We start from the raw sequence: 57,671 nt of genomic DNA on the forward strand, positions 1-57,671 counted from the left end.
GGAGAAGCACGCTGTCATCGGCGACGTGCGCGGGCTCGGCCTGTTCCAGGGCGCGGAGCTGGTGAAGGATCGCGCGACCAAGGAGCCGGTGGACGAGAAGAGCGTGGCGCGCGTCATCGCGGAAGCGGGCGCGCGAGGCGTGATGATCGGCGCGTCGAACCGCTCGATCCCGGGCCTCAACAACACGCTCTGCCTCGCCCCGGCGCTGGTGGTCAGCGCCGCCGAGATCGACGCCATCACCGCCGCCATCGACGGCGCGCTCACAGTCGTGTTCGGCTGACGCTTCGAAAGGGCCGGCGAGCGGGAGCCCTTCCCCTCGCCGGCTCTGTCATCGGGCCGTCAGGCGGCCGGGCTAAGTCAGGGGACTCTGTCCCGGATGTCTCGTGGCCTGCCGATGCTGTTTCCCGAACTGAGCTATGCCCGCCCGCATGACCGCCTCGCTCGGCGTCTGGTGATCCGCTCCATGGAACAGGCGGCCGGGCGGCGGAAGCTGGCGCGGCTCTACGCGCTCTGGCGCGAGAGCGCCCGGCGCGAACCAGCCTCGCGCTTTCAGGCCATGCTGGCCCTCATGCGCATCCGCCTCGACATATCCGGGACCTGGCCGCCGGCCATCGCGCCTGGCGAGCCGCTCGTGATCCTCGCCAACCATCCCTTCGGCATCGGGGACGGCGCGGCGCTTCTGGCGCTGGCCGAACGGCTCGGCCGCCCGTTCCGCATTCTCGTCAGCAACGATCTCATGCGCATCGAGGAACTGGCCGAGTTCGGCCTTCCCATCTCCTTCGAGGAGACGCGGGAGGCGCAGGCGCTGAACCTCCAGACCCGGCGCGAGGCCATGCGCCTGCTCGGGCAAGGCGTCACCATCATCATCTTCCCGGCCGGCGGCGTCGCCACCGCGCCCAAGACCTTCGGTCGCGCCGAAGATCTGCCGTGGAAACCCTTCGCCGCCCGGCTGGTGCGCATGGGCCGGGCCACCGTCCTGCCGGTTCATGTGGAAGGGCAGAACGGCCCTCTTTTCCACTTCGTCAGCCCGTTCTCGCAGACGCTGCGCTATGGCCTCCTGATCGGCGCGTTCCGCCGCCTTTATGGACGCGGCATCACCATGCGCGTCGGCGCGCCGATCCGCTTCGAGGCTGCGCCCGAGGGGCGCGAACTGACCGAGGCGCTGCGCCGCTCTGTCTTCCAGCTCCAGCCGGCCGAGCCGAGCCGCCCGGCGGGTTTTCGCCGGGCGCTCGCCCTCGCGCTCAAGCGGCGCGCGGCCAAACCTCAAGCCGCGCCGTAGCCGACCACGCCCTTGATCTCCAGAAACTCCTCCAGCCCGAAATCGGCATATTCGCGCCCGTTGCCGGACTGTTTGTAGCCGCCGAAGGGCGCGCCGGGATCCCAGGCGGGATAGTTCAGATAGACGCTGCCGGCCCGCATCCGCGAGGCGACGCGGCGCGCCCGCGCCGGATCGCCCGACTGGATATAGGCGGCGAGCCCATAGACCGTGTCGTTGGCGAGGCGGATCGCATCCTCCTCGCTCTCATAGGAGAGGATCGACAGGACCGGGCCGAAGATTTCCTCCCGCGCGATCGTCATGTCGGGCGTGACATGCGCAAAGACCGTGGGCTGGACGAAATAGCCCCGGTTCATGCCATCCGGCCGCCCGAGCCCGCCCGCGACGAGGCTGGCTCCCTCCGCGATACCGGTCTCGATCAGGCGCTGGATCTTGTCATATTGCATCTGGCTGACGACCGGACCGAGATGCACCCCGTCCGCATCCGCTTGGCCGGTCTTGAAGGCGGAGGCTGCGCGCGCGGCGATCTCGGCCGCTTCGTCATGCCGATCGGCGGGCACGAACATGCGCGTCGGCGCATTGCAGCTCTGGCCCGAGTTTCCGAAGCAACCCTGCACGCCCCTGGTCACCGCCGCTTCCAGGTCGACATCGGGCAGAAGGATATTGGCGGACTTGCCGCCGAGCTCCTGATGCACGCGCTTGATCGTGTCGGCCGCGCCTTTGGCAACGAGAATGCCGGCGCGGGTCGAGCCGGTGAAGGACACCATGTCGATGCCCGGATGGCGCGAGATCGCCTCGCCGACGCCAGGTCCGTCTCCATTGACGAGATTGAAGACGCCCGCCGGCACACCGGCCTCGTCCATCATCTCGGCGAAGAGAATGGCACTCAGCGGCGCGATCTCGGAGGGTTTCAGGACCATGGTGCAACCTGTGGCGAGCGCCGGGGCGACCTTGGCCATGATCTGGTTCATCGGCCAGTTCCAGGGCGTGATCATGCCGACCACGCCGATCGGCTCCTTGAACACCATGGTCGTGCCGCGCGGTTCCTCGAAGCGGAACGTCTCCAGCGTCTCGATCGCCTTTTTGAGATGGCGCAGGCCGATGCCGGCCTGCCATTCGCGCGCGAAGGGCAGTGGCGCGCCCATCTCGCGGCTGATCACCGCGCCGAGTTCGTCCAGCCGCCGCTCGTAGATCGTCTGAAGCCGGCGCAGGAGTGCCAGCCTCTCCTCCCGGCTGGTGAGCGAGAAGCTTTCGAAGGCGCGCCGCGCGGCTGCTACCGCCTTGTCCACGTCCTCGGCCGAGCCGATCGCGATCTCGCCGCAAGGCTCCTCCGTCGAGGGATCGATGACGGCGAGGCGCTTCAGCTCAGCCGGGTCCACCCAGGCGCCGTCGATATAGAATTGCAAGGCGTGACTCACGGGCATTCTCCTGCCGATGCGATAGGGTCTGAAACAGAGGTCAGGCGGATGGACGCTGGCGCAGGAAGGCCAGTATGGTGCCGGCGTCCGAGACCTTGACGCCGACGCCCTCGGGCTCGTCGCGCACCCCCGGCTCGAGGAACATCTTCACGATCGCACCATCTTCCACGAGCATGGAATAGCGCCAACTGCGAAGGCCCATGCCGGTCTGTGTGCGCTGAACGAGAAGGCCCATGCGGCGCGTGAAATCGCCATTGCCATCGGGCAGCATGAAGACCTTCTCCACGCCGCTGGCCTTGGCCCACTGAAAGAGCACGAAAGCGTCGTTCACCGACAGGCAGACGACCTGATCGACGCCGAGCGCGCGAAACTCGTCATAATGCGCTTCAAAGCCCGGCAGATGGGTCTCCGAGCAAGCGGGCGTGAAGGCGCCGGGCACGGCAAACAGCACGATGCGCTTGCCCGAAAAGACATCGGCGCTCGTCAGCGACTTCCACTCGAACGGGTTCGGTCCGCCCAGCGCGTCGTTGCGCACGCGCGTGCGGAAGGTCACATCGGGAACACGGTCGGGCTGCATCGCCTCTCCCCTCGACTCGGAAGCGGTCAGTGCCCCCGAAGCGGATTCTGGGCCGGCGGACCGGGCGAGGCAAGGCTTGGCCGTGTTTCCCATCCCACGAAAAAGGCCCGCCGCGCGGCGGCGGCGAGCCTCGTTCCGTCAGCGTGTCCGGCGCAAGGATCAGGCGCGAAGGCGCCGCTCCGTCGCCACGCCCTGCATCACACCGCGAATCTCCGCAAGACCGCGCAGACGGCCGATAAGGGAATAGCCGGGGTTGATGCGTTCCTTGTCGAGATCGTCGGCCATGAGATGACCATGGTCGGGTCGCAACGGAATCTGCCAGTCGGCCCGCCCCTCGGCCACGCGCCGCGCCTGCTCGTCCAGAAGCGCGATGATGACGGCCGGCATGTCGCTGGAGCCGCCGAGATGGTCGGCCTCATGGAAGGAGCCGTCCGGCTCGCGCGTGACATTGCGCAGATGCGCGAAATGGATGCGCGACCCGAACTCGCGCACCATGGCCGGCAGGTCGTTTTCCTCGCGCGTGCCATAGGAGCCGACGCAGAAGGTCAGCCCGTTCGCCTCATGGTCGGCGGCCGCGAGGATGCGGCGGGCATCGTTCGTGGTGGAGACGATGCGCGGCAGGCCGAAGAGCGAGAAGGCCGGGTCGTCCGGATGGATGCAGAGGCGCAGCCCGAATTCGGCCGCCACCGGCGTGATCTCGCGCAGGAAATGCGCAAGATGCTCGTGCAGATCGTCGGCCGTCAGGCCGTCATAGTCGGCCAGCGCCTTGAGGAGCAGCGCGCGGTCATACTGACGCTCGCTCGCGGGCAGGCCGGCGATCAGATTGCGCTCGATGCGCGCCGCGCGTTCCTCGGTCATGTCGGCCATGCGCGCCTCAGCCTCGCGCACGCGCTCGGGGGCGTAGTCGCCTTCCGCGCCCGGCCGCTTCAGGATGAAGACGTCATAGGCCGCGAAATCCACCGCGTCGAAGCGCAGCGCTAGCGCGCCGTTCGGCATGGGGTGTTTCAGCTCGGTGCGTGTCCAGTCGAGAACGGGCATGAAATTGTAGCAGACGGTAGAGACGCCGGCCCGCGCCACGGCCCGCAGCGAATCCTTGTACCAGCCGATATAGCGGTCGCGCTCGGGCGCGCCGATCTTGATCGAATTGTGGACGGGGATGCTTTCCACCACCGACCATTCCAGCCCGGCCGCCTCGATCGTCGCCTTATGCTTCAAGAGCGCGTCTTCGGGCCAGGGCGAGCCGTCATAGATGCCGTGCAGCGCCGAGACGATGCCCATCGCGCCGGCCTGCGCGATATGGGCGAGCGGCACGGGGTCCGACGGACCGTACCAGCGAAAACATTCCTTCATCATCGGCAACATGATCGAGCCCTCTCTTGACGCGCTATTTGTTGGACCAGATCATGCGCCCTGACAAGAGGTTGTCGTTTCGAAGCGAAGTGGACGTCCCTTTTTGCCATTGTGGACCAACAAGAGAACACCATGATCGATTCCAAATCCGAGACCAGCCCTTCGGAGGGTGAGCCGCGCCTCTCGGCGGTGGATCGGCTGGTGGAGGATTTGCGCGAGATGTTCGCGCGGCGCGGCCTGCGGGTCGGCGATGCGCTGCCGACCGAACGGGAACTCGGCGAGATGTTCGGGGCGTCGCGCAATACGGTGCGCGAAGCCCTGGTGGTGCTGCGCGCCTATGGTCTGGTGGAAACGCGGCCCAAGGTCGGCGCGGTTCTGGCCGGCGGCCATGGCGAGGCGCTGCGCCGGCTCTTCTCCTTCCATGACGGGATTTCGCCGGGCGAGTTCCGCGACGTGCAGGGCTTTCGCCGGCTGATCGAAATCGGGATCGGTGAGGAGATTCTGAAGCGCGCCGAGCCTGCGGATTTCGACGCGCTGGATCGCGTCAACGACCGGATTCTGAAGGCAGAGACCAGCACGGCGCGGGCGCAGGCGGACTATGCCTTTCACGAGGCGCTGATCGCGCTGGGGGCCAACCGTACGACGCTTGCCACCTTCCGCTTCCTGCGCCCTGTGATCGAAGACCTGATGCGGGTCGGCAAGGACGCGCGCCCGGTTCAGGCCAACACGCACGAGACCCATCGGGAGATCGTGGCGGCGCTGCGGGCCGGCGACCGCCTCGCCTATGCCTATCTCATGAGCCGCCATCTGGACTACGGGCTGCGCTTCGTGCCGGGGCCGCAAGAGACCGATTAGGCTCGGGCAGACCTCGCCTCGCGCGCGGGGCCGCCCGGCGCCAGAAGCCGTGCGACGCGCGAGCGGGCTGGCACTTCGATGAAGCGCCAGACCAGCGTTCCCAGAACGATGGACGTGAGGATCGAGGAGGCGAGAACGCCCCACTGGAACGGCGCGCTGGCGTGCGCGGCCGCCTCGCTCCAAAACAGGCGAGCCCCATACCAGACGAGCGGATAACCCAGCAGCATGACCAAGGCATGGGTCATATAAAGACTATAGGAAATCGAGCCGAGAAAGCGCGCCGGCGCGGAGCTGAGAGGGCCTTGCAGCACAGGGGCGTTGAGAACGGCGAGCGTCAGAAGCGGGATCAGGAAGACCACCACAGGCGCAAGATCAGGAACGTTCAGAAGGGCGAGAACGAGGCCAGCCAGCATCAAGGCCAACGCGGGATGGGCGAACCGTTCCCCAAAGGTTTGATGGAGGGGATAGAGCGCCATGCCCGCTAGAAACAGCGGCAGAACGCGCGCCAGGACCACCAGACCATTGGTCGGATAGCGATCCGGCGGCAGGTCGGCCCAATAGAGCGCGAACACGCCGCCGACGCAGAGCGCCACGAGGATCGTGAGCCACATCGCTTTCCTGCGCAGGACTGGCCCGACCAGAAACGGAAACAGCACATAGGCGTGCCATTCCGCCGAGATCGACCAGGAGGGGAAGTTCCAGCTTCGGTGATCGATCCAGGGCGAATGCAGCATCAGAAGCGAGGCGAGACCCGACTGCCAGGAAAACCGTCCCGCCTCGTCCATGACCTCGGGCGTGCCATAGAGCCGCGGGACGAAGACGATCGCCAGCACCAGCATGGCGGCGAGGTGGACGGGATAAAGCCGGGCGATGCGGGCGACGAAGAAGGCCCGGTACTCCGCCCACGTCACCTTCCGGGCGAAGGTAGAGCCATAGACATAGGCCATGACGAAGCCACTCATCACGAAGAACACGTCGACGGCGAACCAGCCCTCCCCCACGATCGGCAAGGCGCGGGTCAAAGGGCCGGATATGACCCCGAGCGGTTCCCGGAGATGATAGACGACGACGAACAGCGCCAGGATGCCTCGCAGACCATCCAGTTCCTCCAGCCGCCGGCGCGGCGGATGGGCAAGCACTGGAGGGCGGATGGGCAAGGCCGAACTCGTCTCTGCCATGGCTTTCCTTTTCGCGCGCGATGCAAGCGCTCAGACGTCGGGACGCAGCGCGCTAGCCCCCTCCGAGACTGGACGGGGCGTTGTTTCACCCACTCAACAGACAGAAGCGGGTGCAAGGGTCAAGCCGGGGGGCGACGTGCACGACCCCGCCGCCTCTGCGCCACAAACTTGCTTTGATGCCTAACGCTCCTATTAAACATGTCAGACGGTCGCGCCACACGGAAAGGCTCGACAGGACACTCGACAGGACAATGGCACGATGAGCGTCCTTGATGGCGACGCGCGCGACAGGCGCCGCCTCGACACCAATCCCGGCGAAACCGAAGATGCCGAGCGCGTTCAGCTCGCGCTCGCGGCGGGTGCCATCATCGGCACATGGTTCTGGGATCTGCCGAGCGATCGCTTCACGATCGACGAGCAGTTCGCACAGGCCTTCGGCATAGACCCTTCGCGCGGACGTCAGGGCCTCAGCCTCCAGCAGGTCATCGAGACCGTTCATCCCGAGGACAAGCCGGGCCTGATCGTCGCGATCGAGGATGTGATCGCGCGCGGTGGGGCCTTTGCGCATCAATATCGCGTGCGCCGCATGGACGGCCGCTACTACTGGATCGAGGCGAACGGCCGGGTGGACCGGGCGCCCGACGGAACGCCGCTGCGCTTTCCCGGCGTGCTCCTCGACATCGAAGGACGCCGCGCGCTGGAGGCCGAGCGCGATCGCGCCACCGCGCTGCTGCGCAGCTTCATCGAAGCGGTGCCCGGCGTCGTCTATGCCAAGGATCGGGACGGCCGCATCCTGATGGCCAATCGCGGCACGACCGAACTGATCGGCAAAGCGCCGGACGCCTATCTCGGCCGCAACGAGTTCGAATATTTCGACGATCAGGCGATGGCCGCGCGCCTGCGCGCCACCGACCAGGGCGTGATGGAGCGGGGCGAGCGCGAGGAAACCGAAGAAGAGATCCGCCGGCCGGACGGGACGCCCAGTGTCTGGCTCTCCACCAAGGCCCCCCTGCGCGACGAGATGGGCGCGGTTGTCGGCCTCGTCAGCACGGCCCTCGACATCACCGAGCGCAAGGCGGTGGAACGCCAGAACCAGGCGCTGAACGAGCTTCTCGAAACCCGCATGGCCGATGCCATCGCCGAGCGCGAACGGGCCGAGGATGCTTTGCGCCAGTCCCACAAGATGGAGGCAGTCGGTCAGCTCACAGGCGGGCTCGCCCACGATTTCAACAATCTCCTGGCCGGCATCACGGGCTCGCTGGAAATGCTTCAGACGCGTGTGGCGCAAGGGCGACTGAACGATCTGGAGCGCTACATCACGGGCGCGCAAGGGGCGGCCAAGCGCGCCGCCGCGTTGACGCATCGCCTGCTCGCCTTCTCCCGGCGCCAGACGCTCGACCCCAAGCCGACCGACGTTAACCGTCTGGTCAGCGACATGGAAGAGTTGATCCGCCGCACGGTAGGTCCCCATATCCGCGTGGCCACCGAGGCGCAGGCCGATCTTTGGCCGACCTTCGTGGATTCCAACCAGCTCGAAAACGCCCTCCTGAACCTGTGCATCAACGCGCGGGATGCCATGCCCGATGGCGGGCAGATCACGATCGAGACCGACAATTGCCATATGGACGAGCGGGCCGCGCGCGAGCGCGATCTGGAGCCCGGCGAATATGTCTCGCTCTGCGTGTCCGACACCGGCACGGGCATGACGGCCGACGTGATCGAGCGGGCCTTCGATCCGTTCTTCACCACCAAGCCGATCGGCGTCGGCACGGGGCTCGGCCTGTCGATGATCTACGGGTTCGCGCGTCAATCCGGCGGGCAGGTGCGGATCGATTCGGTGCCGGGCCAAGGGACGCGCGTCTGCATCCATCTGCCGCGTCACGATGCCGACACCGCGCAGCCTGAAGCCAATGTCCAACTCGAGGCCACCGGCCGGGCGGAAGCCGGCACGACGGTTCTCGTGATCGACGACGAGCCCATCGTGCGGATGCTGGTGGTCGATGTCCTGGAAGACCTCGGGTACACCACGATCGAAGCGGGCGACGGGCCGCAGGGCATGAAGGTGATCGCGTCCGACGCGCGCATCGACCTTCTGATCACCGATGTCGGCCTGCCCAACGGCATGAACGGTCGGCAGGTGGCGGACGCCGCCAGAGCGCTGCGCCCCCAGCTCAAGGTTCTCTTCGTCACCGGCTATGCCGAAAGCGCGGTTCTGAGCCACGGCCACCTCGAGCCGGGGATGCAGGTCGTCACCAAGCCCTTCGACATCGCCGTTCTGACGAACCGGATCGAACGCATGATCGCGGACAGCTGACGGAGCGGGTCTCCCCTCGCCCGCTCCGCAAACGCGATGCTTTGCGACAAGCCGGACGCGGGGAACTCTTTCCCCTCGTTCGGCGATTTACCGGCAGGATATCTGGACCAGCCGGATGAGGTCATGACGCTGCCTGCCACGCCCCCGCTTTCCGATCCCTCGCTTCCCGAAACGGAGCGTGCGGATCCCCGCTTTCACGATCTCGAAACGCGCCCGACATCGGCGCTCTTGGACGTCTTGCTGGGTGGCCACGCGAAAGCTCTCGCTTCGGTCGCGGACGCGCTACCCGACATCGAGCGGGCCGCCGATGCCGTCGCCGCGCGGCTTGGCCGAGACCGCGAGTCCCGCCTCGTCTATTGCGGCGCGGGCACGTCCGGCCGTCTGGCCTTGCAGGACGGCGTGGAGCTTGGCCCGACCTTCGATTGGCCGCCGGAGCGCGCGGTGTTTCTTCTGGCGGGCGGCGTCACCAGCCTTGCGCTGGCGCGCGAAGGCGCGGAGGACGACGAAGCGTCCGCTGCCGCGATGATCGCGGAGGCCGGGCTTTGCGGGCGCGACGTGGTGATCGGCGTTGCCGCCAGCGGGCGCACGCCCTTCACCCTGGCCTGTATCGCCAAGGCGCGCGAGCGCGGTGCCCTGACCATCGCCTTCGCCAACGAGCCGAGCGGCCCGCTCCTGCGGGCGGCCGAGATCGGTATTCTCCTGCGCACAGGGCCGGAGGTGCTGGCCGGCTCCACCCGCATGGCGGCCGGCACGGCGCAGAAGATCGCGCTCAATCTCCTGTCGACGGCGGTGATGATCCGGCTCGGCAAAGTGTTTCGCGGCCGAATGGTGGAGATGCGCCCGACCAACGACAAGCTGCGGGCGCGGGCCGAGCGCATGGTGGCCGATGTCGCGGGCTGCGGCCTCGATCGCGCGCGCGAAGCGCTGGACGCCACGGGCGGGCGCATTCGCGAGGCGATCCTGCGGGCCGAGGCCGACAATGTGCAGGAATAGCTCTATCAAACCGCCGAGGTCGCGAGGGGCGGCACGGTTCGCCCGCCCCGCCCCTAGCGACTCAATCATCCGATCGGTTGGAAGGGAGAGGCCAAGCGGCGGCTGTCAGGGCCTGCCCCATCGACAGGCGTCAATCCGGCATGAGGCGACGCATCAGCGCCTGCATTCGGGAGCGCCGCTTCCACTGCCCTTCGAGCGCGCGGCGTCGGCGGTCGATATCCTCCACGATCAGAGGCACCTCGCCATTGGCGGCGCGGTCCAGAGCGACGACCATGGTTCCGAGTTCCATGCGACCAGTCCACAGCGCGTTCAGGATGGCGTGGTCGGGCACGGCGCAACTGTCCACGAAGCGGATGGCGGGGTCCGCGATCATCGCTTCCGTTGCGAGCGCCGCCACGAGCGCGCCGGGGCGCAGGGAAGCCAATCGCTCGTCATAGGCGGTCTTCCAGGCAACGCCCGCCCCGTTCGACAGGAGAACCACGAAGCTCGCCACGACTTCGCCGCCCTGCCGCAGCGCGTAGATGCGCGCATCGCCTTGCGCCGACAGACTGCTCATCGCCTCGCGCGCGAAGGCCGCGCGGTGCCGATCCTGCAACAGGGCGCTGCCGGCGCGGCCCTTCCAGCCGGCCGCTTCCAGATAAAGGAAGTCTTCGAAGGCATTGCGCAGGTCGCCATCGCTTCGCGCGACTTCGAACTGCACGCTCCCCGCCTGTTCCAGAAGGCGCAGGCGGCGGCGATGATCGCGAAACCGCTTGCCGCCGAGCGCGAGGCGCAGGGCACCCGTGGCATCGCCCGTCGACGCGTCGAGACAGGCGCGGTGGGTTCGGTCCGCCCAGCCGACCGAAAGCCCGCGTTGACGGGCCGCATGCATCAGAACCGCCGTCAGCGGCCCGTCGAGCGGCAGGTCCGGCAGGACGAGAATGGGCGGAAGACCCCGCACGCTCGTCTGCAGCGCGTCGAACAGGCTGGCGGCGGTCGCGGCCGGATCGTCGGTATCCAGCGGCAGGGTGCCGAGCCGGCCGAAGGGATGCGTCCAGGCGCGCACAGCCTTGCGACGGGCGAGAGGTGCCGTCACCTCGACCGAGAAAGGCATGAAGAAGCGCAGACGGCTCCGCCCTTCCGCCTCGTCCCGCGCCACCAGAAGGCGAACGGACTTGTCCTCCAGCCGGGGCATGGCCGGGATCAGGAAGCGCGGATCGAAAAACACATTGGGCTCGATCGCGCGGCGGCTCAGATGCTGCAGCTCGTCCAGCAGGGAAAAGGCGGCATGGGGTTCGTAGATGGAAATCCAACGAGAGCCATCAAGACGAACGGGATCGCCCTCCGCCGGCCTCGTGCGCGAGAACCAGTTCGGCCGTTTCAGGCTCCGTGTCGCAAGTTCCGCTCCGGAGGCGAAGGACGATGATGTTTCCAAGTCGCGTCAACCCAACCTGGGCAGGAAGCGTTCGCCCTAGCGCACGTCGCCTCTGCCGAAAGGGAATGTTGCGTCCCAGCCTAAGCCGCCAATATTAAAGTGACCTTTATCAAATCCCGTTTGCAACAAAACGCAATAGATAGCGAGCCAAACAAACTCTAACCGGAGAAGCCGCCGCCTTCCAGGAACGCCTGTTCTTCCGATGTCGTCGCACGACCCAGAATGGTATTACGATGCGGGAAACGTCCAAAGCGCGCAACGATGTCCCGATGCTCCTCGGCATAGGGCACGTTCTCTTCCCCAATTTCCCCCATCCAGCGCACGCAGGCCTCCTGATCCTCCAGATTCTCCGAATGCATGAGCGGCAAGGCGAAGAACTGATTCACATCCTCGCCCACATGATAGTGATCGCCCCGCGCGAGCGCGGCCTTGGCCAGTTGCAGGGCCTTGGCATCCGTCTCGAAGGCGCGCGGCGTGCCGCGAAACATGTTGCGCGGGAATTGATCCAAGATCAGAACGAGGGCGAGCGCGCCGTTCGGCTCCTCGGCCCAGCCGTCCAGCTCACCCGCGGCGGCGCGCTCATAGACATCGCCGAAGCGCTGGGCGATCGTCGCGTCCAGCTCGTCGTCGCGCGCGAACCAGCGCTCGGAGCCGAGGTCGCGCCAGAAATCGACGATGGTCTGCGGGTCGATCGAATAATCGCTCATCAAGATCGCTTCGGAGGTTGAGGGGAAGATGCCGTCGTCATGCTTAGATAGGAACGCTGCCTCGCCGAACAACGAGGGAATGGCCGAGGAGATGCTCGATCTTCGCGGCCTCAAATGCCCCCTGCCCGTCTTGCGCAGCCGCAAGGCGCTGGCCGCGCTACGGCCCGGCGCGACGCTCATCGTCTTGGCCGACGATCCGCTGGCCCCGCTCGATCTGGCGCATCTTTGCCGGAGCGAAGATCATGAAGGCGCGCCGCCAGAGGCCCTTGCAGGCGGCGGCTGGCGCTTTCATATCCGCAAGAGTGCCACGCCCGCCTAGCGGTAGGAGCCCGGCCCGAGAGACAGCGGGTTGTCCAGAAGCGCGGCGCGGTCCGGCGCGTCGATGCGCGGCGCACCCGAGAAGGCGGCGAAGAGATCGCGCACCAGCCGCTCGTCCAGCCCATCCCCGATCAGGACGAGGCGCGAGCGCGGCGGCTCGCCGTCCGGCCAAGCGGGCAGACGCACGGGCGGATGAAGATAGGTCCGCACGCCATGCAGCACGAGCGGGCGCGCTTCGTCCTCGCGCAGGCGAACCACCGCCTTCATGCGCAGGAGCTTGTCGCCCTGGCGCATGAAGAGAAGGTCGAGAAAGGCTTCGAGATCGGAGGAGGCGATCGGCGCGTCATGCGTCAGCGAGAAGGAGGCGACGCCGCCATGGGCATGGGGCCGGGCGTGGCTCGGATGATCGCAAGACCCGCCATGCGCGTGGCCACATTCTTGATCATGATGATGGTCGCCGTGATGATGATCGTGCTCGCCCTCGCCCATCCAGCGCGCCAGATCGGCCTTGCGCGTCTCGGGGTCGATCAAGCCACACCCGAAGGCTTCCCCCACGCTCGAAAGAGCCGCGTCGCGGATCGGCGCGCGCGGGTTCAGCGCCCGAAGCTCCGCCTCAAGGCCTGCCCAGTCGGGCACCAGATCGGTCTTGCTGACGAGAAGACGATCGGCGCAGGCGACTTGGCGGCGCGCTTCCACGCGCTCGGCCAGAGAGGCCCGCCCGGTCACGGCGTCCACCATCGTCACCACGCCGTCCAGCGCGAAATGCTGGAGCAGAACGGGGTGGGCCATGAGCATGGCGAGGATCGGCGTCGGGTCGGCGAGCCCCGTCGTCTCGATGACGATGCGGCGGAAGGGGGCAAGGCGTCCCGTCTGAACCCTGTCCACCAGCTCGGCCAGCGTGTCCACCAGATCGCCGCGCACGGTGCAGCAGATGCAGCCATCGGCCAGTTCGATCACGCCGTCGCGCGCTGTCTCGACCAGAAGATGGTCGATGCCGACTTCGCCGAACTCGTTGACGATCACGGCCGTATCGCGCGCTTCCGGCGCGCGCAGCAGGCGGTTCAGAAAGCTGGTCTTGCCCGCGCCCAGAAAGCCCGTCAGCACCGTGACGGGAACGGGGGCCGAGGGTGAGAAGGCGCTCATCGGGTGCGCTCCGCCGTCACGCGATCTCCGAGGATGTCGGCGCCCGGCCGTGCCTCTGCGCGGCGCGCGTCGAGCGCACGCGTTTCGTCGGTTCCCGCGGCTTCGCTCGCCTGCGTCGGGCGCGGCGTCGGAATCGGGATGCCATAGGCCGCGATCATCGAGATGCCGGCGTCAAAGCCACGCCCCGCCGCTGCGCCGCCGAGCGCGACCGGCACGGTGGCCGGCGGCCGTGTCATCTCGGTCATATAGGGCGAGCCGAAGGTCTCGGTCCGCGTTTCCTCGCTTTCGCGCTCGTTGGCGCGCTGCGTGCGACCGGCGGCCGAGCAGACGGCGGCGCTGATGTCGGCCGGCGGACCCTCGGAATGCGGCAGATCCTCCACCGTCTCGCGGATGGAGCGCGGATTGGTGTTGAAGCCGTTCTCGATCACCTCGGCGGCGAGCCGCTCGCGCACGATCGGGCCTTCCGCGCCCACGACGACGGCGACGATGGTGCGGTTGTCGCGCGTGGCGGAGGCGACGAGATTGAAGCCGGACGCGCAGATGTAGCCGGTCTTCATGCCGTCCGCGCCCTTGTAGCGCCCCAGAAGCCCGTTGCCGTTCTTGATCAGAGCCTGGCCGGACGAAATGGCTTCGGTCGAGAAATAGTCCGTGAAGGCGGGAAACTGCCGGCGGATCGCAACGCCCAGAATGCCGAGATCCTTGGCGCTGGAATATTGACCGTCGCCCGGCAGGCCGTTCGGGTTGATGAAATGCGTGTCCTGCATCCCAAGGTCGGCGGCGGCGCGGTTCATTGCGCCCACGAACACTTCGGCCGAGCCACCGCCCAGGGACTGGGCGATCGCATAGGCCACGTCGTTGGCCGACTTCACCAGCATCATGCGCAGCGCGGTGTCGAGGCGCATGACGGAGCCCGGCGGGAAGCCCATCTTCGACGGAGCCTGGCGCGCGGCGTCGCGCGTCATGACGATGGGCGTGTCGAGCTGGACGGTGCCCTCTTCCAGCGCCTTCAGCGCGACATAGGCCGTCATCAGCTTGGTGGTGGAGGCCGGGTACCAACGCTGCGTGGCATTGCTCTGCGACAGAACCTTGCCCGTCGCCACGTCGATGGCGATCGAATTGGCTGCCTCGGCTGCCCCGGCAAGCGGCGCGGCCGCCATCAGGGCGGCCAGAACGAAACTCCGCAGCTGAGCCTTGGCCCGCATCCTCGTCCTCTCTTTCCGCTGAACCTGCGAAACGGAGCCTTCGAACCCCTTCGCACCTGCACCCGACTCATGGCAGGATAGGTCGAACGTTTTAAGAAGGTTCATTTGTCGCCATTCTATGGCATCCCCCGGAACTTCCCATGCCCGTTTCGCAGAGCCTCCGCCACGCCGCCTCCGATCTCGCCATCTGGCGGCAGACGCTCCACGCCATGCCCGAACTTCTCTACGAGGTCCATGACACGGCCGCCTTCGTGGCGCAGAAACTGCGCGAGTTCGGCTGCGACGAGGTGGTGACGGGCATCGGGCGCACCGGCGTCGTCGGCATCGCGCATGGCAGCGCGCCGGGCCGCACCATCGCGCTGCGCGCCGATATGGACGCGCTGCCGATCGTGGAGGAAAGCGGCGTTCCCTACGCCTCGGCGCGCGCGGGCGCCATGCATGCCTGCGGCCATGACGGGCACATGACCATGCTGCTCGGCGCCGCGCGCGAACTATGCGCCGCGCGGCGCTTCGCCGGCACGGTCGTCTTCGTGTTTCAGCCGGCCGAGGAAGGCGGCGCGGGCGCGCGCGCCATGATCGAGGACGGGCTTCTGGAGCGCTTCGCGATCGACGAGGTCTATGGGATGCACAATCTGCCGGGCCTGCCGGTCGGGCAGTTCGCCATGCGCCCCGGCCCGATCATGGCGGCGACCGACGAATTCTGCGTCAAGCTTCACGGGCGCGGCGGCCACGCCGCCATCCCGCACCAGACCCGCGATCCGATCATCGCCGGCTCGGCGCTGGTTCAGGCTCTGCAGCAGATCGTCTCGCGCAACACCGACCCCCTCGATTCGCTAGTCGTGTCGGTGACGCAGTTCCACGCGGGCTTCGCGCACAATGTCATTCCCGAAAGCGCCAGCGTCTCGGGCACGGTGCGCTCGCTGATGACGGCCACGCGCGATTTCGCCTGGGCCCGCATTCGCGAGATCGCGGACGGCATCGCCATGGCCCATGGCCTCACGGCGGAAAACATCTACTCGCCGAACTATCCGGTGACCGTGAACGACTTCGCCAAGGCGGCGTTCTGCGGCGACGTGGCCGCCGAACTGGTGGGAGAAGCAGCGGTCAATCGGGCTGTCGCGCCGCTGATGGGGGGCGAGGACTTTTCCTTCATGCTGGAACAGCGGCCGGGCGCTTTCGTCTTCATCGGCAATGGGCCAAGCGCCGGGCTGCATCATCCCCGCTACGATTTCGCAGACGCGGCCCTGCCCTTCGGCGCGGCCTATTGGGTGGCGCTCACGCAGAAGGCGCTACCGCTCCCGGCCTGACGCCGTGCCGACGAGAGATGCGCCCACGAAAAAGCCGGCTCTAGAGCCGGCTTTTTGATGAATGAAGGGAGCGTTCAGGCGATCAGCGACCGCCTTCGGGGTCCAGCGCCTCGATCAGCGCGCGCAGACGATGGCGCACTTCGATATCCGGGATACGGCCGAGCGCGATGGAGGATTGCAGCGTCTCACGGCTGGCCACGGGGCGCGAGACCTCGGTCTCGTCCAAGCCTTCGAAGAAGAACATCGGGCTGGTCTCGAAGGCCTTGGCGATGCGGTAGAGCGTGCTCGCGCTGATGCGGTTGGCGCCGGTCTCATATTTCTGGATCTGTTGATAGGTGACGCCGATGCGTCGGCCCAGCTCTTCCAGCGAGACGCGACGCGACGTCCGAATCAACCGGAGGCGCGCTCCCACTTGCACATCGATCGGATCGCGTTCGGCCTTCAACTCGGTAACTCCAGATTGCATATCGACCATCATTTTACTCCAACCTCGAACGCCTTGCACGATATGCGGGCAGCCTGCTGGTCAGAGGACAGAGACGGCATTCCACTCCCCTATGCCGTATTTGCCTTCCCACGTCGAATCTACCCAACCCATTCGTCCCGTAAGCTTGACGAATTTGTGATCAAAACCGAGGATTTTGCAACCCTTGCGCGCCAAAACGACTGCCGTAGCGTAAAGATACTTAATCGCTTCGTGATAACCGGAAGCTTCAAAAAAGCGAGAGTTGTCGTGGCAAGGGCGATGTGGTCATACGGCTACGGAGTTTGTCGTCATCGAGGCGTCCGCCAGGATGCCAGTCGAGCGCCGACACGAAGGGGCGGAACTTCGCGACCGAGCGTGACAACCGCGCGAGGTCATCCAGCCGAAGTTGCCGGTGGCGGCGCGAGGAGATGATCGCATCGACCGAGCGTGTTCCAAGACCGGGCACGCGCAGCAGCATCTCCCGCTCGGCCCGGTTGACATCCACCGGGAAACGGTCGCGGTTCTTGAGCGCCCAAGCCAACTTGGGGTCGATCTGGAGATCGAGCATACCGCCCTCGCCGCCCGAGACGATCTCGTCCCGCTCGAACCCATAGAAGCGCATCAGCCAGTCGGCCTGATAAAGGCGATGCTCCCGCATCAAAGGTGGCTTGCTCAAAGGCAAGCGGCTGGACGAATCGGGGATCGGTGAGAAAGCGGAGTAATAGACACGGCGCAGCCGATAGTTCCCGTAGAGATTTTCCGAGCGCGTCAGGATCGCCTCGTCATCCGCCCCATCGGCGCCGACGATCATCTGCGTCGATTGGCCGCCCGGCGCGAAACGAGGCGGTTTGATCCGGTCGCCCTTCTCGCCCTTGGCCTCGTCGATCTTCAGCCGGAGTTGGCCCATGGAGCGACGGATGTCGCGCGGCTTCTTTTCGGGCGCGAAGCTCTCTAGGGCCACATCGGTTGGCAGTTCGATATTGATCGACAGGCGGTCGGCGAAGAGGCCGGCCTCTTCGATCAGCTTGGGAGACGCGTCCGGGATGGTCTTCAGATGGATATAGCCTGCGAAATTCTCCTCCATGCGCAGCTTGCGTGCGATGCGCACCATCTCCTCCATCGTGTGGTCGGAGTTGCGGATGATGCCGGAGGAGAGAAACAGGCCCTCGATATAGTTGCGCCGATAGAAGGACATGGTGAGGCTGACCACCTCCTCCACCGTGAAGCGCGCGCGCGCGACATTGGAGGACGAGCGGTTCACGCAGTAGACGCAGTCGTAGATGCAAAAATTCGTCATGAGGATTTTCAGGAGCGAGATGCATCGCCCATCCGGAGCGTAGGCGTGACAGATGCCCGAGCCCTCGGTCGAGCCGATCCCGCCGGATTTCAGCGAGTCGCGCCGGGTCGAACCGCTGGACGCGCAGGATGCATCGTATTTCGCCGCGTCACTGAGGATCGCGAGCTTGTCCATCACACTCATCTTGGCCATTGAAACGATATAGCGTTCCTGCTCTGTTCCAGCCAGCCGATCTTCCGACTTTCCACCGCGGCGCGCTGTGACGCGGGGTCGCAGACCGTTCAGACGAGGTTCATAACCGTAAGTCTAACTTTCATTTCACCGCCCGCTGGAACGGTTGTTTCGCATCAGGCGTTCGCCCGATCTGACCCGCCGTTCGGCTGGCATGTTTCATGGGAGATTTTTCGTATGCGTCGATTCGCACAGGCCCTGATGGCCGTCGTGGTTCTGGGAACCGGAAGTGTGACATTCTCCGCCCCCGCCGAGGCTCAGAGCTTCCGCGAGCGCCAGCGCTTCGTCGAGCGCTTCTGCGCCCGCAACCCTGGCGCCCGCGATTGCCGGGAATACCGCCGCGATTACCGCCGCTGGGATGATCGTCGCTACAATCGCTGGTACCGTGACAATTACCGCGACCGTCGCGACAACACGGCCGCTGCCATCTTCGGCTTCGCGGCGGGCGCGGCGGCCGGTGCCGCCGCCGGCAGCGCCACTCGCGGCGCTGTGGTCACGCGCGATCAGGTTGCCCGTTGCGCCGCGCGCTACAAGACCTACGATCCGCGCACCAACACCTATGTCGCCAACAGCGCGGGCGAGCGTCGCATCTGCCGCCTCTGAGCGAATGAAATCTTGGACAGGAAGGGGCCGGCGCGCGCTGGCCCCTTTTCTTTTGCCAGGACGCGAACAAATGAAAAAGTGATATTCAGCCGTCGTTCAGGATGCGGACGCTACACAGGATGGCAAGACAGCCGCTTCGCCATCCCGGAGACTCCGAGGAGCCTGAAGGGCGGCGCATCCGTCGCTCTGGAGTTCGCCATTATGCGCATTCTTCTTGCCGTTCTTACTGCCTGCACCTTGGCCACCAGCCTCGGCACCGCGCAGGCCCAAGCTTGGGACAACGGGCCGGGCTATATTGGGGCGCCGCCTCCTCCCCCGCCGCCGCCCGGCTACTATCCCGCGCCGCGCCGCCACCATCATGACCGGATCAATGCCGGCGACGCGCTTCTGGGCGGTGCCATCGGTCTGGCAGCCGGCGCGCTTCTGGGCTCGGCCCTGTCGCAGCCGCAGGCAGCGCCTCAGCCTCGCTACTATGCGCCGCAGCAGCCGACCTATTCCGGGCCGGCCTATGGCGTGGCCCCGCCGAGCTACGAAGACACGGTGCCCGCCCGCCCCGTGTATCGCGGCCCACGCCAGGCCCGCTATTACGACGATTACGGCACCAATACGCGCCAGGCCCATGTGGATGCCTGTTTCGATCGATATCGCTCCTACGACGCGCGCACCGACACCTATATCGGCAATGACGGATACCGCCATCGCTGCAACATCTGGTAGCCGCATCCCTCATGCTCAAAGCGCCCGGCTCATCACCGGGCGCTTTCTATTACGTCCCTCGCTCGACGGCTTCAGCGCGCCTTGCGCACCGCCCGCTTGGTGACGACGGGCACCAGCGCCGCACGGTATTCCGACGAGCCGTGCAGATCGCCGATCATGTCGCCCTCCGGCATGCTCAAGCCATCCAGCGCTTCCGGCTCGAAACGGGCCGACAGGGCCGCTTCCGCTTCGTGCCAGCGGAAGGCCCCGTTGGAGCCCGCGCCGGTCACCGCGACGCGAACATCGCCGCCGCGCTTGGCGACATAGACGCCGCACATGGCATAGCGCGAGGCCGGGTTGCGGAACTTCTCGTAGGCCGAGGCATCCGGCGCTTCGAACCGCACGCCCTTGACGATCTCGCCGTCACCCAGCGCCGTCTCGAACAGGCCGAGGAAGAAGTCGTCGGCGGCATATTTGCCCCGATCGGTTTCGATCGTGCCGTTCAGCGCGAGAAGCGCGGCGGGATAATCGGCCGCCGGGTCGAAATTGGCGCAGACGCCGCCGATCGTGCCCATATGGCGCACGGCCGGGTCGCCGATCAGTTGCGCGAGTTCCGTGAAACCGGGTGCCACGGCCTCGATCGCGGCCGAGTTCGCCACCTCGAAATGCGTGACGCCGCCGCCGATGCGCACGCTTCGGCCCTCGACCGTGATGCCTTTCATCTCCGGAACATGGCGCAGGTCGATCAGGGCTGAGGGCGCGGCGAGCCGCGCCTTCATGGTCGGGATCAGCGTCATGCCACCGCCGAGGAATTTCGCCTCCTCGCCGGATTGCGAGAGAAGCTGAGCGGCTTCGCTGAGCGAGGTCGCGCGATGATACTGGGTCTCGTACATGGCTCTTCCTCCCTTCAGTTCGCCGCCTGGGCCGAGCGCAGCGCGCGCCAGACCTTCTCGGGCGTTGCGGGCATCGACAGATCATTGGTGCCGATCGCGTCGGTGATGGCGTTGATGACGGCCGGCGGCGAGCCGATCGCCCCCGCCTCGCCGCACCCCTTGATCCCCAGCGGATTGGTGGTGCAGGGCGTTTCGTTGGTCAGCACCTCGAACATGGGCAGATCCCAGGCGCGGGGCATGGCGTAGTCATTGTAGCTGGCGGTCACGAGCTGGCCGGATTCGTCATAGTGAACCCCTTCCAGAAGCGCCTGTCCGATGCCCTGCGCCAAGCCGCCATGCACCTGCCCCTCGACGATCATCGGGTTGACGATGCGCCCGAAATCGTCGGCGGCCACGAACTGCACGATCTCGACCTTGCCGGTCTCGGCATCCACCTCGACTTCGCAGATGTAGCAGCCGGCCGGGAAGGTGAAGTTCTGCGGATCGTAAAAGGCCCCTTCCTTCAGGCCCGGCTCCATCCCGTCCGGCAGGTTGTGGCCGGTATAGGCGCCGAGCGCGACCTCGTGCCACGCCAGCTTGCGATCAGTGCCCGCGACCTTCACCTCGCCGTTCTCGATCACGATGTCGTCGTCGGAGGCTTCCAGAAGATGGGCCGCGATGCGCTTGGCCTTGACTTCCACCTTGTCCAGCGCCTTGGCGATGGCCGACATGCCGACCGCGCCGGAGCGCGAGCCATAGGTGCCCATGCCGAACTGCACCTTGTCGGTGTCGCCATGGATGACCTGCACATTGTCCACCGGCAGACCGAAGCGCTCGGCGACAAGCTGGGCGAACGTTGTCTCGTGGCCCTGCCCGTGGCTGTGCGAGCCGGTCAGGATTTCGATCGTGCCGACCGGGTTGACGCGCACCTCGGCCGATTCCCACAGGCCGACGCCCGCGCCGAGCGAGCCGACCGCCTTGGACGGCGCGATGCCGCAGGCCTCGATATAGCAGCTATAGCCGAGCCCGCGCAGCTTGCCCTGCGTCTTGGCCTCGGCGCGCCGGGCCTCGAAGCCCGCGACGTCCGCCGCCTTCATCGCGGCATCCAGCGTCGCGGGGAAGTCGCCGGTGTCGTAGTTCATGATGACGGGCGTTTGATGCGGGAAAGACTGGATGAAGTTCTTCCGGCGGAAGGCGTCCGGCGAGAGGCCCAGTTCGCGAGCGGCCGTCTCCATGGTCCGCTCGATCACATAGGTCGCCTCGGGCCGCCCCGCCCCGCGATAGGCATCGACCGGCACGGTGTTGGTGTAGACCGCCTTCACATTAGCGTAGATCGCGGGGATGTCGTACTGGCCCGAGAGAAGCGTCGCGTAGAGATAGGTCGGGGTCGCCGACGAGAAGAGCGACATGTAGGCGCCGAGATTGGCCACCGTCTCAACCCGCAGGCCCAGAATCTTGTGGTCGGCATCCAGCGCCATTTCGACATGGGTGTGATGGTCGCGCCCATGCGCGTCGGTCAGGAAGGCTTCGGAGCGATCCGACGTCCATTTCACCGGAACGCCGGTGCGCTTGGAGGCCCAGAGACAGACGATCTCTTCGGGGTAGATATAGATCTTGGAGCCGAAACCGCCGCCGACATCGGGCGCGATGACGCGCAGCTTGTGCTCGGGCGCGACATTGTAGAAGGCGCTCATCACGAGCCGCGCCACATGCGGGTTCTGCGAGGTCGTCCAGACCGTATAGTGATCATCCGCCGGATCGTAGACGCCAAGTGCCGCGCGCGGCTCCATCGCGTTCGGCACGAGCCGGTTGTTGACGATATCGAGCCGCGTCACATGCGCGGCGCGCGAGAAGGCTTCGTCGGTCGCGCGCGCGTCGCCCAGTTCCCAGTCGAAGCAGAGATTGCCGGGGGCTTCGGGATGGATTTCGGGCGCGCCGGCTTCCAGGGCCGCCGGCCCTTCCACCACGGCGTCGAGCAGTTCGTAATCGACCTCGACCGCTTCCGCGGCGTCGCGCGCCTGAAGCTTCGAGTCCGCCACGACCACCGCTACCGCCTGCCCGACATGGCGCACGGTCCCGACCGCCAGCGCCGGCCATTCGCCCATCTTCATGGGCGAGCCGTCCTTGGAGGTGACGGCCCATCCGCAGATGAGATTGCCGATCCCGTCAGCCTTCAGCTGGTCTCCCGACAGAATGTCGATCACGCCGGGCATCTCGCGCGCGGCGGACGCGTCGATCCCCTTGATGCGCGCATGGGCATGGGGCGAGCGCACGAAGGCGGCGAATTTCATGCCGGGCACCACCATGTCGTCGGTGTAGCGCCCGCGCCCGGTGATGAAGCGGCGGTCCTCCTTGCGCAGAACCCGCGCGCCGAAGCCTTCGATACCCATGGAATCCATCCTCCCGAATTGCCTCGGGGCCGGCGGGCTGCGCGTCAGCGCGGCGCATCGCGGGCGCCCGTGAAATGCTGGCTCGTAAACTGCTTGGCTTTGTGTGGCGGCGGCCCCGGCCGGGGCCGGGCGGCCTATTCGGCGGCGACGCGCTGATCGGCAGCGGGCGTGCGCATAGCCTCAGCCGCCGAAAGGATCGCCTTCACGATATTGTGGTAGCCGGTGCAGCGACAGATATTGCCGTCCAGTTCGTCGCGCACCGTCTTCTCGTCGAGAACGCCGTCATGACGACGGATCATGTCCACGGCGGTCATGATCATGCCGGGCGTGCAATAACCGCACTGGAGCCCGTGATGCTCGCGGAAGGCGGCCTGGACGGGATGCAGGTCCTGTCCGCTGGCGATGCCCTCGATCGTCGTGATCGTGCTGCCATTGGCTTGCGCGGCCAGCATGGTGCAGGACTTCACGGCCTGCCCGTCCACATGCACGACGCAAGCGCCGCATTGCGACGTGTCGCAGCCGACATGGGTGCCCGTGAGCCCGACCGTCTCGCGCAGAAACTGCACGAGGAGCACACGCCCCTCCGCCTGCCCGCTCACCTTGCGACCATTCACCACGACAGAAATTTCGGCCATTCGTTCCTCCCGAAACCATCACCCGAAACGAAGCGCAGCAGCCTCTGCGCAGCCGGCGCGCGTTCGATCTCCTCGTGAGGTTTCGTCGCGCTGTTCTCGGCCTCTCGGCTGAGCGGAGACTGCTACGGCGCGGCGCGGTCGGCAAGCGATTTCTGGAACCATTCCAGAGGCGTTCTCCGCCTAATGCGACGATCGGCCTCACTCTCGGACGAGGCGTTAAGGCGCGTGAGTTCAAGGCGTTAACAATGTGTGGCGCAAGTCCCACAAAAGCTTCGGGGAATCTCCCCCGCTCGCCCGCTCGCGGTTGTTATTTCCGGCGAGACCGGCATTTTGAAGAGCAAGCTCGGGGGAGCGCAGGCCTAGCCAGGGCTCGCGCGGCGATCATGACTGCGACGGCGCTCAGCGCCCTCTCGGCCATTCGGCTCCCGATACCGAGACGTCCGGCCAAGAGAGCGTTCCGCGTTGATGTCAGGATTGAAGCGTTGGGCCGGTACGGCCTTCGGCCTGCCCGCTCTGGCCCTCGGCCTCGGCCTGACCGGCCTGGAGCCCGCCCAAGCGCTGCCGAAATTTCTCGATCCTTTCAACCTCTTCGGCAGCCGGGACGAGGAAGACACGAGCGACCTCCCCGACCCCGTGCGCTACACCGCGACGCTGACGGTCACGCCCGATGCCGATGATCTGCAAAAGGTGCTGACCAAAGCCTCCTCGCTGGTCGCCGACGAAAAGGAAGCCGTGTCGGGCTCGCTCGGGCTGCTCGCCAAGGCGCGCAACGACCGCCGCCGGCTGGTCGCGACGCTCTACGAGAACTCGCGCTATGACGGGCTCGTCACCATCCGCATCGAGGGGCGCGACATCGCGACCCTCGCGCCCGACGCGAGTTTCGACACGTCCAAACCTGTCCCGGTCGAGATCACTGTTCAACCCGGCCCGCTCTTCACGCTCGGCACCGTGCGCATCACCGCCAATGGTGTGCCGGTGGACCCGGCGCCCTATGATCTGACGGCTGGAGCCTCGGCCGATTCGACCCGCATTCTGGCTTCCGAAGCGCGGCTTCTGGAGGATCTGCGCAACGAGGGCCGCCCCTTCGTCGCGGTGACCGACCGCAATATCGTCGCCGACAGCGCGACCGATCGCATCGATATCGACCTGACCGTCTCGCCCGGCCCGCCGGTTCCCTTCGGCCAAACCTATGTCACCGGCACGGATCGCATGGAGCCGGGCTTCGTGGCTTTCATGGCCGGCATCGAGCCGGGCTCGACCTTCTCCACCAAGACGCTGGAGAAGGCGCGCAAGCGTCTGGTCGATCTCGGCGTCTTCTCCACTGCCTCGGTGAAGGCCGGCGACGCGCAGGTCGCGGACGGCACGCTGCCCGTTCAGGTGACGGTGGCCGAGCGCAAGCGCCATGTCTTCGGCGCGGGCGCGACCTTCTCCAACACCGAAGGCGGCGGCGCGAACGTCTATTGGGAAGACCGCAACCTGTTCGGCCGGGCGGAAAGCCTGCGGCTCGAAGGCGCGGTCTCGCGCATCGGCGCGGAGACGATCAGCACCACGGGCCGCGAACTCGACGGGTTCGACTACAAGGCGTCTGCGACCTTCAAGAAGCCGGGCGTCCTCGGCCCCGACTCCGTCTATATCGGCTCGCTGACGGCGCTGACCGAGCAGCCGCTCGCCTATGACCGCTCCTCGATTTCCCTCTCGAACGGCGTCGAATATTCGATCGACGACCAGCAGCGCCTCAGCGTCGCGGTCAAGGCCGAGTACGAGACGATCACCGATTATCTGCGAACCGACGAGGAGTTCATTCTCGCCTCCGTGCCGGTGACCTACACGTTCGACGGGCGCGACAACAAGCTGAACCCGACCAAGGGCTTCTACGCCTCGCTCATGGCCGAGCCGACCTATGAGTTCAACAATTCGGTGCCCTTCGTAAAGGCGCGCGCCGACGCCTCGGCCTATCTGTCCTTCGACGAGGAAAGCCGCTTCGTGCTCGCCGGGCGCGTGGGCTACGGCATCGTGGCCGGCGCCGATCTTCAGGACGTGCCGAACGACCGGCGCTTCTATGCCGGCGGCGGCGGATCGGTGCGCGGCTATGTGTTCCAGTCCATCGGCCCCTATTATCCGAGCTTTGCGCTTCCCGGCACCAATCGGCGCTTCGTGGATACGCCGATCGGTGGGCTCTCGGTGTTCGAGGCGTCAGCCGAGCTACGCTTCAAGGTGACGGACAATATCCAGATCGTGCCCTTCGTGGATGTCGGCACGGTGGGCGACGATTTCGCGCCCGACTTCAGCAATCTCAAGATCGGCGCGGGCGTCGGCGCGCGCTACATGACGAGCTTCGGCCCGATCCGCGTCGATGTCGGCGTGCCGCTCGACCCCGGCCGGCGCGATAGCGACTTCCAGATCTATGCCGGCATCGGGCAGGCCTTCTGATGGTGATGATGCGCTCTTTTCTCGACCGTGTGCTTCGCCTGCGCGCGATGGTTCGCCTGCGCGCTGGGCTCATGCTGCTGGCCTGCGTTCTCGCCTCGCTCGCCGCCACGCAGCCGGCCCGCGCGCAGTTTCTCGCCGGCCAACTGGAGAACCTGCTTTCCACCGAAGATCGACAGGTCAAGATCGAGGGTCTGTCCGGCGCGCTGAGCGGCAATGTCCGCATTGAGACCGTGACGGTCGCCGACCGGGACGGCGTCTGGCTCACGGCGCGCGACCTCGCGCTCGACTGGTCGCCCTTGGCGTTGATCCGCAAGAACGTCCAGATTCAGAATCTCTCGACCGCTTCGATCACGCTGGCCCGCCTGCCCCGCGCCTCGACGCAGACCGAAGACACGTCGTCGGGCGGCTTTTCGCTGCCCGATATCACGGCGGATGTGAAGCGCATCGCCATCAATGAATTCATTCTGGATCAGGCCGTCGCAGGCGTCGCCGCGCGCCTGTCGGCCGAAGGTGCATTGACGCTCGCCGCCGACCCGACCCAGCTCGACGCGCAACTCGCCATCCGCCGGCTGGATCAAGGCGGTGAGATCAACCTGAAGCTCGGCTTCCAGCCGAACGCCAACCGGCTGGAATTGAATGTCGCGGCCAGCGAGCCGGCGGGCGGCCTCGTCGCCAATCTCCTGAAACTGCCGGGCGCGCCGCCCGTCAACCTCACGATCCAAGGCTCCGGCCCCTTCGACAATTTCAGCGCCAGCGGCGCGCTGGACTTGGGCTCAGAGCGTGCCGCGACGCTGAACGCGGCGACGCAGAATTCGGCGGAGGGACGGCGCATCACCGCCGAACTGACCGCGCTGACCAAGCCCTTCGTGCCCGAAGCCTATCTCGGCTCGGTCGGCGACAACCTCTCGCTGAACGCCAATGTGTTTCTGCGCAGCGACGGCGTGATCCGCATCGACAGCGGCCGGCTGCAATCGGGCCCGCTCGATCTCACCGCCGCCGGCACGCTCGACCGCAGCGGCTCGACCAACGATCTGACGGTCGCGCTGCGCACCGGCTCGGGCGACCCGATCCCGCTGGCCTTCGGGTCGCAGGGCTCGCGCACGGCGCTCGAAATCACCTCGCTCGACGCCAAGCTGACGGGCGCTTTCGCCTCGGCCGGACTGGACGTGGCGGCCAAGGCCCGCACCGCCGGCTTCGAAGGCTATGTCCTCAACGAAGTGGAAGCGACGGCACGCTCGCCCGGCTTCGATCTCAACAATCTCGTCGGCCCCGTCACACTGAACGCCAAGGCGCGCAACGCGACCGTCTCCGGCACAAGCAACTCGCAGGTCGCCCTCACCGCCTCGCGCGTTCTGGAGGGGCCGATCGCGCTCGACGCCGATGGCGCGTTGACAAGCGACGGTCTCACCTTCAACCGCGCCACGCTGACGACAGGCGCGGCCGATCTGACGCTGAGCGGGCAAGCCGCGCTCAACTTCTCGACCTTCCTGCTCAACATCCAGTCGAGCTTCCAAACGGTGGCACTGTCGCCCGAGGCCGTGCCCTATGTCGGGCAGCGCGTGGCGATCAACGGCCAAGCTCGGCGCGCGGCCGATGGCAGCCTCGGCGTCAGCGATCTCGTGGTGGATGGCGATGCGCTGGAGATTTCCGGTTCCGCCAGCCTGACGGGCGAGACCCTCGCCGCCGCCATCACCGGCCGGCTCGATCAAACCGCGATCGCCAATTCCGCCCTCAAGGGCAAGGCGAATTTCACCCTGAACGCCGCAGGCACGCTCAGCGCGCCGCAGGTGAACCTGACGGCCAGCGCGCAGGAGCTGGAGGTCGCCGGCCGCCGGCTGGAAACGCTGGACGCGCGCATCGCCGGCACCTTCGCGGCCGACGCGCCCAACGGCACGATTGCGGTCAACGGCACCTATAATGGCGCGCCGCTGGCGCTGACGGCCGATCTCGCCAGCGAAGGCGACGTGCGCTCGTTGCGCAATCTGCTCTTGCGTCAGGGCCGCAACTCCGTGTCCGGCACGCTGGCGCTCGACAGTGGCAACCGCCCGTCGGGCAATCTCGCGCTCGACATCCCGGACGCGTCCACGCTTCTGGCGCTGGCCGGGCAGTCCGGCTCGGGCGATCTCAAGGGCAATCTCGCCTTTGCCATCGGCAATGGCGGAACCCCGGTGGCGGACGTGGATCTCACCTCCGGCGGCGTGACGCTCGGCCAGAACCAGCTGCGCAACGCGCGGATCGACCTGCGCGTCCAGAACTTCCTGCAAGCCCCGCTCGCCTCCGGCACGGTGCGCGCGGAGCGTCTGGAGGCTGGCGGGCAGCGCATCCAGCGTCTCGACGCGGCGCTCGAAACCGTCAACAACGCCACGGCCATCAATGCCAGCGCCGCGCTCAACGACGTGCCGACACGGCTGTCGGGCGATGTCGCCTTCACCGATGCCGGCACCGTGGTGCAGTTGCGCACGCTGACAGCCGATATTCCGAACGCGCGCCTGTCGCTCGCCGAGCCCGCCACTGTCACGCTTGGCTCGGTTCGCACCACGCTCGGCACGCTGCGCTTTGATGTCGGCTCCGGCTCGCTCACCGCGTCGGGTTCCCTAGCGGATCGCCTGGACCTGAATCTCGCCCTGGAGCGTCTGCCGCTGGCCGTCGCCAATCCCTTCGTGCAGGGGCTCGACGCCTCCGGCACGCTGACCGGCACGGTTCGCGCCGGAGGTCTCGCCTCCGCGCCCGACCTCGACTTCGACCTCAGAGCCGCCGCGGTCCGCACCAGCCAGACCCGCGCCGCCAAGCTCGACAGCGTCGATGCCGCCCTTGCCGGCCAGTATCGCGACGGAACCGCGACGCTGCGCGCGGCCCGCGTCGATCTCGGGCAGGGCTCGATCGCCGCCACCGGCACGGTCGGCCAATCGCTGGCGCTCGATCTGAACCTGACCGACATTCCCGTCGCGCTCGCCAATGGCTTCGTGTCGGGGCTGGATGCCGAAGGCTTGCTGAACGGCACGGCGAAGGCGACGGGCTCCCTGCAGAACCCGGCCGTGACCTTCGACATCGCCGGCTCGGGGATCAGCGCGGCCGAGGTTCGGCGCGCGGGCGTCCAGCCGCTCTCGCTGGATGTTTCCGGCACTTATCGTGCCGCGACCGTGCGGCTGGACACGGCTCGTGTCGACGTCGGCACGGGTCGGCTGGAAGCCACGGGCAGCGTCGGGCGCGACCTGAACCTGCAGGTGCAGATCGTCGATCTGCCGGCTGCGCTGGCCAATGGCGTGCGCCCCGGCCTCGGCGCCTTGGGCATACTCAACGGCACGGCGACGGCAACCGGCTCGATCAGCAATCCCAACGCGCAGTTCGCGCTGACGGGGCGCGACCTGACCGCCGCGCCGCTGCGCCAGTCCGGCCTTCGCCCGGTCGCGCTCGATGTCGCCGGCACTTATGCGGACGGCACGGCGCGTTTTGAGCGGGCGCGGGTGAATGTCGGGGATGGTTCGCTCGACCTCTCCGGCACGCTGGGCCGCCAGCTCGACCTCTCGGTGACGCTGGACCGCCTGCCGCTCGCGCTGGCCAATGCCGTGCGCGAGGACCTCGGCGCGCGCGGCACGCTGTCGGGCACCGCGCGGGCCACCGGCTCGCTCTCCGCCCCCTCGGCCGAGTTCGACCTTCGCGCCGAGAATGTCTCGGTGGCGCAGACGCGCCAGGCCGGCGCGCCGGAGATCGACGCCGTGGCGGCGGGGACCTTCGCCAATGGCAGCGCCACGCTGCGCACCGCCCGGATCGATCTCGGCTCTGGCTCGCTGACCGCGACCGGCACGGTCGGCGAACGGCTCGATCTCGACGTCGCCTTGAACAACATCCCCGCTTCGATCGCGGCGGCGGCCGCGCCGGACCTTGGCCCCCAGGGCACGCTGAACGGGCGTGTTCGCGCCGGTGGGACGATCGCCGCGCCCGATGTGCAGTACGATCTCTCGCTGGCTGGCTTCTCGGTGCAGCCGACGCGCGATGCCGGCGTCGGCGCGCTCGCCATCGCGGCCAATGGCCGGTTCGCCGACAATCAAGTGACCCTCAATTCCACGCTCTCGGGCTCCGGTCTCCAGTTCGCGGCCAATGGCTCGGTGAATGTCGCGGGCACGCCGAGCTTCGACCTGCGCCTCGACGGCACCGCGCCGCTCTCGCTTGCCAACCGAATCCTGGCCGAAAACGGCCGCTCGGTGAACGGCACAGCGCGCATCAACGCCACCGTCACCGGCACCGCCGCCAACCCGAACGTGGTCGGCACGGTCTCGACGGCGGGGGCGAGCTTCGTGGACACGGGCGCCAATCTGGCCGTCAACAATATCAACGCCACGGTGGCGCTGAACGGGCAGACGGCGACGCTCCAGGGCGTGACCGCCCAGCTCGGCGGCGGCGGCACGGTGGCGGTGTCCGGCACGATCGGGCTCGGCTCCGGCTTCCCGGCCGATCTCGCAATCCGCGTGCAGGACGGGCGCTATAGCGACGGCGAACTCGTCACCATCCGCCTCAATGCGGGGCTGACCCTCACCGGCCCCTTGACCGGCGCGGCGGTTCTGGCGGGCACGATCAACGCCTCCGAAATCGCGATCCTCGTGCCGGACAATCTGCCGACCTCGATCTCGCGCATCGATCTGGAGCGGCGCAATACACCGCCGGCCGTGCTCAAGCAGCTGCGCGAGATCGACCCCAATAGCGGATCAAGCGGCACGTCGGGTTCGGGCGGCATCAGCCTGAACATCACGCTCAACGCGCCCAACCGCGTTTATGTCCGCGGTCGCGGTCTCGATCTGGAACTCGGCGGGACGATCCGCATCACCGGACCGGTCTCCAATCTCGGCATCGACGGCGGCTTCGACCTTCGGCGCGGACGCTTCCAGCTTCTATCGCGGCGGCTCAACTTCGAGCGCGCCACGCTGACCTTCGACGGCAATCTCGTGCCGACGCTGGATCTTCTGGCCTCCTCCGACACGGGCGAGGCGACGGTCTATGTCGCCATCACCGGGCCGGCGGCGAGCCCGAGCTTCTCCTTCACCTCCTCCCCTGCCCTGCCGCAGGACGAGGTTCTGGCGCGGCTCATCTTCGGTCAGGGCACGTCGGACCTCTCCCCGGTGCAGATCGCGCAGCTCGCCAGCGCGGCGGCGCAGCTGGCCGGCGTCGGCGGCTCGACAGGGCTTCTCGACAATCTGCGCTCGCAACTGGGCGTCGACGATCTCGATATCCGCACCACGGCCGATGGACAGGCGGCGGTTGGTGTCGGCCGCTATCTCAACGAGAATACCTATGTCGGCGTCGATTCGACCGGGCGTGTCTCGATCGATCTCGACCTTGGCGCCAACGTGAAGGCTCGCGGCGCGGTGACGGCCAATGGCGGCGGCGAAGTCGGCATTTTCTACGAAAAGGAATATTGATCGGGCGTTGCAACATTTCGCGCGGCCGATCATTTTATGGCTAAACACGGACGGTCGGCCCATGGAGCCGGCCGCCCGCTCACAAGAGGAGCGAAGGCCATGAGCACGGAATCCCTGAAATACGCCAAGTTCGACCATGACGACGGCAAGAGCTACGCCTCACCCATGGACGTGATCCATGACGACGGCCTGCCTCATGGCCAGAAGAAATCGATCCTCGAAGAATGGAAGCGCCGGGTCGCCGCGCACAACCGTGCCGACGGCATCCAGACGATGGATCACGAATTGGATCGCGCCATCGAGCGTTTGGCAGGCCTGGGCACGTAAGCCCGGTCTCCGCTTTCACGCCAAAGTCTAACCGCATCGGACAAGCCGCCCCCCGGGCGGCTTTTTTCGTTTGCGCTTCGTCCACCATGCCGCCTGGGACTCTCGATTTTGATGTAAATTCGAAAGACTCAGATGTTAGACATGCATCTAACGCATGGATGCCCTGGGACTTGACCCGGATGGAGCGGGCCGGTTTGCTTCGCATCCGTTTGGTCTATCTCCCGACAGACCTTGAGACCTGCCGGCCTCGTTCGCGAAGTCGGCCCAGCGACGGATCGATCAGCGTGACCAGCCAGCCCAATGCCGACATCACTCTCGACCAGCTTCAGGCGCGGGGCGCGCAAGCCCTGAAAACCGGCATCCGGGCGCTCTTTGCCGCCGATCCCGATCGTTTCGCCCATCTGTCCTTCCGACACGACGATCTTCTGCTCGACCTGTCGAAATGCGCCCTTTCGCAGGACGATCTTTCCGCGCTTCTGGCCTATGCCGGGACGGTCGGTGTCGAGGCGCGGCGCGATGCCATGTTCGATGGCGCGCGCATCAACACGACCGAGAACCGCTCGGTGCTGCATGTCGCGTTGCGTGCCCATGCCGAAGACGGGTTCAAGGCCGATGGCGAGCCGGTGGGCGAGGCCGTCGAAAGCGTGCTCCAGGCCATGTCGCGCTTTGCGAGCGGCATCCGCGACGGATCGATCGCCGGAGCGACGGGTGCGCGGATCACCGATATCGTCAATATCGGCATCGGCGGCTCCGATCTCGGCCCGGTCATGGCCGCGATCGCGCTGAGCCCCTATCACGACGGGCCGCGCACGCATTTCGTGTCCAATATCGACGGCGCGCATATGGCGGACACGCTGAAGCTCGTCGATCCCGCGACGACGCTCTTTATCGTGGCGTCCAAGACCTTCACTACGATCGAGACCATGACCAACGCGCAGACGGCGCGGCGCTTCATCGCCGGGGCGCTGGGCGAGGCGGCGGTCGGCGCGCATTTCTGCGCCGTCTCGACCGCGCTCGACAAGGTCTCGGCCTTCGGCATCGGCGAAGACCGCACCTTCGGCTTCTGGGACTGGGTGGGCGGTCGGTATTCCGTCTGGTCCGCGATCGGCCTCCCCTTGATGATCGCTATCGGCCCGCAGAATTTCCGCGCCTTTCTCGACGGCGCGCGCGATCTCGACCGGCATTTCAAGTCGGCCCCGGCGCGCGAGAACCTGCCGATCCTGCTCGGCTTGGCCGGCTGGTGGCACCGTGTGGCGCAGAACCATCCGTCCCGCGCCATCATCCCCTACGACCAGCGCCTCGCCCGCCTGCCCGCCTATCTCCAGCAGTTGGACATGGAATCCAACGGCAAGCATGTCGGTCTCGACGGCTTGAAGACGCCGACCGCGACCGGCCCCGTCGTCTGGGGCGAGCCCGGCACCAACGGCCAGCACGCCTTCTTCCAGCTGCTGCACCAAGGCACGGACATCGTGCCGGTCGAATTCATCGTCGGCGCCAATCCGCATGAAAGCGACCCGGCGCTGCGCATCCATCAGGATCTGCTTCTCGCCAATTGCCTCGCTCAGTCGGAAGCTCTGATGAAGGGCCGCACGCTGGAGGAAGCGCGCGAGCAGTTGCTGAAAGCCGGCCGTTCACCGGAAGAGGCCGAGCAGATCGCGCCGCATCGCGAATTCTCGGGCGACCGCCCGTCCATCACCCTTCTCTACGACAAGCTGACGCCTTTCGCCTTCGGCCGCCTCGTGGCGCTCTACGAGCACCGGGTCTTCGTCGAGGCGCAGCTTTTCGGGATCAACGCTTTCGACCAATGGGGCGTGGAACTCGGCAAGGAACTGGCCACCGGCCTCCTTCCCGTGATCCAGGGCACCCAGTCCCCTCAATCGCGCGATTCCTCCACCGCCGGCCTCGTGGCCGCGATCGCCGAACTCCGGAGCTGAACTGATGACGCCTGCCAGCAGCCTCGCCCGCTCCACCGCCGTGGAGAAACCCGAGCCCCGCCTCAACGACGCGGACACGATCGCCACCGAGATCGTGGAGAAGCTCACCTACTCGATCGGCAAGACCGTGAAGGCCGCGCGCATTCACGACTGGCTGGAAGCCACGACCCTCGTCGTGCGCGACCGCATCATCGACAATTGGTTCGAATCGACCATCAAGACCTACGAGCGGCAGGACAAGCGCGTCTGCTATCTTTCGATGGAATTCCTGATCGGCCGCCTCCTGCGCGATGCGATCAGCAATCTCGGCCTGACCGAGACCGTGCGCGAGGCGCTGGCTCGCTATGATGTCGATCTCAACCTCGTGGAGCTTCTGGAGCCGGATGCGGCGCTCGGCAATGGCGGTCTCGGCCGCCTCGCCGCCTGCTTCATGGAATCCATGGCCACGACCGGCGTTCCGGGCTTTGGCTACGGCATCCGCTATGTCCACGGCTTCTTCCGTCAGGAAGTGGTGGATGGCGCGCAGGTCGAGCTGCCCGAAACCTGGCTGAAGCACGGCAATCCCTGGGAGTTCGAGCGCCGCGAAAGCTCCTACGAGATCGGCTTCGGCGGCAAGGTCTCGGCCATCGAGGAAAACGGCAAGCTGCGCTCCGTCTGGCGCCCGGGCGAGCGCGTGCTCGCCGTCGCCTACGACACGCCGGTCGTCGGCTGGCGCGGCCAGCACGTCAACACGCTGCGTCTGTGGAGCGCGCAGTCGCTCGATCCGATCCTGCTCGACGCCTTCAACGCGGGCGACCACATCGGCGCGCTTCTGGAATCCAACAAGGCTGAGGCGATCACCCGCGTCCTCTACCCCGCCGACTCGCATCAGGCCGGCCAGGAACTGCGCCTGCGGCAGGAGTATTTCTTCTCCTCCGCCTCGCTGCAGGACATCATCCGCCGCCATCTGGCGCAGCATGACGACCTGACGAATCTGGCCGATAAGGTCGCGATCCAGCTGAACGACACGCATCCGGCGGTTTCGGTCGCCGAGCTGATGCGTCTTCTCGTGGACGTGCACGGGATGGAATGGGACGCCGCCTGGAAGGTCACGCGCGACACGTTCTCCTACACCAACCACACGCTTCTGCCGGAAGCCCTCGAAACCTGGCCGATCCATCTGTTCGAGCGCCTGCTCCCGCGCCAGATGCAGATCATCTACCAGATCAACGCCGAGGTTCTGCGCGAGGCGACCGCAGGCAAGCAGCTCGACGACGGCACCATCTCGGCGATCTCCCTGATCGACGAGAACAACGGTCGGCGCGTGCGCATGGGCCAGCTCGCCTTCGTGGGCAGCCATGCCGTCAACGGCGTGTCGGCGCTGCACACCGAGCTGATGAAGGAAACCGTGTTCCACGACCTGCACAAGGTCTTTCCGACGCGCATCGAGAACAAGACCAACGGCGTGACGCCGCGCCGCTGGCTGTTCCAGGCCAATCCCGGCCTGACCCAGCTGATCGAAGAAGCGATCGGCCCCGGCTTCAAGGACGACATCACCCAGCTCGCCAAGCTGGACCCTCATGCCGAGGACGCGGGCTTCCGTGAGAAGTTCGTCGCCATCAAGCGGCAGAACAAGCAGCGTCTCGCTCATCTCGTGGAAGAGCGCCTCGCGATCCATCTCGACCCGAATGCGATCTTCGACATTCAGGTCAAGCGCATCCACGAATACAAGCGCCAGCTCCTGAACATTCTGGAGACGGTTGCCCTCTACGAGCAGATCCGCTCGCTGCCCCATCTCGACTGGACGCCGCGCGTCAAGGTTTTCGCTGGCAAGGCGGCTCCCTCCTATGTCCAGGCGAAGGAGATCATCCATCTCGCCGGCGACGTGGCGCGGGTGATCAACTCCGACCCGACGGTGCGCGGCCTCCTCAAGGTCGTGTTCATCCCGAACTACAATGTGAGCCTCGCCGAGATCATCATGCCGGCCGCCGATGTGTCGGAGCAGATCTCGACCGCCGGCCTTGAAGCTTCCGGCACGGGCAACATGAAGTTCGCCCTCAACGGTGCGCTGACGATCGGCACGCTCGACGGCGCCAATGTCGAGATGCTGGAGCACCTGGGCGAAGAGAACATCTTCATCTTCGGCCTGAAGGCCGACGAGGTCGCGCGCAAGCGCGCCGAGGGCCATCGCGGACAGGGTGTCATCGATCAGCAGCCCATGCTGCGCTCGGCGATCGACTCGATCTCGGCTGGCGTCTTCAGCCAGGACGATCCGAACCGCTACGCCAATCTCATGAACTCGATCCGCGACCGCGACTGGTGGATGATCGCCGCCGACTTCCGCGCCTATTGGGACACGCAGCGCCAGCTCGACGTGCTCTGGAAGGACCGCGCGAAGTGGGATGCGATCGCAGTGCGCAACACGGCCCGGATGAGCTGGTTCTCGTCCGACCGCTCGATCGACGAATACGCGCACGACATCTGGCACGCCGGCCCCAAGGGCCGGTAATTCCCCCTTGGCCCAAAATTCTTTCGCCGCGACTAGTTCGCGGCGAAAAAACGTGTGGGCATGGCCTTCCCCTCGCTGGAAGGTCTGCCCGCTCACGCTATCTTGACGAGATAGAAACGCATCAAGACACTAGGGGGGATCGCGGGCCAAGCCGGTCGAGCAGCGATCTCTGGGGGGGAGAAACGGGATGGCCGATAGCCGGCGACTGGCACCGATTGCGCGCGACACCATGGCTTATGTTCTAGCCGGTGGTCGCGGTTCGCGTCTGATGGAACTGACCGACGACCGGGCCAAGCCCGCCGTCTATTTCGGCGGCAAGTCGCGCATCATCGACTTCGCCCTGTCGAACGCGGTCAATTCAGGCATCCGCCGAATCGGCGTCGCGACGCAGTACAAAGCCCATTCGCTGATCCGCCACCTGCATCGGGGCTGGAACTTCCTGCGCCCCGGCCGCAACGAGAGCTTCGACGTTCTTCCCGCCTCGCAGCGCGTCTCGGAAGACCAGTGGTATGCCGGCACGGCCGATGCCGTGTACCAGAACATCGACATCATCGAGGCCTACGCCCCCAAATACATCATCATTCTGGCGGGCGACCACATCTACAAGATGGACTACGAGATCATGCTCCAGCAGCATGTGGACACGGGGGCCGACGTGACCGTCGGCTGTCTCGAAGTCCCGCGCATGGAAGCGGTCGGTTTCGGCGTCATGCATGTGGACGAGAAGGGCCAGATCACCGACTTCATCGAGAAGCCCGCCGATCCGCCGTCGATCCCCGGCCGGCCGGACACGGCGCTGGCCTCCATGGGCATCTATGTCTTCAACACGGCCTTCCTCGCCGACCAGCTGCGCCGTGACGCGGCCGATCCGAAGTCGAGCCGCGACTTCGGCAAGGACATCATTCCCCATATCGTCAAACACGGCACGGCCTGGGCGCATTCGTTCAACACGTCCGTCGTGCGCTCGGCCGCCGAATACGGCGCTTACTGGCGCGACGTCGGCACGGTGGACGCTTATTGGCAGGCCAATATCGACCTGACCGATGTCGTGCCGCAGCTCGACATCTACGACCGCGACTGGCCGATCTGGACCTATGCCGACGTGACGCCGCCCGCCAAGTTCGTGCATGACGAGGACGGACGTCGGGGCATGGCGATCTCCTCGCTCGTTTCGGGCGACTGCATCATCTCCGGCGGCACGCTGCATCGCTCGCTTCTGTTCACGGGCGTTCGTCAGAACTCCTATTCCAAGCTGGACGAAGCGGTGATCCTGCCGGGCTGCCATATCGGGCGCGGGGCGCGCATCACCCGCGCCGTGGTGGATCGCGGCGTCCACATCCCGGATGGTCTCGTGATCGGCGAGGACCCGGAACTCGACGCCCAGCGCTTCCGACGCACGTCGAGCGGCGTCTGCCTCGTCACCAAGCCGATGATCGACCGGCTCAACTACAGATGACATCGGTCCTTTCCGTTGCATCGGAAGTCTTCCCGCTGGTGAAGACGGGCGGCCTCGCGGACGTGACGGGCGCTTTGCCTCTCGCGCTGGAGCCGCTCGGTGTCTCGGTGCGCACGCTGATGCCCGCCTATCCCAGCGTGATGGCGGAACTCGGCGACGCCGAGCCCGTCGCCGCGCTCCCCGATCTGTTCGGCGGCCCTGCGCGCATCTTGTCGGTGCGCCACGCCGGGCTCGATCTGTTGCTGCTGGACGCGCCTCATCTTTTCGATCGGCCGGGCGGCCCCTATGTCGGGCCGAACGGATACGACCATCCCGACAACTGGGCGCGCTTTGCCGCGCTCGGCAAGGCCGCGGCCGAGATCGGCCTTGGGCTGATCGAGGGCTATAGGCCCGACATCGTCCACGCCCACGATTGGCAGGCTGCGCTCGCGCCCGTCTATCTCGACGCGGCGGGCGGCGAGCGCCCGCGCACTGTCATCACCATCCACAATCTCGCCTTTCAGGGTGCCTTTCCGCAGACGATCTTTCCCGAACTCGGCCTGCCGGAGACTTTCTGGGGCATCGACGGGGTCGAGTATTACGGCTCGGTCGGCTTCCTCAAAGGCGGCCTGCGGGCGGCCGACCGGATCACGACGGTCAGCCCCAACTATGCCGGCGAAATCCTTCAACCCGCCGGCGGCATGGGCCTCGACGGGTTGCTACGGGGGCGCGCCGACCGGCTGGTCGGCATCGTCAACGGCATCGACACATCCGTTTGGGACCCCGCCATCGATCCGCATATCGCGGCGAGTTTCACGCGCGACGATCTGTTCCGCCGCAGCCTGAACAAACGGGCGCTGGAGGCGGAGTTCTCGCTGGAGGAGGACGAGTCGCCGCTTCTGGCCGTCGTCAGCCGCCTGACCTGGCAAAAGGGCCTCGACATCCTAGCCGACTGCGTGGACGACGTGGTGGCCGCCGGCTGCCGGCTTGTCGTCGTCGGCTCGGGCGACCGGCTTCTGGAGGGCGCGTTCCTGTCCGGCGCGGCGCGCCATTCCGGGCGCGTGGGCGTGCGCATCGGCTATGACGAGCTTCTGTCGCACCGGGTGCAGGCGGGCGCCGACGCCCTGCTCGTGCCCTCGCGCTTCGAGCCCTGCGGCCTGACGCAGCTCTACGCGCTTCGCTATGGCTGCCTGCCTGTGGTGAGCCGCGTCGGCGGATTGGCCGACACGGTGATCGACGCGAATTTCGCAGCCCTTGCCGCGAGCGCAGCCACCGGCATCGTCTTTGCGCCCGTGACGCGCGAGGCGCTTCTCGACGGAATGACCCGCCTCACCCGCCTTTATGCCGACGCGCCGACCTGGCGCGACATCCAGCGCTCCGCCATGTCGAGCGACGTGTCCTGGACCGCCAGCGCGCGCCGTTACGCCGACCTCTACTCGAGCCTTTCCGAGGAAAGCACCCGATGATCCGCACCGTCGCGACGACGCCCTTTTCCGACCAGAAGCCCGGCACATCGGGCCTGCGCAAGAAGGTGCCGCATTTCAGCCAGCCGAACTATGCCGAGAACTTCCTTCAGGCGATCTTCGACGCCACGGAGCGCCCGACCGGCTCGTCGCTGGTGATCGGCGGCGACGGCCGCTTCCTCAACGCCGAGGTCATCAGCAAGGCGATCCGCATGGCCGCCGCCAACGGCGTCGCCAAGGTCATCGTCGGCCAGAACGGCCTTCTCTCGACGCCGGCCGCCTCCAACCTCATCCGCCAGCGCAAGGCGGCGGGCGGCATCATTCTCTCGGCCTCGCACAATCCCGGCGGGCCGGACGGGGATTTCGGTATCAAGTACAACATCTCGAACGGCGGCCCCGCCCCCGAAGGCGTCACCGACGCGATCTACAAGCGCACGCGCGAGATCAGCGAATACAAGATCGTGGAAGAGGACGCGCCGGACCTCTCGGTTATCGGCACCTCGCGGCTCGGCGAGACGGAAGTCGAGATCGTCGATCCCGTGGCCGACTATGCCACGCTGATGGAAGACCTGTTCGACTTCGCGGCGATCCGCGAGGCGATCGCCGGCGGGCTGACGCTGCGCTTCGACGCGATGCACGCCGTCACCGGCCCCTATGCCAAGGAAATCCTGGAGAAGCGTCTGGGCGCGCCTGACGGCACCGTTCTGAACGGCGTGCCATCGGAGGATTTCGGCGGCGGCCATCCCGATCCCAATGTCGTCTGGGCCGCGCCTCTGGTCGATCTTCTGCTTGGCCCCACCGCCCCTGATTTCGGCGCGGCGTCGGATGGCGACGGCGACCGCAACATGATCCTCGGGCGCGGCATCGTCGTGACGCCCTCGGACTCGCTCGCGGTTCTGGCCGCCAACGCGCATCTGGCGCCGGGCTACAAGCGCGGCATCGCCGGCATCGCCCGCTCCATGCCCACCAGCGGCGCGGCCGACCGCGTGGCGCAGAAGCGGGGCATCGGCATTTACGAGACGCCGACCGGCTGGAAGTTCTTCGGCAATCTGCTCGACGCCGGCAAGGTGACGATCTGCGGCGAGGAAAGCGCGGGCACGGGCTCGGACCATGTGCGCGAGAAGGACGGTCTCTGGGCCGTTCTGCTCTGGCTGAACATCCTCGCCGTGCGCAAAGAGTCGGTCGCCGAGATCGTCAAGTCGCACTGGGCCGAGTTCGGCCGCAACTACTACCAGCGCCACGACTATGAGGAAGTGGACAAGGCGGCGGCCGAAGGGTTGATGGAAAGCCTGCGCGATCGTCTGGCCTCCATGGCGGGCCAACGCTTCGGCACGCTCGTGGTCTCGGAAGCCGACGACTTCTCCTACAAGGACCCGATCGACGGTTCGGTCTCGACCAGTCAGGGCGTGCGCATCGTCTTCTCCGGCGGCTCGCGCATCGTCTTCCGCCTGTCGGGCACGGGCACGGTCGGAGCGACGCTGCGCGTCTATATCGAGCGTTTCGAGCCGGACCCGGCCAAGCACGATCTCTCGATCGAAGAGGCTTTGGGCGAACTCGTGCGCACGGCCGACGCGATCGGCGAGATCACCAAGCGCACCGGCCGCGCGGAGCCCGACGTTCGCACGTGAGCGCTTTGGACCGATCGCCCGGCGCCTCGCGGCTGCGGGCGATCCGCCCCCTTCATTGGGGTCTGACCTTCGGGGTCGTGGCGCTCGCGGCCACGACCCTCCTTCTGATGGGCCGCGTGCCGATCTGCCAATGCGGATATGTCAAACTCTGGCATGGCGCGGTGCAGAGTTCGGAGAACTCGCAGCATATCGCCGACTGGTACTCCCCCTCCCATCTCATCCACGGCTTCCTGTTCTTTGGCGCGCTCTGGCTCGCGGCGCGGCGCTGGCCGATGGGGCGCAGGCTCGTTCTCGCCACGCTCATCGAAGCCGCCTGGGAGATCGTCGAGAACACCGATGCGGTGATCCGCCATTATCGCGAGACGACCATCTCGCTCGATTATTTCGGCGACAGCGTCCTCAATTCCGTCTCCGATATCGGCTTCATGATTCTGGGCTTTCTTCTGGCCGCGCGCTTGCCCGTCTGGCTCACTCTCGTGATCGCGCTCGGCTTCGAGATTCTCACCGGATGGCTGATCCGCGATAACCTGACCTTGAACGTCCTCATGCTTCTTTATCCGCTGGACGCCGTGAAGGCGTGGCAGGGCGGCGCCTGATCGGCGCTCCGGGACCGGGAGACGACGGGCTTGTTCAGCATCACCAGGGAGCGCGGCGCGCCCATCCGGCTCGGCGCCAGCGTCGAGGCGGACGGCGTGCACTTCGCCGTCTTCTCCGCTCATGCGGATCGGATCGAGCTATGCCTGTTCGACCCGGCCGGCATCCAGGAAAGCCAGCGGCTTCCCCTGTCCGGCCGCACGGAAGGCGGCGTGCATTTTGGCTTCGTGCCGGGCCTTGCCCCCGGCGCGCTCTACGGCCTGCGCGCGCACGGCCCGTTCGCTCCTCACGAAGGCCATCGCTTCGACGCCTCGAAGCTCTTGGTCGACCCTCACGCGACGCGGCTCGACCGCCCCTTCCTCTACCATCCCTGGCTCGCCGCACCGCCCGAACGCCGGATCGATACCGCGCCGCTCGTGCCTCGCGCAGTGGTGGAGGACCTCAGCCGCGACGCGCGCCCCCTCCCCTTCGCTAAGCCGGGCTTCACCTATGAACTGCCCGTGCGCGCCTTTTCGCAGATGCGCCCCGATTTGCCCCAGCGCCTTCGTGGCACGCTGGCGGCGCTGGCCGAGCCCGCCTCGCTCGACCATCTGACGCGGCTTGGCGTCGAGACGGTGGAACTCATGCCGCTGGCCGCCGCAATCGACGAGCGCCACCTGTCGGCCCTCGGCCTCACCAATGCCTGGGGCTACAACCCCATTCCCCACGGCGCGCCCGATCCGCGCCTCGTGCCCGGCGGCTGGCCGGAGGTGCGCCGCGTGGTGGAGGCGCTTCACGCGCGCGGCATCCGCGTTCTCCTGGACGTGGTGCTGAACCATTCGGGCGAAAGCGACCGCTATGGTCCTACGCTGTCCTATCGCGGGCTGGACAACAAGAGCTACTATGCCGCCTCGCCGGATGATCCGGACGCTCTGGTGAACGACACCGGCACCGGCAACACGTTCGCGCTCTGGCGCGAGCCGGTCGCCAGAATGGCGCTGGACGCGCTCAAGAACTGGGTGGAAATTGGCGGCATAGACGGGTTTCGCTACGATCTCGGCACCGTCCTCGGCCGCACGCCGGAGGGCTTCCGCCCCGACGCACCGCTACTTCAGATGATCGCGGCGGACCCCGTGCTGAAGGATCGCGTTCACGTCGCCGAGCCTTGGGACATCGGCCTCGGCGGCTATCAGGTCGGCGCCTTCCCCAAGCCCTTTCTGGAATGGCAGGATCGGTTCCGGGACGATATCCGGCGCTTCTGGCGGGGCGATGCCGGCACGGTCTCGGCGCTGGCGACGCGCCTGTCGGGCTCGCCCGATCTGTTCGACTCGAAAACGCGCGTGCCGTCCGACGGCGTCAATTTCATCGATGCCCATGACGGGTTCACGCTGCGCGATCTCGTCAGCTACGAGACCAAGCACAATGGCGCCAATGGCGAAGGCAATCGCGATGGCCATGGCGACAATCATTCCTGGAACAATGGCGCGGAAGGGCTGACGCGCGATCCCGGCATTCTGGAGCGCCGCCGACGCGATGTGCGCGCGCTTCTGGCGACGCTGTTCGTCGCGCGCGGCAATCCGATGATCGTGGCGGGCGACGAGCTGGGCCGCACGCAAGGGGGCAACAACAATGCCTATGCCCAGGACAACGAGACCTTCTGGATCGACTGGCCGGCTGCCGACGACGAGCTGATCGCCTTCACCGCGCGGCTTCAGCGCCTGCGCCGCGCCCTGCCTCCTCTTTCGCTCGACCGCTTTCTGACGGGCGAGACGGTCGAGGGCGAGACGGACGTCGTCTGGCTGCGCGCCGATGGCGGCGAGATGCGGCCGGAAGACTGGGCGGACGGCAACCGCGCGCTGCTCGGCCTGCGGCTGGCGGGCGGGAGCGAAGCCGCGATCGTCTATCTCAACCGGGGCTGGCAGCCCCTCGACATCCACGTGCCCGAGCCGGACGCCGGACGCAGCGTCTGGCTGGAGCTTCTGTCGGACCGCCCTGAGGCCGAGCCACGCCCCTTCGACATCGGGCAGGTTTTGACGCTTGGCGCACGCTCGGTCGCGATTCTGCGCGAGGGATAGGTCGGCGCGGCCACGACCTCGACGAACGACACGGCAAGGGGAAGCAGGGGATAGGCGGCCTGCCCCCTTTGCACCATCCCGTGCGAGATCCTAAATCCAAGGGGTCGCCGCGTCGGATACCCCTTCATGCCCATTCAGCTTTTGCCCGAAAACCTGATCGATCAGATCGCCGCCGGCGAAGTGGTCGAGCGGCCGGCAAGCGTGGTGAAGGAACTCCTGGAAAACGCGCTCGACGCCGGCTCGCGCCGCGTCGAGATCGTCACGGCGGGCGGGGGCAAGAGCCTGCTGCGCATCAGCGACGATGGCTGCGGCATTCCCGTGAGCGAACTGCCGCTGGCCATCCGCCGGCACTGCACGTCCAAGATGGCCGGCGGGTTGGAGGCGATCGACACGCTCGGCTTTCGCGGCGAAGCCCTGCCCTCGATCGGCTCGGTGGCGCGGCTGACCTTACGGTCCCGCGCGCGCGGTGCGGACGGGGCGCATGAGATTCGCGTGGACAACGGCGTGCAGGACGGACCGCGCCCGGCGCCGCTCTCGGCCGGCACGATGGTGGAGGTGCGCGATCTCTTCCACTGCGTGCCCGCCCGGCTGAAATTTCTGAAAAGCGATCGCGCGGAAAGCGCGGCCATCACCGAGACGGTCAAGCGCATCGCCATCGCCTTTCCCGCCGTGCGCTTCGAACTCGCCGGCGAGGACCGAACCGACACCGTGCTGGCAGCCGGCAGCCCGGAGGCGCGCATCGCGCAGATCGTCGGCGCGGAGTTCATCGACAACGCGGTGGAGCTGGATGCCCTGCGCGAAGGCGTGCGGCTCACCGGATGGGCGGGCCTGCCGACCTATCATCGCGGCAATGCGCAGCATCAATATGCCTATGTGAACGGGCGGCCGGTGCGCGACAAGATGATCCTTTCGGCCATTCGCGGGGCATATGTCGATTTCGTACCGCGCGACCGCTATCCGGTCTGCGTGCTCTTCTTCGACGTGGACCCGCGCGATGTGGATGTGAACGTGCATCCCGCCAAGGCCGATGTGCGCTTTCGCGACCCCGCTCTGGTGCGCGGCCTCATCGTCGGCGCGATCCGGCAGGCGCTCGGTGGCATGAGCCTGCGCGCTTCGACGGAAGGCGCGGACGGGCTGATGGCGCGCTTTCGCCCCGGCGGCATGAGTGGCGGCATGGCGGAAGCGCCCGCCCGCGAATCTCACACGGCGGCTTTCCACGCGGCGAGACCGGGCGCGGCGAGCCCGCAAGCTCCTTTCGCCTCTCGACCACCGCCCGCCGTGCCCTCCGGTATCGGCGCGCGAGCCGCTTCCGCTGTGCTCGGCCGGCGCGCGGGTGGCTTTCGCGAGCGGAGCGAGACGCCGTTCGACGCCGAGACCAGCTTCTTCCGACCGCTGGAAACGCCCCCCGGACCGCGCGAGCCCGCACCGCGCATGAGCGGCTTCGAGCCGCAAGCCCGCCCGGTGCGTGAAAGCGAGCAAGCGCCCGCGCCCGCCAGCGCGGAGTTTCCGCTCGGCGCGGCACGGGCGCAGATCGACAAGGCCTTCATCGTCGCCGAGACGAGCGACAGTCTGGTGATCGTCGATCAGCACGCCGCGCATGAGCGGCTGGTCTACGAGGCGCTGAAAGACGCGCTTCATGCCGATGCCATCCCCGCGCAGATGCTTCTCATCCCCGATGTCGTGGACTGCTCGGAAAGCGAGGCCGAGCGGCTGGCTGACGAAGCGGAGACGCTATCGCGCTTCGGCCTCGTGATCGAACGCTTCGGCCCCGGCGCGATCATGGTGCGCGGGACGCCGTCAATTCTGGGCGAAGTGGACGCCAAGGCGCTGGTGCGCGATCTCGCCGATGAGCTGTTCGAAGGCGGGCAAGTGGGCCTCAAGGCGCGGATCGACCACGTGGCCGCGACCATGGCCTGCCATGGCTCGGTGCGCTCGGGGCGACGGCTTCAGCCGGCCGAGATGAACGCGCTGCTGCGCCAGATGGAACGGACCCCTGGCTCGGGCCAGTGCAACCATGGGCGGCCGACCTTCATCGAACTGAAGCTCGTGGATATCGAGCGCCTGTTCGGCCGGCGTTGACAAGTTCCCCCTTGGAGCCGAACAGAGACGCATGACACCGGCGCGCGGCGACCGGCCCAATACAAGAGAAAACGGATGATGAACCGGATGGATAGCGGCGGCGAGGCCAAGCTGCAGTATGGCGATGGCGATTTCGAGGTCATCCGCCCGGGCGCTTATGTGCGCTGCGCTGTGACAGGTGAGCCCATCGCGCTCGACCTTCTGCGCTACTGGAACGTGGAGCGGCAGGAGCCCTATCGTGACGCCGAAGCTTCGCTTCAGCGCGAGTTGGAACTGGCGCCCGCGCGCAAGCGCTGACACTTCGCCAAGCGCGGGTGCTCTGACAAGCGCTGACGGCTCAGCGCGCGGAAAAGCGCGCGAACGCCTGCCGCAAGAGAGCTTCGGCGGTCTCTGCTTCGATCCACTGAACCTCGACATCGAGCACGCGAGCGAGGCGGTTGAGACCGCGCATCGGCCCATCCTGCCGTCCTTGGAAGCGCGCGCGGTCCTTGGCCGTGGTGACGAGATCGAGGCCGAGACTGTCGGCCTCGGCCAGCAGCTCGCGCGCGTCGTCCGGCTTGAACATGTGATGGTCAGGAAAGCTGCGGGTGGCGACGATCTCGGCCCCGGCAGCCTTCAAGGACGCATAGAACTTTTCCGGGTCCGCGATGCCGGCAAAGGCGAGGACGCGGCGGCCGGCGAAATCGCCGGCATTGGGAGAGCCAAGCGTGGCGCGATGAAGCGGCAGGCCGGCATCTCGCAATTGATGCGCCAAAGCCTCGCCCGGCGCGCCCTCTCCGATCAGAAGCGCGGCATCGGCATGGGCCAGCTGCGACCCCAGCGGCGCGCGCAAGGGGCCGGCCGGCAACACGCGCGCATTGCCGAGGCCCCGGCGCGCATCGGCCACGAGAAGCGCGACATCGACATGCAGCCGCGCGCTCTGGAACCCGTCATCCATGATGACGAGATCGCAGCCGGCTTGGCGCAGAAGCTCGGCCCCCTTGGCGCGGTCGGGGGCAATGGCGGTCGGCGCGACTCCAGCCAGAAGCAGGGGCTCGTCGCCGACGAGATCGGCCCCATGCTGCGAGGGATCGACCAGAAGCGGGCTGCGCGCCGCGCCCCCATGGCCTCGCGACAGGAAGCCCGGACGATGGCCCATCGCAAGCGCAGCGCGACCCAAGGCCTGCGCGGTCGGCGTCTTGCCCCCGCCTCCGACCGTCCAGTTGCCGACGCAAAGCACGGGCAGCGGCACGCGCACCCGCGCGCCGCGCTCCAGATTGCGCCGTGCGATCCAGCCATAGGCGAGCGCCGGCGCGGCCAGCGCGCGGGAGGCCAAGCCCGGCTCACGCCACCAGAAGCCGGGGGCGGTACCCAGCAGCGCCATGTCAGTTGCCCCAGTCCATCCGGCAGGACAGGCGCAGCGGCAGGAGGAACGGATCGAGCGCGGCCATGGTGCGCTTCAGCGCGCCGCCCATATCGGCCACGCTGTCGCGCGCGGCGTCCATCATCTGCCGGCGCGCGGCGGGGCGGTCGAACAGTTCCGACACGGCCGCGCCGAGTTCGGCTTCGTCCTGCACGATCCAGGCCGCGCCCCGCTCGATCAGGCGGTGATAGACCTCGCGGAAATTCTGGACATAGCGTCCCGAAAGAATGGCCGTGCCGAGCATCGCCGCTTCCAGCGGGTTCTGCCCGCCCTCGCCCCGGATCGATTTGCCGATGAAGGCAACCTCGGTGAGGCGAAGATAGAAGCCCATGTCGCCCATCGTGTCGCCGAGAAAAATGTCGGTCGTGGGCGTCGGCAACTCGCCCCGGCTCCAGCGCGCCACCTGAAGCCCCTTGGCTTCGAAGTCGCGCTGGATGGCGTCCGCCCGTTCCACATGGCGCGGCACGATGATGGTCAGAACGCGCCCGCGCTCCTCCATGAGGCGCAAATGGATGTTGGCGGCCATCTCCTCCTCGCCCTCATGCGTGGACAAGGCGGCCCACACGGGGCGCATCCCGATGCCCTGGCGCGCGGCTTCGAGATCGAGAAGATGGGCCGGCGGCGCTTCCACATCGGCCTTCAGATTGCCGGCGACGCTGACGGCCCGCGCGCCGAGCAGATGATAGCGCTCGCCATCGATCTCGGACTGCGCCACGACATGGGCCAGCTTCGACAGGAGGGCTTCGGCGACGCCCGGCGCGGATTTCCAGCGCTTGAAGGAGCGGTCGGACAAGCGGGCGTTGACCAGAACCTGCGGAATACGGCGCGCGGCCAGCTCCGACATGGTGGTCGGCCAGATCTCGCTTTCCGCCACGATGGCGAGTTCCGGCTGCCAATGGTCGAGAAAACGCGACACGCAGGGTTTGAGGTCCAGCGGCACATATTGATGGATCACGCGGTCGCCGAGCCGCTCGGCGACGGTCGCCGCCGAGGTGACCGTGCCCGTCGTCATCACGATGGTGATGCCGTCGGCCGCGATCTCGGAGACGAGCGGCGAGACGGCCGCGCTCTCGCCCATAGAGGCCGCATGGACCCAGACGAGCGGGACGCCCGGCGGGCGGATCTCGCTCGGGATGCCGTAGCGCTCGCGTCGGCGCTCCTTGTCTTCCTTGCCCTTCGAGGCCCGCCAGCTCACATAGGAGCCGACCGCCGGATAGGCGAGAGAGCCGGCGACGCGATAGGCGGTCAAGGCCGCCTTGGCCCATCTGTCGTTCAATGGCTTGTCTTTCGGTCCGCCAAGTCCGCGGCCCGCCGATTCGCCCGTTCGATGGCGAGGGTCAGGCGGGCGCGAATCTCTTCCAGCTCGTCCGCGCTCGCGTGAGGCGGAACGAAGATCGGTTCCTCCATGATCACGGCAATGCGGCCGAAGGGCAGCGGGAGGGTGGTTTTGTCCCAGGTTTTTTCCAGAACCCGTCTGCGACTCGTGATCGCGGCGCTCGGCACGATGGGCCGACCCGACAGGCGCGCGAGCGTGACGATGCCGAGACCCGCCTCGCGCGGCACGCCCTTGGGCACATCCGCGATCATGCAGATGCCGAACCCATCGTCCAGCGCCCGCTTCATGCGGATCAGCGCGCGCACGCCGCCCTTCTGCGAGGCGGCCTCGCGCACGCGCCCGCCCGAGCCGCGCACCGTCTCGATCCCGAAGCGCTCCACCACGGCGGCGTTGATCTCCGCATCGGCGCTGCGCGACAGGAGCGCGAGATAGGGCAGATCGCGGGGCCGGAAGAAGGGCGCAAGCAGATGCTGCCCATGCCACAGCGCCACGATGGCCGGATGGTGGTCGTGCAGAATCGCATTGTAGTCGCTGGAGCCCGCCGCCTCGCGCTGCGAGGCGCGGATGGCACGCAGGCCCTCGAAGATCAGCCGGCCGACCACGCGCACGGCGCCGGGCGAGCGCGAAGCCGCCTTGAGGCGTCGTTTCAGACGCACCCGCCATTTGCGGCGTTTGGGCCGCGCGGCGGGCTCGGCGATCTGCTGGATGTCGTCCGGCGAGCCCGGCCCTTCGGCCTTGCTCACTGGCCCTGCGGGTCGAGGAGCCGGTGCATGTGGACGATGAAATAGCGCATGGCCGCATTGTCGACCGTCGCCTGCGCCTTGCCGCGCCACGCCGTCAGGGCCGAGGCGTAGTCGGGAAAGATGCCGACGATGTCGAGCTGCGACAGATCGCGGAAATCGACATGATCGAGGCTGGTCAGCTCGCCGCCGAACACGAGATGAAGCAGCTGCTTGGGCTTTTCTTCGCTGACCATAGGAACGATCTCCAGACTGAAACCAAAAGCGGGGCGGACAAGGGCTCAGACGGCCTCGGCGCCATAGTCGAGCAGGCGGCGCACGGTGCCTTGCGCCCCCGCCACGAGGACGCCATGCCTTTCCGGCGCGGGATTGTAAAGGTGCGGCGACCCATCGGCGCGCACGAGCTGCCCGCCCGCGCGCTCCAGAATGAGATCGCCGGCCGCGATGTCCCAGTCATTGGCGCGTGCGCCCACGAGCGTTCCGTCGAGCCGTCCGCTCGCCACCATGGCGAGGCGATAGGCGAGCGATGGCACGTTGGGCGCAAAATCGATCCGCTCGCCATGCCGGCGCTCCAGCTTGCGGCGCATGGAATCGGGCATCGAGAGAAGCAGCTTGCGCTTGTTCTCGCGGGCGGAAACGGCGATCGGCGCGCCGTTCATCCGGGCCGAGCCATCGGCCGTCGCGGTGAACACTTCGCCGAGCGCCGGCGCGTCGAGCACACCGGCCACGGGCCGCCCTGCGGCGATCACGGCGACCGAGATGCACCAGGTCGTCTCGCCGCGCAGAAAGGCGCGCGTGCCGTCGATCGGGTCCACCACGAAGAAGCGCTGCTCACCGGCGTCGGCGGCCTGCGCGGCCGTCTCCTCCGAAATCCAGCCATAATGCGGGCGCGCGTCCAGAAGCACGCGGCGCAGATGCGCGTCGGAGGCGAAGTCCGCCTCCGAGACCGGGGACGAGCCCTTCCACCAGACTTCGGGCTCGCGCTTCCAGAAGCCGAGCGCGATGCGCCCGGCCTCGGCGGCCGCCTGCCTGATCAGCGCGAGGTCTTCGTCCGGCGTGTGCATCCCTAGCGGCCCGCCACCGTCATCTCGCCGATGCGCAAGGTCGGCACCACGAGCGAGAAGCGGGCGTCTCCGTCATTGGCCGGCTCGACCGCCATGAACATGTCGGTGAGATGGCCTGCGATGGTGAATTCCGACACGGGGCCGGCGAGCTGGCCGTTCTCGATCAGGAAACCCGATGCGCCGCAGCTGTAATCGCCGGTCACGAGATTGGCGCCATGGCCGATCGTCTCGGTGACATAGATGCCCTGATGCGTGTCGGCGATCAGCTCTGCCGCCGAGCGCGCGCCGTGGGTCATCGTCACATTGGTCGAGGTGGGCGACACGCCGCCCGAGGAGCGCGCGGCGCGCCCGTTGGACGGGAGGCCGAGTTCGCGCGCCGTGGCGCTGTCCAGCGTCCAATGACGCAGGATGCCGTTCTCGACCAGCATCAACCGTTCGCCGCGCACGCCTTCGCCGTCGAAGGGGCGCGAGCCCGCGCGGCGCGGCAGCTGCGGATCATCGATGAGGTCGATGCCCTCGGGCAGCACCTGCTCGTTCATGCGGTCCTTGATGAAGCTCGTGCGGCGCGCGATCGCCGCGCCGTTGAGCGCGCCGATCAACCCACCGATCAGCCCGCGCGACACGCGGGGATCGAGCACGATCGCGTAGCGGCCCGTCGCGACCTTGGCCGGGTTGAGACGGCGCACCGCGCGCTCGCCCGCGCGCCGGCCGATCGCCTCCGCCGCATCGAGATCGCCCGCGTGGATGCGCGAATCGAAATCATAGTCGCGCTCCATGCCCGTCCCCTCGCCCGCCAGAACGCTGACGGAGCGCGAGAAGCCCGAGCGCCGGCGCTGGCCGGCAAAGCCGGTGGAGGTCACGAGCACGAGGCCCGTCGTGCCGAAGCCGGCCGTCGCGCCGCTGGAATTCGACACGCCGGAAACACCGAGCGCGGCCGCTTCCAGCGCCTTGGCCTCCTCCACCAGCGCCTCGCCCTCGGGCTCGGTCGGGTCGTAGAGGTCGAGCCCGTCCGCGCCGTCCGACAAGAGTGCGGCATCGGCGAGACCCGCATAGGGATCGACCGGCGACACACGCGCCATGGCGACGGCCCGCTCGGCCAGCCGCGCGGCGTCCGAGCGCAGATCGGAGGAGACGGTCGCCACGCGCCCGCCCACGAAGACCCGCAGCGAGACCTCGTCGCTTTCGCTCGATTCCAGTTCCTCGACGCGGCCCATGCGCACCTGCGCCGAGCGCGAGCGCGAGCTGACCACCGCCGCGTCGCACGCATCCGCGCCGGCGCGTCGGGCGGCGTCCACCAGCCGTCCACCGAGTTCGAGAAGGCGCGGGAAATCGTCATTCATGGGAAAACCGCCGAAACTTTTGCACTTGCACCATCTATTATGCCATTCGCTGCCTTCAAGCCGACTTCATCCGCCCGCCCCGGAGGATTCCCGTGGAAGAGACCGTTCCGCTATTCCTGGAAATTCTCCTAATCCTGGGCGGAGGGATCGTCGCCGGCACGCTGTTCAAGCGCATCGGCCTCGGTACGGTGCTCGGCTATCTCTTCGCCGGGATCGTGCTCGGCCCGGTCTTTCGCGTGGTGGAAAGCGGGCAGAACGAAATCCTGCATATCGGCGAACTCGGCGTCGTCTTCCTTTTGTTCATCATCGGGCTGGAACTCAAGCCCTCCCGTCTCTGGGCGCTGCGTCGGCAGATCTTCGGCCTCGGCCTCGCGCAGGTCGTCTTGACCGGCGCGGCGCTCTCGCTCGCCCTCTCCTTCCTGCCGTTCGGCTGGCGAGCCGCGACTGTGATCGGCTTCGGCTTCGCCCTGTCCTCCACCGCCTTCGCGCTTCAGCTGCTGGAGGAAGCGGGCGAACTCAACACGCGCTTCGGCCAGACCTCCTTCTCCGTTCTCCTGTTTCAGGATCTCGCCATCGTGCCGCTTCTGGCCGCGCTGCCGCTCCTGGCGCCGGGCGGGAGCGAAGGCACGGGGATCGACGTGCGCGAGGTCGCCATGAGCTTCGGCGCGCTCGGCGCGCTCGTGCTTTCGGGCCGCTATCTCCTGAACCCGCTGTTTCGAATCCTCGCCAATGCCGGCGCGCGCGAGGTGATGATCGCGGCCGCGCTTTTCGTGGTGCTCGCCTCGGCGCTGCTCATGGCGCTGGCCGGCTTCTCCATGGCCATGGGCGCTTTCATCGCGGGCGTGCTTCTGGCCGAATCCAACTACCGGCATGAGTTGGAAGCCAATATCGACCCGTTCCGCGGCCTGCTTCTCGGCCTGTTCTTCATCGCGGTCGGCCTGTCGCTGGACATCAACGTGATCGCCGAGAACTGGTGGATCATTCTTCTGGCCGCGCCCGCGCTGCTTCTGATCAAGGCGGCGATCCTGTTTCCGCTGTGCCTTCTCTTCGGCGAAAGCCGGCAGACGGCGCTGCGCACGGCGCTGATCCTGCCGCAGGGGGGCGAGTTCGCCTTCGTGCTCTTCTCGGCGGCGTCCTCGGCCGCGATCTTCGATGGGCAGATCGGCTCGCTTCTCGTATCGGTCGTCACGCTCTCCATGGCCCTGACGCCGCTGGCCGACTATCTCGGCCGCCGCCTGTCGGGTGAGGACGCGGAACTGGAAGAGCTGGAGGAGGACTTTGCGGGCGCGGGCGCCGATATCCTGATGATCGGCTTTTCGCGCTTCGGGCAGATGGCGGCGCAGGTGCTGCTTTCCAGCGGCCACGACATGACGATCATCGATTCTTCGGCCGAACGCATCAAATCGGCCGGGCGCTTCGGCTTCCGCATCTATTTCGGCTCGGGGCTGCGGCGCGACGTGCTTCTGGCGGCGGGCGTCCGGCAGGCCAAGGTCGTCCTGGTCTGCACCAACAAGCCGGAGGTGACGAACGGGATCGTCGATCTCATCCGTTCGGAATTTCCCGAGACGCGGCTCTATGTGCGCTCCTACGACCGCAACCACTCGCTCACTCTGCGCGAGCGCGGCGTGACCTTCGAATTGCGCGAAACCCTGGAATCGGCGCTGCGCTTCGGCGGCGAAACGCTGCGCGAACTGGGTCTCGAGCCCTCCCGCATCGCCGAGATCGTGGACGATGTGCGCCAGCGCGACGCCGAGCGGCTGGCGCTGCAGCAGGCACGGGGCGCGGGCGTCGGCGGCAGCGTGCTCGCGCCTTCGCGCGTCACACCCGAACCTCTGTCGCGTCCCCAACGCGCGGATGGCACGGAGCGCCAGCCCCGTGGCGCGCCGCCCCGCTATCTACGGGAGGCGATCTCCTCCAGCGGCGAAACAGCGGCGCCGCCCTCTTGAGTGGGCGGTATCGTCCTAGCTCGGTTCCACCTATCCGACGGTTCGATCGCGCGCCGGCTCGAGGGGGCCAAGGACGTCCAGGCTGGACATGGAGGTGAGGCCGATGTCTTGCGGAGCTTGGGATTTTCTCCCCCGCAGGAGATGGCGGGCCGGCATTTCGACCGTGTGGTACACAAGCGCGGCGAGCGCCAGCGCCGTCACGACCGAAAGCACCATCCCGGACGCGCTCGAAAGATTGATCTCGAAACGATGCGCGGCTTTCTTGAGAATTTCGCGCCATGGCGAATGCACCATGTAGAGCGAATAGCTGATCTCCCCCAAATACAGGGCCACTGGACCGCTCAGGACACGGGCAAGATCGTCGCGGGGATTGACCAGCGCGACAAGAAGAGCGGCGAAGCAGAAGCCCAGCGGCACGATCAGGACCGGCTGGAACACACCCAGCATCAGCAGCGTCGCGGCGAAGACGGCCGCTCCCAGCCAGCGGAACTCCTGCAAGCGGTGACGAAGCCGGAGAGCCGCCTCATAGGCAAAGGCACCGAGGGCAAATTCCGGAACGACACGCAGAAGCGGATTCTGCTGCCAGAACAGCTGGAGGATCAGCAAAAGCCCGCAGAGGACAGCGATCCGAACGGCGACCGGGAGCCGGCAGGACAGGACCAGCGCGCCGGGATACACGAGATAGACAAACCATTCCGCCGACACCGACCAGGCCACGCCATTCGGCGCCGCGATCCCGAACCAGCCTTGCACAAGGGCCAGAGCGGCGAGAATGGCGCCGGGAGAATAATCCGCGGGCAGACCGCCCCCCGAATGGGCGGAGGCCAGTATCTGAAAGAACACAAGTACCAGAAGCATCGCAACGTGAACCGGGTAGATGCGGGCCAGCCGGTAGCGAAGGAATGTCGCGTAGCGCGCCGCGATTCGACCTTCGGCGAATTGCGCGCGATAGACATGGTGAATGATGAACCCGCTCAGGACGAAGAACAGATCAACGCCGAGATAACCGTTTAGCAATATTCGGTTGACGGCAGCGCCAGGGTCACCAACATGAATCGAATAATGGAAGCAGACGACCAAAAGCGCGGCGACAGCCCGCAGGCCCGTATGCGCCGGAAGAAGAAAGGGCATGGGACCTCGCGCGGCAATAGCGCGAATTGAGAGCATCTTCCCCTCCGAAATGCAAGCAAGAGTTGCGGAATGTCAGACTCATCGCGAAGCCGAGGGGTGGCTTGGACATGCGGCTTCGTGTTGGGGCAGTTCCCAGGGCGGAACCGGCGAAATCAGAGCGAGTTCTCTGATAGATTCCCGTTGGGGCCTACGTAATTCAATGAACAAGCGCCTTCAGTTCCACGCCGATCGTCTCGGCCTCGTCATGGTCGATCCCGCCAGCTTCGAAGTGGAGCAGCGCAAGCATGGCAAGGGGCGGCGCATCTGCTTCTCGTCCGGCGAGGCGATCACCGACAAGCGGCTGAAGGCGCGGGTCAAGGCACTGGTGCTGCCGCCGGCCTGGACGAATGTGCGCATTTGCGTGGAAGAGAACGGCCATATCCAGGCGGTCGGGCGCGACGAGAAGGGCCGCATCCAGTATCGCTACCATGATGACTGGGTGAACGTTCGCAATGCCGTCAAGACCGAGCGGCTCCTGCGCTTCGGCCGCGCCCTGCCCAAGCTGCGCCGGCGCATCGAGAAGGATCTGAGGCGCAAGGCGCTGGACCGGCGCACGACCTCGGCCGTCGCAGCCCGGCTGATCGACGTGTCCGCCATGCGGCCGGGTCACGAGAAATATGCCGAGGATGGCGGGCGCGGCGTCGCTTCGCTGCGCAAGGGCAATCTGACGCTGAAGAAAAGCCGCGCCGTCCTGAAATTCATCGGCAAGTCGCGCAAGCTGAACACAGTCGAGATCGAAGATCGCAATCTCGTACGCTCGCTCGAAAAGATGCGCGCGCAGCGCGGCAAGCGCCTGTTCCGCTTTCAGGGCGAGGATGCGCGCCCGCGCGATCTCACCGCGACGCTGCTCAACGATTATCTGAAGGACGCCGCCCACGCGAAAATCTCGGCCAAGGATTTCCGCACCTTCCACGGCTCGGCCGAGGCACTGCGCTTTCTCGTGGAAGAGGTGACGCCGGCCGAGGCCGATACGGATGCCAAGCGCCGCCGCGTGATCGCCAAGGCCATGCGCGCGGTCAGCGAGGTGCTGCGCAACACGCCGGCCGTCGCCCGCGCCTCCTACGTCCACCCCGAAATCGTCTCGGCTTTCGAAGCGGACAAGCTGCCGCGTGATCTCCTGAAGGGGCGCTGCCGCGAAGGGCTGACCAAGGCGGAAAGCGGGCTCATGCGGTTTCTCGAGGAAAACGCCACGCACCCGCCGAAGCCCGGCGATGCGACCAAACCGGCCTAACCCGCTAGTCGCAGCCGCGCCTCCAGCGCCTCGCCGATCCGCCGCTTGGCGTCTTCCCGCACCATAGCGGTCTCTTCGATGATCACGCGCGCGCGCATGAAGTCGAGCACCTTGTAGGTCGAAACCTCGGGCTGGATCAGCACATCGGGCGACACGCAGGCGAGCTTGGCGCGGATGATGGCGTGCATCATCAGCTGCGACGCGCCGAACATGGCCTCCATCGGCGATGGCAGAAGCGTGCCCGTATTGACCGGGCCGCCGGTCACGTCGGAGGCGACCACGAAATCCGTATCCTGCGACACAATGTCGAAGGGCATGGGATTGCTGATGCCACCGTCGATCAGCACCTCCTCGTCGCGCCGCACGGGGCGGAACACCGCCGGCAGGGCGACGGACGCGCCCACAGCGCTGGCGAGGTCTCCCTCGCGCAAAGGACGCTCGCAGCCGGCAAAGAAGCTCGTCGCCATGACGGTCAGTGGAATGCGAAGGTCAGCGAAAGTCTTGGGAACGATATCGGGCAGAAACACCGCCACGACCTTTTCGGCGTTCAACTGCCCGAAGCGGAAGCCGCCATCGGCCAGGAACTCGCTGATATTGGCCGGGCGCGTGCGCCAGAGCTTGCCCATCACGAGCCGGCGATGGGCGAGCGACTGGAGAACGTGGTCCTCGATTTCGAGCCCGGTGAGACCGGCGGCGTAGGCCGCGCCCATCAGCGCGCCGATCGAGGTGCCCGCGATATGGGAAGGGCGCAGGCCCAGTTCGTCCAGCGCCCTCAGGACATGGATATGCGCGATGCCCCGCGCCCCTCCCCCGCCGAGCGCCAGCCCGAGGCGCGGCTCGGCGGAAACGGCGGACGGGATCGTATGCTGGTTCATGGCTGACGGTGCCTCGCTCGGGTTCGGCGCACTCAAGATGGAACGCCGCGCCCGGTTCGCCAAGGCCTGGATTTGGAGCCGGGGACAGAACCCTGAGGCAGAAAGCCGGCGAGGGACTTGCGTTGCCGACGAGGCGCCGAGCGCAGACGATGCAGCGCAGGGCCAAGCATCGGCAACGATGATCGGGGGCGCAAGGACCCGGCGGATCGACCCGCAGGGTTTTGGCCCCGGCTCTTAGCTACCGGCCTGACCGACCGTCACGAAACTCGGGTCGGTGGCGAGCAACTGCTTGGCGACACGCTTGGTGTCATCCAGCGTCACGGCGTCGATCAGGCCCTGGCGCTTCTGGATATAGTCGATGCCGAGGTCTTCCAGCTGGATGCCGACCAATGTCGAAGCGATGGAAAGCGAGGACGAAAGGTTCTGAACGGCATAGGAGCCCTTCACATAGGCTTTCGCCTTGGCCAGCTCGTCCGCTGTCGGCCCGTTCTCGGCCATGCGCTTCAGCTCGGCGCGGATGATCGAGACGCTTTCCTTGGCCTTGTCGGCGCGCGTCGCGGTGGAGCCCGCCAGCATGGCCGCATGGTCGAAGCTCGAAAGCCCGGTGCCCACACCATAGGCCAGACCCCGCTTCTCGCGGATTTCCTGATAGAGGCGCGAGGAGAAGGTGCCCCCGCCCAGAACATGGTTCACCAGATAGGCGGCGAAGAAGTCGGGGTCCTTGCGCTTCACGCCCGGCAACGCAAACTGAATCTGCGTCTGTGGCACGTCGAGGGCGACAGCCTCGACCTTGCCGGTCACCGGCTGGATATCGGGGATGGCCGTGAGTTCGGCCTTGTCGCGCAAGGGGCCGAAGGTTTCGTCCAGCCGCCGCTTCAAGGTTTCGGCATCGATGGCGCCGACCACGCCGACATAGAGATTGTCCTTGGCGAAGACCTTCGAGCGGAAGCTCTTCAGATCGTCGGCCGAGACGGCGGCGAGGCTTTCCTGCGTGCCCTCGACCGGGCGTGCATAGGGATGATCCGGGAACACGGTGCGGCGGAAGGCGCGCGAGGCGAGCGTACCGGGGTCCTGCTCGTTGGCGCGAATATTGGCGGCGATCTGGCCGCGAATGCGCGCCACCGGCTCCTCGTCGAAGCGCGGCTCGTTGAGCGAAAGCTTCAGAAGACGGAAGGCCTCGTCCTCGTTTTCCACGATGGTACGGAAATTGCCGGAGAAATTGTCCATGCCCGCGTCGTAGGAGAGCGCGACGCCGAGCTCGTCCAGCTTGGCCTGGAAATCCTGGCTCTTAATGTCGCCCGCGCCCTCGTCGAGCAGGCCGGACAGGAGGTTGGCGGTGCCCTCCTTGCCGGCCGGGTCCTGCGTCGAGCCCGCGCCCTTGAAGGCGAAGCGCATGGCGATCAGCGGGTTGGTGTAATCCTCGACCAGAAGCGCGTGAATGCCGCCGGGGCTCGTCACTTCCTTGATGTCCACCGCCTC

At 66.8% G+C, this 57,671-nt stretch carries 45 protein-coding genes (1 of these 45 running past the window's edge); 23 read left to right on the plus strand and 22 right to left on the minus strand.

Annotated elements, in window-relative coordinates:
- Positions 1-280: aminotransferase class III-fold pyridoxal phosphate-dependent enzyme (locus AUL36_RS02820; protein WP_156418241.1), on the plus strand; the 280-nt coding region annotated here is incomplete at its 5' end.
- A 96-nt stretch (positions 281-376) separates the two neighbouring features.
- The gene (locus tag AUL36_RS02825; RefSeq protein ID WP_244497011.1) at positions 377-1,279 is read left to right on the plus strand and encodes a 1-acyl-sn-glycerol-3-phosphate acyltransferase; all 903 of its coding nucleotides are present in this window, start codon (positions 377-379) and stop codon (positions 1,277-1,279) included.
- Here AUL36_RS02825 and AUL36_RS02830 read toward each other — a convergent pair.
- From AUL36_RS02830 to uxuA, 3 genes are all read right to left on the minus strand, one after another.
- Positions 1,264-2,694, minus strand: coding sequence for an aldehyde dehydrogenase family protein (locus AUL36_RS02830; protein WP_062217779.1), 1,431 nt, complete (start codon positions 2,692-2,694; stop codon positions 1,264-1,266). The genes AUL36_RS02825 and AUL36_RS02830 overlap by 16 nt on opposite strands.
- A gap of 40 nt (positions 2,695-2,734) precedes the next feature.
- Positions 2,735-3,271: a peroxiredoxin gene (locus AUL36_RS02835; protein WP_062217782.1), complete on the minus strand. Its 537-nt coding sequence runs from the start codon at positions 3,269-3,271 to the stop codon at positions 2,735-2,737.
- Positions 3,272-3,430: 159 nt separating this feature from the next.
- On the minus strand, positions 3,431-4,621 hold the full coding sequence (uxuA, locus tag AUL36_RS02840) for a mannonate dehydratase (RefSeq protein WP_062217926.1): 1,191 nt from the start codon (positions 4,619-4,621) through the stop codon (positions 3,431-3,433).
- A gap of 132 nt (positions 4,622-4,753) precedes the next feature.
- On the opposite strand from uxuA, the gene AUL36_RS24805 reads away from it, so the two are divergent.
- Positions 4,754-5,476 carry a FadR/GntR family transcriptional regulator gene (locus AUL36_RS24805; RefSeq protein WP_062217785.1) on the plus strand — a complete coding sequence of 241 codons (723 nt, stop codon included), beginning with the start codon at positions 4,754-4,756 and terminating at the stop codon, positions 5,474-5,476.
- Here the strand turns inward: AUL36_RS24805 and AUL36_RS02850 are convergent.
- On the minus strand, positions 5,473-6,654 hold the full coding sequence (locus tag AUL36_RS02850; protein WP_062217788.1) for an acyltransferase family protein: 1,182 nt from the start codon (positions 6,652-6,654) through the stop codon (positions 5,473-5,475). The genes AUL36_RS24805 and AUL36_RS02850 overlap by 4 nt on opposite strands.
- A 259-nt stretch (positions 6,655-6,913) precedes the next feature.
- On the opposite strand from AUL36_RS02850, the gene AUL36_RS02855 reads away from it, so the two are divergent.
- Both AUL36_RS02855 and AUL36_RS02860 read left to right on the plus strand, forming a co-directional pair.
- Positions 6,914-8,968, plus strand: a complete 2,055-nt coding sequence (locus tag AUL36_RS02855) for a hybrid sensor histidine kinase/response regulator (RefSeq protein WP_062217791.1) — start codon at positions 6,914-6,916, stop codon at positions 8,966-8,968.
- Between the two features lie 123 nt (positions 8,969-9,091).
- Positions 9,092-9,961, plus strand: coding sequence for an N-acetylmuramic acid 6-phosphate etherase (locus AUL36_RS02860; RefSeq protein WP_062217929.1), 870 nt, complete (start codon positions 9,092-9,094; stop codon positions 9,959-9,961).
- Positions 9,962-10,091: 130 nt separating this feature from the next.
- Here AUL36_RS02860 and AUL36_RS02865 read toward each other — a convergent pair whose 3' ends face one another.
- Positions 10,092-11,375 carry a GNAT family N-acetyltransferase gene (locus tag AUL36_RS02865; protein ID WP_062217793.1) on the minus strand — a complete coding sequence of 428 codons (1,284 nt, stop codon included), beginning with the start codon at positions 11,373-11,375 and terminating at the stop codon, positions 10,092-10,094.
- A gap of 158 nt (positions 11,376-11,533) precedes the next feature.
- Positions 11,534-12,082, minus strand: a complete 549-nt coding sequence (locus AUL36_RS02870) for a DUF924 family protein (protein ID WP_062217931.1) — start codon at positions 12,080-12,082, stop codon at positions 11,534-11,536.
- Positions 12,083-12,173: 91 nt separating this feature from the next.
- On the opposite strand from AUL36_RS02870, the gene AUL36_RS02875 reads away from it, so the two are divergent.
- Positions 12,174-12,401 carry a sulfurtransferase TusA family protein gene (locus AUL36_RS02875; protein WP_244497012.1) on the plus strand — a complete coding sequence of 76 codons (228 nt, stop codon included), beginning with the start codon at positions 12,174-12,176 and terminating at the stop codon, positions 12,399-12,401.
- On the opposite strand, the gene AUL36_RS02880 is transcribed toward AUL36_RS02875, so the two are convergent.
- Positions 12,398-13,543: a CobW family GTP-binding protein gene (locus AUL36_RS02880; RefSeq protein ID WP_062217798.1), complete on the minus strand. Its 1,146-nt coding sequence runs from the start codon at positions 13,541-13,543 to the stop codon at positions 12,398-12,400. The genes AUL36_RS02875 and AUL36_RS02880 overlap by 4 nt on opposite strands.
- Positions 13,540-14,745 carry a D-alanyl-D-alanine carboxypeptidase family protein gene (locus tag AUL36_RS02885; RefSeq protein ID WP_062217801.1) on the minus strand — a complete coding sequence of 402 codons (1,206 nt, stop codon included), beginning with the start codon at positions 14,743-14,745 and terminating at the stop codon, positions 13,540-13,542. Before AUL36_RS02885 ends, AUL36_RS02880 begins: the two co-directional genes overlap by 4 nt.
- A 140-nt stretch (positions 14,746-14,885) precedes the next feature.
- Here AUL36_RS02885 and AUL36_RS02890 point away from each other — a divergent pair, with 140 nt between their 5' ends.
- Entirely contained in the window at positions 14,886-16,052 is a 1,167-nt protein-coding gene (locus tag AUL36_RS02890; RefSeq protein ID WP_062217802.1) for a M20 aminoacylase family protein, read from the plus strand.
- Positions 16,053-16,134: 82 nt separating this feature from the next.
- Here AUL36_RS02890 and AUL36_RS02895 read toward each other — a convergent pair whose 3' ends face one another.
- A complete protein-coding gene (locus AUL36_RS02895; protein WP_192843428.1) occupies positions 16,135-16,518 on the minus strand; it encodes a helix-turn-helix domain-containing protein in 384 nt (127 codons plus the stop codon).
- A 247-nt stretch (positions 16,519-16,765) separates the two neighbouring features.
- Positions 16,766-18,007, minus strand: a complete 1,242-nt coding sequence (locus tag AUL36_RS02900) for a putative DNA modification/repair radical SAM protein (protein ID WP_082640365.1) — start codon at positions 18,005-18,007, stop codon at positions 16,766-16,768.
- Between the two features lie 216 nt (positions 18,008-18,223).
- Between AUL36_RS02900 and AUL36_RS02905 the strand changes: the two genes are divergently transcribed.
- Both AUL36_RS02905 and AUL36_RS02910 read left to right on the plus strand, forming a co-directional pair.
- Complete coding sequence (locus AUL36_RS02905; RefSeq protein WP_062217812.1) at positions 18,224-18,649, plus strand: BA14K family protein; 426 nt, start codon at positions 18,224-18,226, stop codon at positions 18,647-18,649.
- A gap of 201 nt (positions 18,650-18,850) precedes the next feature.
- Positions 18,851-19,366 (plus strand): BA14K family protein, encoded by a 516-nt coding sequence (locus AUL36_RS02910; protein WP_062217815.1) that lies wholly within the window; start codon positions 18,851-18,853, stop codon positions 19,364-19,366.
- Positions 19,367-19,437: 71 nt separating this feature from the next.
- Here the strand turns inward: AUL36_RS02910 and AUL36_RS02915 are convergent, their stop codons facing one another.
- The 3 genes from AUL36_RS02915 to AUL36_RS02925 all read right to left on the minus strand — a co-directional run bounded on the left by AUL36_RS02915 (position 19,438) and on the right by AUL36_RS02925 (position 23,242).
- Positions 19,438-20,238, minus strand: coding sequence for an FAD binding domain-containing protein (locus tag AUL36_RS02915; RefSeq protein ID WP_062217818.1), 801 nt, complete (start codon positions 20,236-20,238; stop codon positions 19,438-19,440).
- Between the two features lie 14 nt (positions 20,239-20,252).
- Positions 20,253-22,607, minus strand: a complete 2,355-nt coding sequence (locus tag AUL36_RS02920) for a xanthine dehydrogenase family protein molybdopterin-binding subunit (RefSeq protein ID WP_058633368.1) — start codon at positions 22,605-22,607, stop codon at positions 20,253-20,255.
- 134 nt (positions 22,608-22,741) lie between these two features.
- A complete protein-coding gene (locus tag AUL36_RS02925; RefSeq protein WP_062217821.1) occupies positions 22,742-23,242 on the minus strand; it encodes a (2Fe-2S)-binding protein in 501 nt (166 codons plus the stop codon).
- A gap of 465 nt (positions 23,243-23,707) precedes the next feature.
- Between AUL36_RS02925 and AUL36_RS02930 the strand changes: the two genes are divergently transcribed.
- The 12 genes from AUL36_RS02930 to AUL36_RS02985 all read left to right on the plus strand — a co-directional run bounded on the left by AUL36_RS02930 (position 23,708) and on the right by AUL36_RS02985 (position 45,385).
- Entirely contained in the window at positions 23,708-25,672 is a 1,965-nt protein-coding gene (locus AUL36_RS02930) for an autotransporter assembly complex protein TamA (protein ID WP_244497013.1), read from the plus strand.
- Positions 25,672-31,086 (plus strand): translocation/assembly module TamB domain-containing protein, encoded by a 5,415-nt coding sequence (locus AUL36_RS02935; protein ID WP_062217827.1) that lies wholly within the window; start codon positions 25,672-25,674, stop codon positions 31,084-31,086. The genes AUL36_RS02930 and AUL36_RS02935 overlap by 1 nt, the downstream gene beginning before the upstream one ends.
- A gap of 99 nt (positions 31,087-31,185) precedes the next feature.
- A complete protein-coding gene (locus AUL36_RS02940; protein WP_058633345.1) occupies positions 31,186-31,413 on the plus strand; it encodes a hypothetical protein in 228 nt (75 codons plus the stop codon).
- A gap of 284 nt (positions 31,414-31,697) precedes the next feature.
- Positions 31,698-33,347: a glucose-6-phosphate isomerase gene (gene pgi / locus AUL36_RS02945; RefSeq protein ID WP_082655485.1), complete on the plus strand. Its 1,650-nt coding sequence runs from the start codon at positions 31,698-31,700 to the stop codon at positions 33,345-33,347.
- Positions 33,348-33,351: 4 nt separating this feature from the next.
- A complete protein-coding gene (locus tag AUL36_RS02950; RefSeq protein ID WP_062217830.1) occupies positions 33,352-35,835 on the plus strand; it encodes a glycogen/starch/alpha-glucan phosphorylase in 2,484 nt (827 codons plus the stop codon).
- A 187-nt stretch (positions 35,836-36,022) separates the two neighbouring features.
- A complete protein-coding gene (glgC, locus tag AUL36_RS02955) occupies positions 36,023-37,291 on the plus strand; it encodes a glucose-1-phosphate adenylyltransferase (protein WP_058601543.1) in 1,269 nt (422 codons plus the stop codon).
- Complete coding sequence (gene glgA / locus AUL36_RS02960; RefSeq protein ID WP_062217831.1) at positions 37,288-38,736, plus strand: glycogen synthase GlgA; 1,449 nt, start codon at positions 37,288-37,290, stop codon at positions 38,734-38,736. Before glgC ends, glgA begins: the two co-directional genes overlap by 4 nt.
- A complete protein-coding gene (locus tag AUL36_RS02965) occupies positions 38,733-40,361 on the plus strand; it encodes an alpha-D-glucose phosphate-specific phosphoglucomutase (RefSeq protein ID WP_062217833.1) in 1,629 nt (542 codons plus the stop codon). Before glgA ends, AUL36_RS02965 begins: the two co-directional genes overlap by 4 nt.
- Positions 40,362-40,393: 32 nt before the next feature.
- Positions 40,394-40,957, plus strand: coding sequence for a DUF2585 domain-containing protein (locus tag AUL36_RS02970; protein ID WP_062217939.1), 564 nt, complete (start codon positions 40,394-40,396; stop codon positions 40,955-40,957).
- Positions 40,958-40,987: 30 nt separating this feature from the next.
- Positions 40,988-43,009 (plus strand): glycogen debranching protein GlgX, encoded by a 2,022-nt coding sequence (gene glgX, locus AUL36_RS02975; RefSeq protein WP_062217835.1) that lies wholly within the window; start codon positions 40,988-40,990, stop codon positions 43,007-43,009.
- A gap of 126 nt (positions 43,010-43,135) precedes the next feature.
- Positions 43,136-45,088: a DNA mismatch repair endonuclease MutL gene (gene mutL, locus AUL36_RS02980; protein ID WP_062217837.1), complete on the plus strand. Its 1,953-nt coding sequence runs from the start codon at positions 43,136-43,138 to the stop codon at positions 45,086-45,088.
- A gap of 75 nt (positions 45,089-45,163) precedes the next feature.
- Positions 45,164-45,385 carry a DUF2093 domain-containing protein gene (locus AUL36_RS02985; RefSeq protein ID WP_062217839.1) on the plus strand — a complete coding sequence of 74 codons (222 nt, stop codon included), beginning with the start codon at positions 45,164-45,166 and terminating at the stop codon, positions 45,383-45,385.
- A 40-nt stretch (positions 45,386-45,425) separates the two neighbouring features.
- On the opposite strand, the gene lpxK is transcribed toward AUL36_RS02985, so the two are convergent.
- From lpxK to AUL36_RS03015, 6 genes are read right to left on the minus strand one after another with little or no spacing between them, the layout of a single operon-like run.
- Positions 45,426-46,445, minus strand: coding sequence for a tetraacyldisaccharide 4'-kinase (lpxK, locus tag AUL36_RS02990; protein ID WP_374700731.1), 1,020 nt, complete (start codon positions 46,443-46,445; stop codon positions 45,426-45,428).
- Positions 46,446-46,452: 7 nt separating this feature from the next.
- Entirely contained in the window at positions 46,453-47,766 is a 1,314-nt protein-coding gene (waaA, locus tag AUL36_RS02995; RefSeq protein WP_058601536.1) for a lipid IV(A) 3-deoxy-D-manno-octulosonic acid transferase, read from the minus strand.
- Complete coding sequence (locus tag AUL36_RS03000; protein ID WP_062217845.1) at positions 47,763-48,569, minus strand: lysophospholipid acyltransferase family protein; 807 nt, start codon at positions 48,567-48,569, stop codon at positions 47,763-47,765. The genes waaA and AUL36_RS03000 overlap by 4 nt, the downstream gene beginning before the upstream one ends.
- Entirely contained in the window at positions 48,566-48,802 is a 237-nt protein-coding gene (locus AUL36_RS03005; protein ID WP_058601534.1) for a DUF4170 domain-containing protein, read from the minus strand. Before AUL36_RS03005 ends, AUL36_RS03000 begins: the two co-directional genes overlap by 4 nt.
- Positions 48,803-48,847: 45 nt before the next feature.
- Positions 48,848-49,630 carry a 3'(2'),5'-bisphosphate nucleotidase CysQ gene (locus AUL36_RS03010; RefSeq protein WP_062217848.1) on the minus strand — a complete coding sequence of 261 codons (783 nt, stop codon included), beginning with the start codon at positions 49,628-49,630 and terminating at the stop codon, positions 48,848-48,850.
- A 2-nt stretch (positions 49,631-49,632) separates the two neighbouring features.
- A complete protein-coding gene (locus AUL36_RS03015) occupies positions 49,633-50,970 on the minus strand; it encodes a TldD/PmbA family protein (RefSeq protein WP_062217851.1) in 1,338 nt (445 codons plus the stop codon).
- Positions 50,971-51,062: 92 nt separating this feature from the next.
- Between AUL36_RS03015 and AUL36_RS03020 the strand changes: the two genes are divergently transcribed.
- The gene (locus AUL36_RS03020) at positions 51,063-52,916 is read left to right on the plus strand and encodes a monovalent cation:proton antiporter-2 (CPA2) family protein (protein ID WP_062217854.1); all 1,854 of its coding nucleotides are present in this window, start codon (positions 51,063-51,065) and stop codon (positions 52,914-52,916) included.
- Between the two features lie 30 nt (positions 52,917-52,946).
- Here the strand turns inward: AUL36_RS03020 and AUL36_RS03025 are convergent, their stop codons facing one another.
- Positions 52,947-54,047: an acyltransferase family protein gene (locus AUL36_RS03025; RefSeq protein ID WP_062217857.1), complete on the minus strand. Its 1,101-nt coding sequence runs from the start codon at positions 54,045-54,047 to the stop codon at positions 52,947-52,949.
- A gap of 199 nt (positions 54,048-54,246) precedes the next feature.
- Here AUL36_RS03025 and AUL36_RS03030 point away from each other — a divergent pair, with 199 nt between their 5' ends.
- Positions 54,247-55,317 carry a DNA topoisomerase IB gene (locus tag AUL36_RS03030; RefSeq protein ID WP_062217860.1) on the plus strand — a complete coding sequence of 357 codons (1,071 nt, stop codon included), beginning with the start codon at positions 54,247-54,249 and terminating at the stop codon, positions 55,315-55,317.
- On the opposite strand, the gene AUL36_RS03035 is transcribed toward AUL36_RS03030, so the two are convergent.
- Both AUL36_RS03035 and AUL36_RS03045 read right to left on the minus strand, forming a co-directional pair.
- Positions 55,314-56,192 (minus strand): patatin-like phospholipase family protein, encoded by an 879-nt coding sequence (locus AUL36_RS03035; protein ID WP_062217863.1) that lies wholly within the window; start codon positions 56,190-56,192, stop codon positions 55,314-55,316. The genes AUL36_RS03030 and AUL36_RS03035 overlap by 4 nt on opposite strands.
- 234 nt (positions 56,193-56,426) lie before the next feature.
- A protein-coding gene (locus AUL36_RS03045) for a M16 family metallopeptidase (RefSeq protein WP_062217869.1) crosses the window boundary here: on the minus strand, positions 56,427-57,671 show its 3' portion. The gene runs 87 nt beyond the window's last position; the window shows 1,245 of its 1,332 coding nt (coding positions 88-1,332); its start codon lies beyond the right edge, outside the window — the gene reads right to left on this strand; it ends in the stop codon at positions 56,427-56,429.

The organism is Aureimonas sp. D3 (genome assembly GCF_001463805.1).
Classification (GTDB): domain Bacteria; phylum Pseudomonadota; class Alphaproteobacteria; order Rhizobiales; family Rhizobiaceae; genus Aureimonas; species Aureimonas ureilytica_A.

Coding starts and splice junctions, on each gene's coding strand:
- AUL36_RS02825 (WP_244497011.1), top strand. CDS start 377: ATGTCTCGTGGCCTGCCGATGCTGTTTCCCGAACTGAGCTATGCCCGC.
- AUL36_RS02835 (WP_062217782.1), bottom strand. CDS start 3,271: ATGCAGCCCGACCGTGTTCCCGATGTGACCTTCCGCACGCGCGTGCGC.
- uxuA (WP_062217926.1), bottom strand. CDS start 4,621: ATGAAGGAATGTTTTCGCTGGTACGGTCCGTCGGACCCCGTGCCGCTC.
- AUL36_RS24805 (WP_062217785.1), top strand. CDS start 4,754: ATGATCGATTCCAAATCCGAGACCAGCCCTTCGGAGGGTGAGCCGCGC.
- AUL36_RS02850 (WP_062217788.1), bottom strand. CDS start 6,654: ATGGCAGAGACGAGTTCGGCCTTGCCCATCCGCCCTCCAGTGCTTGCC.
- AUL36_RS02855 (WP_062217791.1), top strand. CDS start 6,914: ATGAGCGTCCTTGATGGCGACGCGCGCGACAGGCGCCGCCTCGACACC.
- AUL36_RS02860 (WP_062217929.1), top strand. CDS start 9,092: ATGACGCTGCCTGCCACGCCCCCGCTTTCCGATCCCTCGCTTCCCGAA.
- AUL36_RS02870 (WP_062217931.1), bottom strand. CDS start 12,082: ATGAGCGATTATTCGATCGACCCGCAGACCATCGTCGATTTCTGGCGC.
- AUL36_RS02875 (WP_244497012.1), top strand. CDS start 12,174: ATGCTCGATCTTCGCGGCCTCAAATGCCCCCTGCCCGTCTTGCGCAGC.
- AUL36_RS02880 (WP_062217798.1), bottom strand. CDS start 13,543: ATGAGCGCCTTCTCACCCTCGGCCCCCGTTCCCGTCACGGTGCTGACG.
- AUL36_RS02885 (WP_062217801.1), bottom strand. CDS start 14,745: ATGCGGGCCAAGGCTCAGCTGCGGAGTTTCGTTCTGGCCGCCCTGATG.
- AUL36_RS02890 (WP_062217802.1), top strand. CDS start 14,886: ATGCCCGTTTCGCAGAGCCTCCGCCACGCCGCCTCCGATCTCGCCATC.
- AUL36_RS02895 (WP_192843428.1), bottom strand. CDS start 16,518: ATGCAATCTGGAGTTACCGAGTTGAAGGCCGAACGCGATCCGATCGAT.
- AUL36_RS02900 (WP_082640365.1), bottom strand. CDS start 18,007: ATGGCCAAGATGAGTGTGATGGACAAGCTCGCGATCCTCAGTGACGCG.
- AUL36_RS02905 (WP_062217812.1), top strand. CDS start 18,224: ATGCGTCGATTCGCACAGGCCCTGATGGCCGTCGTGGTTCTGGGAACC.
- AUL36_RS02910 (WP_062217815.1), top strand. CDS start 18,851: ATGCGCATTCTTCTTGCCGTTCTTACTGCCTGCACCTTGGCCACCAGC.
- AUL36_RS02915 (WP_062217818.1), bottom strand. CDS start 20,238: ATGTACGAGACCCAGTATCATCGCGCGACCTCGCTCAGCGAAGCCGCT.
- AUL36_RS02920 (WP_058633368.1), bottom strand. CDS start 22,607: ATGGGTATCGAAGGCTTCGGCGCGCGGGTTCTGCGCAAGGAGGACCGC.
- AUL36_RS02925 (WP_062217821.1), bottom strand. CDS start 23,242: ATGGCCGAAATTTCTGTCGTGGTGAATGGTCGCAAGGTGAGCGGGCAG.
- AUL36_RS02930 (WP_244497013.1), top strand. CDS start 23,708: ATGTCAGGATTGAAGCGTTGGGCCGGTACGGCCTTCGGCCTGCCCGCT.
- AUL36_RS02935 (WP_062217827.1), top strand. CDS start 25,672: ATGGTGATGATGCGCTCTTTTCTCGACCGTGTGCTTCGCCTGCGCGCG.
- AUL36_RS02940 (WP_058633345.1), top strand. CDS start 31,186: ATGAGCACGGAATCCCTGAAATACGCCAAGTTCGACCATGACGACGGC.
- AUL36_RS02950 (WP_062217830.1), top strand. CDS start 33,352: ATGACGCCTGCCAGCAGCCTCGCCCGCTCCACCGCCGTGGAGAAACCC.
- glgC (WP_058601543.1), top strand. CDS start 36,023: ATGGCCGATAGCCGGCGACTGGCACCGATTGCGCGCGACACCATGGCT.
- glgA (WP_062217831.1), top strand. CDS start 37,288: ATGACATCGGTCCTTTCCGTTGCATCGGAAGTCTTCCCGCTGGTGAAG.
- AUL36_RS02965 (WP_062217833.1), top strand. CDS start 38,733: ATGATCCGCACCGTCGCGACGACGCCCTTTTCCGACCAGAAGCCCGGC.
- mutL (WP_062217837.1), top strand. CDS start 43,136: ATGCCCATTCAGCTTTTGCCCGAAAACCTGATCGATCAGATCGCCGCC.
- AUL36_RS02985 (WP_062217839.1), top strand. CDS start 45,164: ATGATGAACCGGATGGATAGCGGCGGCGAGGCCAAGCTGCAGTATGGC.
- AUL36_RS03005 (WP_058601534.1), bottom strand. CDS start 48,802: ATGGTCAGCGAAGAAAAGCCCAAGCAGCTGCTTCATCTCGTGTTCGGC.
- AUL36_RS03010 (WP_062217848.1), bottom strand. CDS start 49,630: ATGCACACGCCGGACGAAGACCTCGCGCTGATCAGGCAGGCGGCCGCC.
- AUL36_RS03015 (WP_062217851.1), bottom strand. CDS start 50,970: ATGAATGACGATTTCCCGCGCCTTCTCGAACTCGGTGGACGGCTGGTG.
- AUL36_RS03025 (WP_062217857.1), bottom strand. CDS start 54,047: ATGCCCTTTCTTCTTCCGGCGCATACGGGCCTGCGGGCTGTCGCCGCG.
- AUL36_RS03030 (WP_062217860.1), top strand. CDS start 54,247: ATGAACAAGCGCCTTCAGTTCCACGCCGATCGTCTCGGCCTCGTCATG.
- AUL36_RS03035 (WP_062217863.1), bottom strand. CDS start 56,192: ATGAACCAGCATACGATCCCGTCCGCCGTTTCCGCCGAGCCGCGCCTC.